Origin of the sequence: Streptococcus sp. HSISS2, from assembly GCF_000448665.1 — a bacterium.
Classification (GTDB): Bacteria; Bacillota; Bacilli; order Lactobacillales; family Streptococcaceae; genus Streptococcus; species Streptococcus raffinosi.
Map to the genome: position 1 here is coordinate 2,290,931 of NZ_CM002133.1, position 46,160 is coordinate 2,337,090.

Here is a 46,160-nt window from a genome sequence, read left to right on the forward strand (position 1 = left end):
AAAGAGAAAACCTATCAGGTTCTCTCTAGATGTTAGCTTTTCGTCACCCACTACAGTTGACAAAGAGCCATTTTTTAATACAAAAAAACCAGTCAACCGACTGGTTACTCTGCGGAAAGAGGGACTTGAACCCTCACGACCTAAAGCGGTCACAGGATCCTTAGTCCTGCGCGTCTGCCAATTCCGCCATTTCCGCTAACAACATTAATTATTATATCAAGTCTGACAAATTGTGTCAACACTTTTTGAAAAGTTTTTAACTAAACTTTCCATTGCCTCATTCGAAACAACTATTATATAATACCATTTGTTGTCGAGTATCGTCAATACTTTTTCAACGATTTTTTAATATTTCACTCCAAAATTTATAGAAACCTTCAACCTCAATCAAAAACTAATCGAATTGTACTTTCAATGCTTTCAGCTTCTCTTTAAGAGGAGCTAAGTAAATTTCTTCTCCAAAACCACGTGATTTTAAACCATCCTCTGCACAAACCAATAACGCTTCTGTTAAAGGGAAAATCAATTTAAGGTCTGTATCAGAAATATCCTTTTTCGAAAATAAACGACGAATTCTTGGATAATCAAAGTCAAAAGCTTCAAAAAATGGGGACTCTTTTAAAATATTTTCTAAACGTTCTAAATTGACTAACAGCCCCAGATGAAAGGCTGCTGGTGCGAAAGTCGCTGAAAAAGGTTGCGTACAAACACTTCGAAACTCAATAGTTCCTCTAGTCGTTAAATCTTGAAATTGATAAGATCGATGCGTTTTAAAGTCGTCCTCACTCGGCTTAATCGAAACTTCTTTACCATGAATAGACCAGGCTTGAATAGCTGATTTATTCAAATAGTCTTTAGCTCGTATCGGTTCAAAATAGTAGGTTTCCTCAGCCCGTTTTGCAGTAAAAATAGCTGTCTCAGATAAATAAGAAAAATAATCATCTTCATTCTTGAACATTCTTGGGAAAATCCCGGCATTTTCTTCAAAGACACCATGCATGGAATTCTCCCAAAAAACATCCCTCGAAATTGCTAAATCCCAATCAGAACCCCAAAATTCCGAATTAGCAAATAATACTGCTTTAGGACCCTCGATCTGATTAAAAGCGTTGAGAACTCTTAAATAGGAAAGCTTGGAGACATCCAACTGCACTTGACTCCCACAGATAAAAGACCCATATTCCGGGTAATTATGAAAGAAGGGATTATTTTTGGCTTTAGAAAGCTCAAGAAAATCCATAAGCATCTCATAACGAGGTGATTTTACCGGACTATTATCATTTTTAGCCCAATTAGGATTAACACCCCAACCTTGCAACTCATGGTTATGATTACGCAGGTATGGTTGAATCATACTAAGGTAAGTATCCAGACGTTCTTCAACCTCAGCAATCCGACTAGCCTTGGCAAATGCAAATTCAATCGTATTATATGAGACTTCGAAAAGAATCATATCTCCAGAAGCTTGCTCAATAAGCTGAATAGGATTATTATCAGAATCAAATTTATCCGCTTTAAAACCAAAATTATCAATAAGATAGATTAAAAGTTGTTTTGTAAGAGAGACATCCGTAGCGTTCCCGCTCAAATTAACAACAGGGTATTCCAACTCGATTCCTACAAATAGTCCGGGTTGTTCCTTGATTGGCAAATAATACCTTTGTTTAAGAAGTTCCTTGGCTGTTGTCAAAATAATATTCCCCTTTTAAAAATAAGTTTATCCCATTATATCAAAATATTCAGACGATTTATAGACTAAAAAACGCCTGCTTACGAAAAACAACCGTATTATCTTTCGTAAACAAGCGTTACATGCTTATTTATTCCCATTTTATGATGAGTGTTCCCGCTAGGCGAATGCCCAGCGGTAGACCAGAGCTAGACTAAGAAAAGCAAAGCTATTCCATCATCATAACACTCAACAAAATTGATAAAAATTAAACAAGTTCGATGATTGCCATTGGGGCAGCATCGCCACGACGTGGTTCTGTTTTAAGGATACGAGTGTATCCACCGTTACGTTCAGCATAACGAGGTGCAATTTCTGAGAAAAGTTTTTGAAGAGCAGTTACTGAAGTATATTTGTCAGTTGCTTCATCATAGCTTTCAGATGCAATTTCGTTACGTACAAATGCAGCTGCTTGACGACGTGCGTGCAAATCACCACGTTTACCAAGAGTAATCATTTTTTCAACTGTTTTACGGATTTCTTTAGCACGTGCTTCAGTTGTAACGATTGCTTCGTTAATGATAAGATCTGTAGTCAAATCACGAAGAACCGCTTTACGCTGTGAGCTTGTGCGTCCAAGTTTACGGTAAGCCATGTTATCCTCCTATATTATTATTTATCGTTTTTAAGTCCAAGTCCAAGATCAGCTAATTTAACTTTAACTTCTTCAAGAGATTTACGACCAAGGTTACGGACTTTCATCATTTCAGGCTCAGTTTTTTCTGTCAAATCATGAACGGTATTAATACCGGCACGTTTCAAACAGTTATATGAGCGGACAGACAAATCAAGTTCTTCGATGGTACGGTCAAGCACTTTTTCATCGTTCACTTTCTCAGTTTCCTTCATTACATCTGTAGCCTTAGCCACATCAGTAAGGTCAGTAAACAAGTTTAAGTGTTCAATCAAAACGCGAGCTGAAAGACCGAGGGCATCTTCAGGAATGATTGTTCCGTTTGTCATGATTTCGATTGTCAATTTATCAAAACCATCGTTACTACCTACACGAGCAGGTTCAACTTGATAATTGACTTTCTTCACTGGTGTGTAGATTGAATCTACAGCCAATGTTCCCACTGGAGCATCATCTTTCTTGTTTTCATCTGCTGGAACATAACCACGGTTTGTAGCTACTGTCATGGTTGCTTTCAATGAAGCCCCATCAGCGATAGTAAAAAGATAATGATCAGGGTTAACAATTTCAATATCACTATCAGTCAAGATATCCCCAGCAGTTACTTCAGCTGGACCTTGAACATCTAGTTCAATTGTTTTTCGTCTTCGACGTAAGATTTTACAGCAAGACCCTTAACATTAAGGATGATTTGCATCACGTCTTCACGGACGCCTGGTACGGTATCAAATTCGTGAAGTACTCCATCAATCTTAATTGATGTTACGGCAGCACCTGGAAGTGATGACAAAAGTACACGACGAAGAGAGTTACCCAAAGTTGTACCATAACCACGTTCTAGTGGTTCGATGACAAATTTGCCGTAATCTTTATTTTCATCAATTTTTGTTATTATTGGTTTTTCAAACTCAATCATTTATTATACTCCCTCGAAACGAACCTTGTGTACTATTGTTATTAAAGATTACACACGACGACGTTTTGGAGGACGAGCACCATTATGTGGTACAGGAGTTACATCACGGATTGCAGTTACTTCAAGACCAGCAGCAGCAAGAGCACGGATAGCAGACTCACGACCTGAACCAGGACCTTTAACAGTTACTTCAACTGTCTTAAGACCATGTTCTTGTGCAGATTTAGCAGCAGCTTCTGAAGCCATTTGGGCAGCAAATGGTGTAGATTTACGAGAACCTTTGAAACCAAGAGCACCAGCTGATGACCAAGCTACAGCATTACCATGCACATCTGTAATCATAACAATAGTGTTATTGAAAGTAGCGTGAATGTGAGCAATACCAGATTCGATATTCTTTTTCACACGACGTTTACGTGTTGGTTTAGCCAATGTTTTTACCTCCTATTTTATTTTAAATTATTTTTTCTTACCTGCAATCGCAACAGCTTTACCTTTACGAGTGCGGGCATTGTTTTTAGTGTTTTGTCCACGGACAGGAAGTCCACGACGGTGACGGATACCACGGTATGAACCGATCTCCATCAAACGCTTGATGTTAAGGTTTACTTCACGACGAAGGTCACCTTCAACTTTAATTGCATCCACTTCACGACGGATAGCGTCTTCTTGATCATTTGTCAAATCTTTAACGCGGATGTCTTCAGAAACACCTGCAGCAGCCAAGATTTTCTTAGATGTTGTAAGTCCGATACCGTATACGTAAGTAAGTGAAATTACTACACGTTTATCATTTGGAATGTCAACTCCAGCAATACGAGCCATGATTTCTCCTTTCTATATTATCCTTGACGTTGTTTGTGTTTTGGATTTGTTGGACAAATTACCATAACACGACCGTTACGACGAATAACTTTACAGTATTCGCAAATTGGTTTAACCGATGGTCTTACCTTCATGTTTTAATCCCTCCAATTATTTCGATTATTTAAAGCGGTATGTGATGCGTCCACGTGTCAAATCATAAGGACTCATTTCAACAGTCACACGGTCACCGACCAAAATACGAATGTAGTTTTTACGGATTTTACCAGAAACTGTCGCCAAAATTTGGTGTCCATTTTCCAATTCAACAGTAAACATAGCATTAGGCATAGTTTCTACAACTTTACCTTCAATTTCAATCACGTCTTCTTTTGCCACGCAAAAGTACCCCCTAAAATTTCGATTTGATTTCCTCTGAGCACAGAGGTAACAATTATAAGTCAGACTAAAGTATTATATCATGCTTGAGTCTGATACGCAAGTAAGATTAAATAATTATTTAATTGCTGCAATCGCTTTTTTAACATCAGCGAATACATCTTCAATATCTTGATTACCTTGAATATCTGATACAAGGCCAAGCTCACGATAGTGTGCAATGATTGGCTCACCTTGAGCAATGTTAACATCAAGGCGACGTTTTACCGTTTCAGGTTTGTCATCTTCACGTTGGTAATAGTCTTCTTCCTTGTAGTCAGCTGGTGGGTTGAATACTTTATGGTAAGTTTCACCTGTTTTACGGTGAATAATACGACCACTCAAGCGTTCAAGAAGGCAAGATGGATCCACTTCGATATTGATTACTCCATCAAGCTCCAAACCAAGATCACCCAAGATTTGATCCAAGGCATGAGCTTGTTCGATCGTGCGAGGAAAACCATCCAAAAGGAATCCTTTTTCCTTAATGTCGTCTTGAGCCAAACGTTCTTTTACAATCCCGTTTGTCACTTCATCTGGAACCAATTCACCTTTATCGATGAATGATTTTGCCAAAGTTCCCATTTCTGTTTGGTTAGCCATAGCAGCACGGAACATATCACCAGTTGAGATATGAGCTACACCAAATTCTTCAACGATTTTTGCAGCTTGTGTCCCTTTACCAGCGCCTGGTAGACCCATAATTAAAAGATTCATCTTACGAACTCCTTATTTTTGTTTTCAAATAACTCTATCAAGATTTAATAGACTTGGTAGAGTTATCAAAAAACAAAAGAGAAGGGGCAGAAAGCAATCTTTCTTTCCCTCTCGATTGTTCATGAGAAGACTTAGTCTTCGAGATTCATAAATCCAACATATTGACGTTTCAAAAGGTAACCTTCAAGTTGTTTCATACCTTCAATACCAGTTGAAATCAAGATCAAGAGTGATGTACCACCAAGTGCAATTGAACTTGTGAGGTGCATAAACTGTTGAGCCGCAATTGGAGCCAATGAAATAAATGCGAGAAATACAGCCCCGATTGTTGCCAATCTCTTAAGTAATGAAGACATGTACTTTTCAGTCTCACGACCTGGACGAACGCTAGGAATGTAAGACCCATTCTTTTGAAGATTTTCAGCAGTTTTTTCAGGATTAACTTGGACAAATGTGTAGAAGAATGAGAACAAGATAATCAATATCGCATAGGTAATCATTCCACTAGGTGTATTATACGAGAGTAGTCCTTGTAAATGAGATAACCACGAAACCTTCGAGAAGAATGGAAGAATCGTACTTGGAATTGTCGTAATCGAGCTAGCAAAGATAACGGGAATAACACCAGCTGGATTGACTTTCAAAGGTAAGTATGAACTCGTTGGAGCCCCTTGAACCAATTTCGTATATTGAATTGGAATTTGATATTCTGCTTGTTGTACAAATGTCGTAAAGAAGACAATCGCCAAACCTACCACAATCAACAATGCGACGATGATATATGAACGAGTCAATTCTCCTGAACGAACATTGACAAAGAAATCCTCATAAATTGTTGAGAACATCTTTGGAATGGAAGCAATGATACCAGAAAAGATAATCATTGACACACCATTACCAAAGCCCTTATCAGTAATTTGTTCACCAAGCCATGTCACAATTATGCTACCAGCAGTTAAAATTGTCCCAATCAACAAATAGGTTGAAACATTAGGTGTCTTAACCAATGAAATTGATGAGAGTGTATTGAAACTAGCTGTAATACCAATCGATTGAACAAATGCTAAAACAAGAGTAATATAACGAGTCGCCTGATTTAATTTACGACGGCCAACTTCACCCTGTTTACCCCACTCCACAAATTTTGGATAGATATCCATCTGCAAAAGTTGGACAATGATTGATGCCGTAATGTAAGGACTAACCCCCATCGAGAAGATAGAGAAGTTATTCATAGCATTACCTGACACCAAGTTAAGCATGTTCAAGAAAGGTAAATCACTTAATTGTTTCAAACTTTCCGCATTGATACCAGGAACAGTTACATGAGTTCCTACACGAAAAACGAAAATAATGAAGATTGTAAATAGAACCTTATTACGAACGTTTTTGACTTTCAATGCGTCTTTTAATAGTTTAAAGAACATAATGAGTTACCCCTCATTAGATGACTTCAATTGAACCACCTTTAGCAGTGATAGCTGCTTCAGCAGATTTAGAGAATTTAGCTGCTTTAACAGTCAATTTCTTAGTCAATTCGCCATTACCAAGAACTTTAACGCCTGATTTTTCAGCACGAACGATTCCAGCTTCTTTAAGAACTGCTGGAGTTACTTCTGTACCATCTTCAAAGACGTTCAATTGATCAAGGTTTACAAGTGCGTATTCTTTAGCGTTGATGTTTGTGAATCCACGTTTTGGAAGACGACGGAACAATGGAGTTTGTCCACCTTCAAATCCTGGACGTACGCCACCACCACTACGAGCTTTTTGACCTTTTTGACCACGGCCTGAAGTTTTACCGTTACCAGATGAAGTACCACGACCTACACGGTTACGGACTTTACGAGAACCTTCAGCAGGTTTCAATTCATGAAGTTTCATTATTAATTTTCTCCTCTTTTTGTAAAATGCTAGCGCCTCTAACCAAGTAAGGTAGCTTGATTAAAAACTCGCCTATACATGAAATTCAGTTTAAGTCGCAAGGCAACCCTTACGACTTAAATCATTTTTTATTTAACGTCTTCAACAGTTACCAAGTGAGAAACTGCATTGACCATACCACGGATAGCAGCGTTGTCTTCTTTAACAACTGAGCTATTCAATTTACCAAGTCCAAGAGCAACAACTGTTTTACGTTGTTCTGGTTTGCGTCCGATTGGAGACTTAGTCAAAGTAATTTTAATTTGAGCCATTATAATCTCCTTTCTTATGCCAAGTCAGATACTGAGATGCCACGGAGAGCAGCAACGTCTTCAGCACGTTTAAGTTGTTTCAATCCTTCAACAGTCGCACGAACGATGTTGATTGGAGTGTTTGAACCAAGAGATTTAGATGTTACATCAGCAACACCAGCCAATTCGATGACGGCACGAACTGCACCACCAGCGGCAACCCCAGCCCCTTCAACAGCTGGTTTCAACAATACTTTCGCTCCACCAAATTCTGAACGAACTTCGTGAGGAATAGTTGTACCAACCATAGGAACTTCGATAAGGTTTTTCTTAGCTGCTTCAACTGCTTTACGGATAGCTTCTGGAACCTCTTGAGATTTACCAGTACCAAATCCTACGCGACCATTACGGTCACCAACAACAACAAGAGCAGCAAAACGCATGTTGCGTCCACCTTTTACAACTTTAGTAACACGGTTGATAGCAACTACGCGCTCTTCAAGTTCTACTGCATTATCTTTAAATGCCATTATTAAGTGTCCTCCCTATTAGAATTTCAATCCGTTTTCACGAGCTGAGTCAGCCAAAGCTTTAACACGTCCGTGATAGAGATATCCACCGCGGTCAAACACCACTTCAGAAATACCTTTAGCTACTGCGCGTTCAGCAACAAGTTTACCGACAACAACGGCTTGTTCTGTTTTAGTTCCTTTAGAAACTTCTTTATCAAGAGTTGATGCACTTGCGAGCGTTACACCCGCTACGTCATCAATAACTTGAGCGTAGATGCCTGTATTAGAACGGAAAATGTTCAAACGTGGGCGATCAGCAGTTCCAGAGAGTTTTCCGCGAACGCGACGATGGCGTTTTTGGCGGAGTTTGTTTTTATCTGGTTTCGAAATCACAATTTTCACCTCTTATTTATAATGCTTGCTCATGAGAGCTTTTGGTAAATAGACAATCCTGAAAGAACTGCCACAAGGATAATATCCTATTATTTACCAGTTTTACCTTCTTTACGACGTACGTATTCACCAACGTAACGGATACCTTTACCTTTGTAAGGTTCTGGTGAACGAAGGCCACGGATGTAAGCTGCTGTTTGACCAACAACTTCTTTGTTAATACCGTTAACGACGATTGAAGTTGCAGATGGTACTTCAAAAGTAATACCTTCTGGAGCTTCAACTTCGTCTTGGTGAGATTTACCAACTGAAAGAACAAGTTTTGAACCTTGGAGTTGGGCACGGTATCCGACACCGCGCATTTCAAGTTCTTTTTTGAAACCTTCAGAAACACCAACAACCATGTTGTTCAAGTTGGCACGTGAAGTACCGTGGATTGTTTTGTTTTCTTTTGAGTCGTTTGGACGGTGAAGTGTAACTTCGTTGCCTTCAACTTTGATTTCAATGTTTTTATTAAACTCACGAGTGAGTTCGCCTTTAGGTCCTTTAACAGTAACAACATTATTGTTGTTTGTTACTTCAACACCAGCAGGCAAAGTAATAACTTTATTACCAATACGTGACATAGTATTTAATTCTCCTGTTAGATTATCAAGCCACAAAGTGACTAGTTTTCACGGGGATGAGTTTCATCGAATTTAATCAACGAAACTCGCACAAATCATTTGATATAAGTGCTTAGTATCAGCTTCTTACCAAACGTAAGCGATAACTTCTCCACCAACGTTCTTTTGACGAGCTTCTTTATCAGTCAAAAGACCTTCTGATGTAGAGATAATCGCAATTCCAAGTCCGTTAAGAACTTTAGGAACATCTTCACGTTTAGAGTAAACACGAAGACCTGGTTTAGAAATACGTTTCAAGTTAGTGATAACACGTTCACCGTTTTGTCCATATTTCAAGAACACACGGATGATACCTTGTTTATCATCTTCAATAACTTCAACGTTTTTTACAAAACCTTCACGTTTAAGGATATCAGCAATACCTTTTTGATGTTTGATGCAGGTACTTCAAGTACTTCGTGTTTAGCTTGGTTAGCGTTACGAATACGTGTCAAGAAATCTGCAATTGGGTCAGTCATAACCATTTTATATTTTCTCCTCTTACTAGTAGTTTGAATTGTTCACTTGCTAGTTAATGATTGAGCTGGGCTCAAATAATATTTTTAATACATTCAAAGAAGATAATCTAATTCGAATGCATCATCATTTTACCAAGAAGCTTTGGTAACACCTGGAATTTGACCTTTGTAAGCCAATTCACGGAAGCAAACACGGCAAAGTTTAAATTTGCGATAAACTGAGTGTGGACGTCCACAACGTTCGCAACGAGTGTAAGCTTGCGTAGAGAACTTCGCAGGGCGTTTGTTCTTAGCAATCATTGATTTTTTAGCCAATTTATTTACCTCCTAGATTATTTTGCAAAAGGCATTCCAAGGCCTTTAAGCAATTCACGACCTTCTTCGTCAGTGTTAGCAGTAGTTACGATAACGATATCCATACCACGCACTTTATCAACATCGTCGAAGTTGATTTCTGGGAAGATAAGTTGTTCTTTAACACCAAGTGTGTAGTTACCACGTCCATCAAATGATTTAGTTGGAACACCATGGAAGTCACGAACACGTGGAAGTGAAACTGATACCAATTTATCCAAGAATTCGTACATGCGTTCACCACGAAGGGTAACTTTAGCACCGATCGCTACACCTTCACGAAGACGGAAGCCAGCGATTGATTTCTTAGCTTTAGTAATCAATGGTTTTTGACCTGAAATAAGTGCCAACTCAGCAGCAGCTTTTTCAAGAGTTTTAGCGTTGTTTACAGCTTCACCAACACCCATGTTGATAACGATTTTATCAACTTTTGGCACAGCCATAACTGAAGAATAGTTAAATTTTTCAGTCAAAGCAGGAATTACTTCGTTAGTGTATTTTTCTTTAAGACGGTTAGCCATTTAATACTTTCTCCTTTCCTTCGTGATTAGTCAAGCACTTCGCCTGATTTTTGTTGTAACGAACTTTTTTGCCGTCAACAACTTTGTAACCTACACGTCCAGCAACACCGTTCTTGTCAAGAACTTGAACGTTTGAAGCGTGGATTGGTGCTTCTTTTTCCACGATAGCACCTTGAGGGTTTTCAGCTGATGGTTTTTGGTGTTTTTTGATGATTGCAACACCTTCAACAACAACTTTATTTACTTTTGGAAGAGCCTTAAGAACTACTGCTTCAGTTCCTTTGTCTTTACCAGCAATAACGCGAACTTTATCGCCTTTTTTTACAAACATTGAGTATTTCTCCTATTATTTCTTACGCCCTATGGGCACCCTAGCTGAGCCAGGGGACTAAGTTTGTGTTTCGTTAGATTAAAGTACTTCTGGCGCCAAAGATACGATACGCATGTATCCACCTTCACGCAATTCACGTGCAACAGGGCCAAAGATACGAGTTCCACGAGGAGTTTTGTCATCGCGGATGATTACTGCAGCATTGTCATCAAACTTGATGTATGAACCGTCTGGACGACGAGCACCAGTTTTAGTACGAACGATTACAGCTTTAACAACATCACCTTTTTTAACAGCTCCACCTGGTGTAGCTTGTTTTACAGTTGCAACGATTACGTCGCCGATGTTAGCGAATTTACGTCCTGAACCACCAAGAACTTTGATAGTCAAGATTTCACGAGCACCGCTATTATCAGCAACTTTCAAGCGACTTTCTTGTTGAATCATTTCAATTGTCTCCTTTTAGTTTTATTAGATAATAACAGCTTCTTCCACAACTTCTACAAGACGGAAGCGTTTTGTAGCTGAAAGTGGGCGAGTTTCCATGATACGAACGATATCGCCTTCTTTAGCAACGTTGTTTTCATCATGTGCTTTGTATTTTTTAGAATAGTTGATACGTTTACCATAGACTGGGTGGTTACGTTTCGTTTCAACTACAACTGTGATTGTTTTATCCATCTTGTCAGATACTACGCGTCCAACAAGGGTTTTACGTTGATTACGTTCCATTATTAGAATTGCTCCTTTCCCAATCTATTATTTGATTTCAGATTGCACTGTTTTAACACGTGCAATTTGTTTCTTCACTTCGTTCAAACGAGCAGTTTGATCAAGTTGACCTGCTGCAGCTTGGAAACGAAGGTCGAAAAGTTCTTTCTTAAGTTCGTTTTCTTTTTTAGCAAGCTCTTCTTGAGACAAGCCACGAAGCTCAGCAACAAACTTTTTGATTTCTTCAAGTTTCATGTCTTCTCCTTATTCTGCTTCACGTTTCACGAATTTACTTTTAACTGGCAATTTGTGGCTAGCAAGACGAAGTGCTTCACGTGCAACCTCTTCAGGTACACCTGCGATTTCGAACATTACTTTACCACGTTTAACTGGTGCTACCCAACCTTCAGGTGCCCCTTTACCAGAACCCATACGTACACCGATAGCTTTAGCAGTGTATGATTTGTGTGGGAAGATCTTAATCCAAACCTTACCACCACGCTTCATGTAACGAGTCATGGCAATACGAGCAGCCTCGATTTGACGGTTTGTAATCCAGTGGCTAGTTGTAGCTTGAAGTCCGTATTCACCGAATGCTACTTCTTTACCACCTTTAGCCTCACCGCGCATTTTTCCACGGAATTCACGACGGTGTTTAACACGTTTAGGTACTAACATTTGTTATTTGCCTCCTTTAGTGTTTTTACGAGCCGGAAGAACTTCTCCACGGTAGATCCAAACTTTAACACCAAGTTTACCGTAAGTTGTGTCAGCTTCTTCCCAAGCATAATCAATATCAGCGCGAAGTGTATGAAGTGGAACTGTACCTTCAGAGTATCCTTCTGCACGGGCAATATCGGCACCATTCAAACGACCAGATACTTGAGTTTTAATTCCTTTAGCTCCAGCACGCATTGTACGTTGGATAGCTTGTTTTTGTGCACGACGGAAAGCAACACGTTGCTCAAGTTGACGAGCAATAGTTTCACCAACAAGATGAGCGTCCAAATCAGGTTTCTTGATTTCAACAATGTTGATGTGTACTTGTTTTCCAGTCAATTTGTTAAGTTGAGCGCGAAGAGCGTCAACGTTTGATCCACCTTTACCGATAACCATACCTGGTTTTGCAGTGTGAAGTGAAACAATAACTTTGTTTACAGCACGTTCGATTTCAATAGTTGAAACTGAAGCGTCTGCAAGTTCTTTTTGAATAAATTTGCGGATTGCCAAATCTTCGTGAAGGTAATCTGCGTATTCTTTTTCAGCATACCATTTCGCATCCCAGTCACGGATGATCCCGACACGCATACCAATTGGATGTACTTTTTGACCCACGAGTTTACCTCCTTATTTTTCTGACACAACTACTGTTACGTGAGTTGTGCGTTTGTTGATTGGTGAAGCTGAACCTTTCGCACGTGGACGGAAACGTTTCATTGTTGGTCCTTCGTTTGCGAATGTTTCAGATACTACCAAGTTAGCTTTTTCCAAACCAAAGTTATTTTCTGCATTAGCGATAGCAGAGTTAAGAGTTTTCTCAACGATACGAGCTGCTTTGTTTGGAGTGAATTTCAAGATTGCGATTGCATCAGCAACGTTCTTACCACGGATAAGATCAAGAACAAGACGTGTTTTACGAGGTGAAACACGCACTGTACGAGCCATTGCTTTAGCTGAAGTAATTTCTGCCATTGTGTCCTCCTCCTATTAACGACGTGTTTTCTTATCGTCAGCTGCGTGACCTTTGTAAGTACGTGTTGGTGCAAATTCACCAAGTTTGTGACCTACCATGTCTTCTTGGATGTAAACAGGAACGTGTTTACGTCCATCATAAACTGCGATAGTGTATCCGATGAAACTTGGGAAAATCGTTGAACGACGTGACCAAGTTTTGATTACTTTTTCTTTTCGTCATTTGCTTGAGCTTCAACTTTTTTCATCAAATGCTCATCGACGAAAGGTCCTTTTTAAGACTACGTCCCATTTTGTAGTTTTCTCCTTTAAATTAAATGTACCACAGCGGCTTGCGCTGAGCGCTACCGAGTTGGCGGATAATATGTGCTAAGCGACTAAATTATTTTTCGTTACGACGACGAACGATAAGTTTGTCAGATTTAGCTTTCTTGTTACGAGTTTTAAGACCAAGCGCAGGTTTACCCCATGGAGTAGATGGCGCTTTACGTCCAACTGGTGCTTTACCTTCACCACCACCGTGTGGGTGATCATTAGGGTTCATTACAGAACCACGAACTGTTGGGCGAACACCTTTCCAGCGATTACGACCAGCTTTACCAAGGTTGATAAGTGATTGTTGTTCGTTACCGACAGTACCGATTGTTGCACGACATGTACCAAGAATCATACGAACTTCGCCTGATTGAAGACGAACAAGCACGTATTTACCTTCTTGACCCAAAACTTGAGCAGAAGCACCAGCGGCACGGATAAGTTCAGCACCTTTACCTGGTTGAAGCTCAATGTTGTGGATAACTGTACCAACTGGGATGTTTGCAAGTGGAAGAGCGTTACCAATCTTGATATCCGCATCTGGACCTGAAACGATACGTTGACCTACTTCAAGACCTTTAGGTGCGATGATGTAAGCTTTAACCCCGTCAGTGTAGTGTACAAGAGCGATATTTGCAGTACGGTTTGGATCATATTCAACAGTTTTAACAACTGCTTCAACGCCATCTTTATTACGTTTGAAGTCAATCAAACGGTAGTGACGTTTGTGTCCGCCACCTTGGTGACGTACAGTAATACGACCGTTGTTGTTACGACCAGCTTTGTTCTTAAGAGAAACAAGCAATGATTTTTCAGGAGTGCTTGTAGTGATTTCTGCGAAATCCAAAGAAGTCATGTTACGACGGCCATTTGTCGTTGGTTTATAAACTTTAATACCCACGTTAATTTCTCCTTTGATTATTCAGCTTCAGCTGCAAACAACTCGATTGCTTTTGAATCAGCTGTAAGAGTGATGATAGCTTTTTAGTTTTTGAAGTGAAACCAGTGTAACGTCCAACACGTTTTTGTTTTGGCTTAACAGTTACAGTGTTCACGCTAGCAACTTTAACACCTTCAAATGCAGCTTCAACTGCTTGTTTGATCAAGAGTTTGTGTGCACGTGTATCAACTTCGAAAGTGTATTTTCCTGCTTCAAGAGCAACCATAGATTTCTCAGTGATAACAGGTTTTTTGATTACGTCATACAAATTCATTATGCAAGAACCTCCTCGATTGATGAGATAGCTTCTTTAGTAACAAGAAGTTTATCTGCGTTTACGATGTCAAGTACACTTGCAGTTGCAGGAGTTGCAACAGTTACGTTTGCAAGGTTACGAGCTGAAAGTTCAGCGAATTTGTTTCCTTCTTCAACGATAACAAGTACTTTTGAATCGATGCTAAGAGCTGAAAGAACTTTTGCGAATTCAGCAGTTTTTGGAGCTGCAAATGAAAGAGCTTCAACTGCTACAAATTTATCTTCTGCAACTTTAGCTGAGTAAACAGATTTCAATGCAAGGCGACGAACTTTTTGTGGAAGTTTGTATCCGTATGAACGTGGAGTTGGTCCGAAGACAACACCACCGCCACGCCATTGTGGTGAGCGGATAGAACCTTGACGAGCACGTCCAGTTCCTTTTTGACGCCATGGTTTACGTCCACCACCTGATACTGCTGAACGGTTTTTTACCGCATGAGTACCTTGGCGAAGGCTAGCGCGTTGGCTGATTACGACATCAAATACTACTGATTCGTTTGGTTCGATACCGAAGATAGCGTCGTTAAGTTCAACTGAGCTAACTTCTTTACCAGTTTGGTCAAATAGTTTTACGTTTGCCATTTTTAACTGATTTCTCCTTTCTTATTATTTAGCAGCTTTAACTGCTGATTTGATAGTGATAAGAGATTTCTTAGCACCTGGTACGTTACCTTTGATGAGGATAACGTTTTTCTCTGGGATAACTTGTACAACTTCAAGGTTTTGAATTGTCACACGGTTGCCACCCATACGTCCTGCCAAGTGTTTGTTTTTGAAAACACGGTTAGGCGCAACAGGTCCCATTGAACCTGGACGACGGTGGTAACGAGAACCGTGAGCCATAGGTCCGCGTGATTGACCGTGGCGTTTGATAACACCTTGGAAACCTTTACCTTTTGAAGTACCAGTTACGTCAACAACATCTCCAGCTTCGAATGTGTCAACAGTGATTTCTGATCCAACTTCCAAGCCTTCAATGTTTTTGAATTCACGAATGAAGCGCTTAGGAGCTGTGTTAGCTTTCGCTACGTGGCCTTTGGCAGGTTTGTTGCTCAATACTTCGCGTTTGTCGTCAAAACCAACTTGAACTGCTTCGTAACCGTCTGTTTCAACAGTTTTAACTTGAAGCACAACGTTTGGAGTAGCTTCGATGACAGTAACAGGGATAAATTCACCTGCTTCAGTGAAGATTTGAGTCATTCCCACTTTTTTCCCTAAGATTCCTTTTGTCATGAGAAAATATTTCCTTTACTTTATTGTATTTCAAAAAGTTTTTTATGAGCGTTTTTTATGCTCAAAAAAGTTTTTAACGAGCGTTTTTTATGCTCAATCAAATCAAGCCTTAAATTAAAGTTTGATTTCTACGTTCACACCACTTGGAAGATCAAGTTTCATCAAAGCGTCAACTGTTTTTTGAGTTGGGTTGATGATGTCAATAAGACGTTTGTGTGTACGCATTTCAAATTGTTCGCGAGAATCTTTATATTTGTGAGTCGCACGAATAATTGTGTAGAGACTACGTTCAGTTGGAAGTGGAACTGGTCCAGCAACTGTCGCACCTGTGCGAGTTGCAGTTTCTACGATTTTTTCTGCCGCTGTATCAAGCGTACGGTGTTCGTAAGCTTTCAAACGGATACGAATTTTTTGTTTGCCATTTTTTCTCCTCTTTCGTCTATTTAAGATAATAGGCTAGCTCCTCAAGAAAACCAACACGGATTGCGTGGCAGTGCAACCAGGCGTGTCGCAACCTCTTGTATCATAGCTAAGCGCTGTATTTACAGCACCATAATATAATAACAAAAGAACCCACTCATTGCAAGGTTTTTTTAAAATTTTTCCTTTTTCTTCCTTATTTTTTACAAAATCAAAAATCCATCCTTTAGATTGGATGGATTGTCGCATTCTTAACTGTTCTGTTCCTTATAATCATATCCCATGTGCTCATAGGCTTTAGCCGTTGCGACACGTCCTGTTCGTGTACGCATAATAAAACCTTTCTGGATAAGGTAGGGCTCATACATATCTTCTACCGTCTCTCGCTCTTCAGCAATATTCACTGACAAAGTACCTAGGCCAACGGGTCCTCCCCCATACATTTCAATCATAGTTCGGAGAATTTTTTGGTCAACATAGTCTAGTCCTTCGCGATCCACATCCAACATCGTCAATGCCTTATCCGCAATCTTATCATCAATGATACCATTACCCATAATTTGTGCGTAATCCCGCACGCGCTTAAGTAGACGGTTGGCAATACGTGGCGTCCCTCTACTACGACGAGCTAATTCCAAAGCGGCTTCTGGTGTTATGGTCATTTCAAAAATTTCCGATGTTCGTTCTACAATTTCTGTCAAATCAGGTAACTCGTAATATTCCATATGACCATTAATCCCAAATCGAGCCCTCAAAGGATTTGACAACATACCTGCTCGTGTAGTTGCACCGACCAAGGTGAAAGGAGGTAACTCAAGATGGACACTACGACTTGTCTCACCAGCACCAATCATGATATCAATATAGTAATCTTCCATGGCACTATAAAGAACTTCTTCAACTGCCATTGGCATCCGATGAATCTCATCAATAAATAAGATATCTCCTGGCTCTAGGTCATTGAGTATAGCAACCAAATCACCAGCTTTTTCAATAGCAGGTCCAGATGTTTGCTTCAAATTAACACCCATCTCATTAGCAATGACAAATGCCATAGTTGTCTTACCTAAACCTGGAGGTCCAAACAAAAGAGTGTGATCCAAGGCCTCATCACGAAGTTTTGCTGCTTCTATAAATATTTTTAATTGGTCTTTAACCTTGTCTTGACCAATGTATTCCTTAAAATATTGAGGACGAAGAGTACGCTCAACATACTCTTCATCTCCTAATAAATCATTATCTAATATTCTTGCCATAGGCTTATTTTAGCACAAAACAAAAAACGCAGTCAAAATTTGTCATCAAAAAAAGAAGACAGATGCTGCCTTCTCTTTATATCATTTTTTACCACCTTTAACTGGCGACTTATCAGCTTGGGCAATGGCCTCTTTGATCGTATTGGTATATAATTTAGCACCACGGTTAATAGAGTCACTATCGGAGCCAAAATGCACACCATCTGTGCCATTCCAAATAGAAATATTGTCCTTAGCCACTTGGTACCAATCAGCAACCGTTACAAAGTCGTATTTCTTAGCCATCTCCAATTCATACTTACGCAACTGAACCAAAGATGCAGCTTCACTTCCAGACTTACTACCATTATATGGTGTCACAAAGATGATATGGTGGCCTTTAGGTAGATTTTTAATCATTTTATTAATAACCCCTTTATAGTCATCAATCTCATTAACACCACCAGCAATAACAACATCCTTGGCAAGTGCATTACTATCTGCATAATTCTTAAGCAAATCATTGATTGTTGATAAGTTACGGCTGACAACTGCATCCATATAGACGTTATCAATTTTCGATTCAATCTGATCCTTCGACCTAAGCGCAACAGAATCCCCTAGAATTGTCACTCCCTTATTAACACCAAAAGAAGTAGCCTGACTATGTTCCGCATTAGCACGCGTTAATTTCATCTTAGTCTGAGCTTGCGATAAACCATTGGCTTGTAAATCTTTTTCAAAGTTCCCAACAGCTGGTGCAAAGAGCGAAATCAGTACCGTAATCAACGTGAGCCCACTAAAGACATAAAACACAATATTGCGATAAGGAGACAAATCCAAATCTATACCAAAAAGATTCGCTTTTCTTCCTGCAATAAATGGCTCTATTATATAGTAGGAAAGTGTTGCAAAGACAATTGATAAAATAGTGGTCACTATTACAGCAACAAGATTATTTGTTAATTGACTAAAGATAATATAAAGTGGCCAGTGGAAAAGATAAACACTATAACTAATCTCTGCCAAATAACTAATGACAGCAGGCTCTGATTTCCCAGGTAACTTTTCATGAAGAATACGCGCCGAATAAATCATGACAGATGTAAACAAACTAGCTAAAGCAAAGCCAAATAAATAGGTAAGGCGCTCTTCAAAATGAAGTACTAATCCTAACAATAATAATAGGGCAAAGCTTCCAACCATATATAGGACTGTCTTTTTCAGATCCCAAAGGCGAATATTTTTCTTGAACCTAGCAGTCGTCTCATGCACACCTGAAAGCGTCGCAAAAAGCGAACCTAAAAAGAAAGGATAAGCATGGGTAATCGATGAGAAGTAGAGACGAGAAAAGCTATCAACAAAGAAAGCACTAATAAACATTGATAAGAAGCTTACCGCAAAACAAGTAAGCGAAACTATGAAAACTAGCCCTCTAAATTGATTTTGGTGCTTGACACGCTTAGCTAAGAACCAGAGCAAAGCTCCCCAGAGAATGTAGTAGTGAACCTCGATAGCCAGACTCCACGTATGGAGATAAATATGCTGGTTAAACTGATTCTCATAATTTCCTCCGGTCCAAATTTCATAATAGTTAGTCACAAAACCAAGAACAGAGGTGATTTGACGTCCAATACCTGCTATGAAATCATTTCGAACTAGGAGTGCCAAGGGGGTGCAGATAAGAACCATCAATACAAGCGGTGGTACTATCCGGTAAAAACGACGTCGCATAAAACCAAGATAATCAATACGATGCGTTCTAGACACTTCATCAATAAGAAGAGCTGTAATCAGATACCCCGAGAAAGTAAAGAAGACATCAACACCAATGAACCCCCCAGGAAGAACACTTGGGAAGAAATGATAAACAAGAACTAAGAGAAGTCCTGTCACACGAATATAAGAAAACCAGTTAATTCTCATCCTTTAAAAATCCCCTGTTTAAATTTTCCTTTGTAGGTAACTTTATTTTCAGTAGTCAATTTACCTTGACCATCAGCTTGACCAGATTTGAATTCCCCCACATAGGTCCAACCCTCGTGAGATTTGAATGTTCCTTGACCATTAAAGGAACCATTCTTAAATTCACCTGTATAGGTGTCGCCATTATCATAAGTCAGAGTTCCTTGACCATTTAAACGGTGGTTTTGCATTTGACCTTTATAGGTAATTTTAGTCCCATCAACCTTGATAGAGTGCTGTGTTTTTATAGTCACTAAAAACAAGGACAATGCGCAAAGAATAATAACTCCTACTGCGATACGTTCAAATTGATTACGATCAATCTCAATATTTTTAAGATCAATATTTTTAAAATCAAAATCTTTTAATTGTTTAAAATTCATTGTCTATCCTTAATCCATTGTAACCAATCTTGGCAACCTTCCATTACCAATTTGTATGTTTCTTCAAAGTCCCCTGTATACCACGGGTCCGGAACTCCACCAGACCGAAAAAGCTTGATCTTATCATCATAACGTCCCGCAGATAATTGTAAAAGATCATCAACATTTGACTCATCCATTCCTAAAATTAAATCAAAAGATTCAAAATCTAACTGATTAATCTGCTGTGATCTCTTAGAAGGATCAAAAGAAATCGCATATTTTCTTAAAATTTTTTGCGTTCCCTGGTGAACTGGGTTTCCATGTTCCCATGAAGATGTTGCACGACTCTCAATCTGCAAAGCTTCCTCTTGATTAAGTGCTTTCATCACAAATTCTGCCATAGGGCTACGACAAATGTTGCCTAAACAAACAAATACAATCTTCTTCATTATCCACCTCTTGTCAAAGATATTAAGAGATATAGTTACTTATTTTACCACATTGAGAGTCCGCATTTGAAATAATAAAGTAAATGCTCACTCATTTTCATCTAATCAACCCATATTATACCGAAAAACTAATCAAATAGAAAGACTTCTTCCTTATTACTGTCGAAAATTTAGCAAGCACTTTCCCTAACAATTACTGGCCTCTGTCAGCCTTTACTAGGTTTAAGATTCAGAAAAAAAGAACCTATTTTCTAGATTCTTCCTTAATGTGTTATTAAATATTTGACCAGACACTTTCAAGAATATTAGTTTGCTCACGATCTGGTCCTACTGAAAAGGTAGAAATACGTACACTTACCAATTCACCAACACGACGAACATAATTACGGGCATTTTCAGGAAGCTCATCTAAACTACGGCAACCTGTGATGTCTTCTTCCCAACCTGGTAACTCTTCATAGATTGGTTTACAACGTTTCAATTGTTCAAGACTAGCTGGATAGTAATCGATGCGCTTACCATCAAGATCATAAGCTACACAAATTTTCACCGTATCAAGACCTGACAAAACATCAATACAGTTCAAGCTAAGGTTTGTGATTCCTGATACACGACGGCTATGACGCATCACGACTGAGTCAAACCATCCCACACGACGTGGGCGTCCAGTTGTTGTTCCATACTCATGACCAACTTCACGGATGCGTTCACCCACTTCATCAGACAATTCAGTTGGGAATGGTCCGTCACCAACACGGCTCGTATAGGCCTTACATACACCAACCACTTTATTGATTTTAGATGGACCAACACCAGAACCAATTGTAACACCCCCCGCAACTGGGTTTGATGACGTTACAAATGGATACGTTCCCTGGTCAATGTCAAGCATAACTCCTTGAGCTCCTTCAAAGAGAACACGTTTGCCAGCGTCAAGAGCATCATTCAAGATAACAGATGTATCCGTGACATACTGTTTAATTTGTTGGCCGTAAGCATAATATTCTTCAAAAATATCATCGAATGACAGTCCTTCAGACCCATACATCTTAGTAAAGAGACGATTTTTTTCAGCCAAGTTTGTCTTCAAACGTTCAGCAAAGACTTCCTTGTCCAAAAGGTCTGCAATACGAATACCGACACGCGCAGCCTTATCCATATAAGCTGGACCGATGCCTTTATTAGTTGTACCAATCTTATTGTCACCCTTAGCAGCTTCTTGCAGTTGATCAAGTTTAATATGGTATGGCAAGATAACATGCGCACGATCAGAAACACGAAGACTGTCTGTTGACACACCTTCCGCATGAAGATATTCCAACTCTTTGACAAGTGATTTAGGATTGACCACTACACCATTCCCAATAACAGAGATTTTTCTGGGAAGAAAATACCTGACGGAATCAAGTGCAATTTGAATTTCTTACCATCGATAACAATCGTGTGACCTGCATTGTCTCCACCTTGATAGCGTGCGATCACTTCGGCATCTTGACTTAGGAAATCTGTTATTTTCCCTTTACCTTCATCACCCCACTGGGTACCTACAACAACTACTGATGTCATATTATTTTGATAACGGACAGCTCTACCTTTACGAGACTGTCCCCACCTTTCTTGAAAAACTTCACGGTGGGAATTTCACCCACAAGTTTTGCGTTACAGTTTATTATAGCAGAAAAAAGTCCTTTTGTTCAATGTTGAAAGCGTTTCTTACAAAATATTCTGACAGTTACAGCTAAGATTGCAACTAGTGATTTACTATATCTTTTTAATCTTTCATCTTATATAGACTTACCAGCTATTTATATGAGGAAATCGTTATAATAATTAATTAATCTGCTTCATATAATGATTCAACTGCTTTTGATTCTTTATAACAATTGTTTTGTCAGGATATTTTTTAATAACTGCTTTATATTGCTTTACATATTTATTTGAACGACCATCTAATAAAATCCATTTCATAAACTCAAAGTCAAATTTTTCATTACAGTCCTCTGCCATACTGGGACGTGCATGTCCCCTATATTTTAGATATCGCCTGAAAACCCGAGAGAGACAATTAAATCTGTTAAAGCTGAAATATATAATACAGTCCGCCTCTCTCATGCGTTCTTCATAAAGACAGGTCAAGTAATTCCCTTCAATAATCCAATCACATTGTAGCATGAATCTTGATATATCGTTAGCCATTTCATCAATTGTCCGCTCTTGCCAATTTGATGTGAAATGAATTTTATCTAAATGGAGTACATCACAATTGTAATGTTGACCTAAAAAACTAGCCAAAGTCGACTTTCCAGAACCACTATAGCCGATGATTGCTATTTTCAACACCTGTCTCCTTTTCAATTTCATTCCTTAACTAATATCATAGCATAAAGTGTACACCTTGCAGAGACATTACCGAAAAGTAATCGCTTCAGACAAACAAAAAAGCCTTAATCTCAAGGCTTTTTCTTATTGTTTAGCTGCCCCCTACAGGGCTCGAACCTGTGACCCATGGATTAAGAGTCCACTGCTCTACCAACTGAGCTAAGGAGGCTGGATGCTGTATTGGTACCGATGATCCACGGTTTGTATTGAACCCGCGACGTAAAAAAGCAGGTGGGCGACTCGCTACTAACTTAAGTTGCTTCTGGGTGAGCCAGCCTGCACACTGTTAATAGACCTCTGTCTCCCGATAATACAAAAATTAGTCGGTCAACACTTATATGTGGATTCGTATACCACAGCAATTTCTATGCTCCTATGATACCACTTTTGAAAATTATTGCAAGAGGAAAAGTCAATTTTTTTGCAATCGTTTTCGTTAGCACCTATCTCGCTTGTTATTTTGACAGCTTATCGATTCGCTCTTTGTTAGCTCCAAGAGCTCTCTCATATTTCCCAGTCTCATTCGGTTGGAAATAATTGACGTCTCTTAGTTTATCTGGAAGGTATTGTTGCTTAACCCACTTTTCGGGATAAGCATGTGGATATTTGTAATCTTGCGCATTTCCTAGTTCCTTACTTCCTGCATAATGTCCATCTCTCAAATGACGAGGAATCGGTAAATTTCCAGACTTTCTAAGATCTGCCAGCGCAGCGTCCATTGCCACATAGGCCGAATTTGACTTAGGTGATAAAGCTAAGTCAATAACCACATTTGCAATCAAAATACGTGCCTCCGGAAAGCCTACTTTCTGCGCAGCTTCCAAGGCTGTGACAGTATGAACCTGTGCATCTGGATTAGCTAAACCAATATCCTCGTAAGCAATCACAGTTAACCGACGTGCTAGGCTTGGAAGGTCTCCTGCTTCAACCAAACGTGCTGCATAATGAAGACTGGCATTGACGTCAGAGCCTCGAATCGATTTTTGCAAGGCAGAAAGCACATCATAGTGCCCATCACCATCTTTATCCATGGTGATATAACTACGTTGCAAACTATTCTCAACGGTATCTAAAGTAACATGGCGCTCCCCACCTTCTGAAGGTTGAGTTGACATAACCGCCAAGTCCAAGGAATTGTAGGCCGAACGTAAATCGCCATTGGTAGCTGTAGCTATGAAATCTAGAGCATCATCATCTAACTGGACATCAAAATCAAACCCACGTTCTCGATCTTCCAAAACACCCTGAATAGCTACCTTAATATCCGTATTGGAAAGGGGTTCCAATTCAAATATTTGTACCCGACTACGAATGGCTGGAGTCACAGAAAAAATGGATTCTCAGTTGTAGCCCCAATCATGATAATTTTACCGTTTTCTAACAACGGCAATAAAAATCTTGCTTAGCTTTATCCAAACGATGGATTTCATCTAGGAGCAGAACCAAACCACCTGAAAACTTAGCTTCTTCTGCAATTTCCTGCAGCCGTTTCTTGCTATCAACAGTTGCATTAAAGGTTCTAAAAGCAAATTTTGTTGTTCCTGCAATGGCACTGGCTATTGAGGTTTTTCCAATTCCCGGTGGCCCATAAAGAATCATTGAGGACAGCATGTTTGCCTCTACCATACGGCGAATGATTTTTCCTTTACCAACTAAATGCTTTTGACCTATCACTTCCGAAATTGTGCGTGGGCGCATACGTAGTGCAAGATTATCTGGCATTTTTTCTCCTCTTTAGGGTTGTCTTTTCATTATAATAAGCATATACTATTTTTTCCTAAAAAGAAATTATAAATTGTTCTTGTCAAACCTAGTTTCTTATGATAGAATGTTTTGGTATGTGGTGCTAGCACATCCGTAATAAATTCTACCTAGGAGGAAAACACGAAATGGCTAAAGTATGTTACTTTACAGGACGTAAAACTGTTTCTGCAAACAACCGTTCACACGCTATGAACAAAACTAAACGTGCCGTTAAACCTAACCTTCAAAAAGTTACTATCCTTGTTGATGGTAAACCTAAAAAAGTTTGGGCTTCAGCTCGTGCACTTAAATCTGGTAAAGTTGAACGCGTTTAATCTTATTAGATATTAAGAGGGATGACTCCAGTCATCTCTTTTTTGTTCATTGTCTTTCCCTTTTGAGTAGACTTATGTTATAATAAAGAACTAACAGATAATTCTTATAGAAAGAAGGTGTCAGTATGGGATTTACAGATGAAACTGTTCGTTTCAACCTCGACGACGGTAGCAAAGATGAAATCAGTAATACTTTGACAAATGTCTACCGTTCGTTGGCAGAGAAAGGTTATAATCCTATCAACCAAATCGTCGGTTATGTTCTGAGCGGTGACCCTGCTTATGTTCCGCGTTATAATGACGCCCGTAACCAGATTCGTAAATACGAACGTGATGAAATCGTTGAAGAACTCGTTCGCTATTATCTTAAAGGAAATGGAATTGACCTCTAATGCGAGTAATGGGACTTGATGTTGGCTCAAAAACAGTGGGGGTTGCTATTAGTGATCCTCTCGGTTTTACAGCCCAAGGCGTCGAAATTATCAAAATTGACGAAGAAGCTGAAGAGTTTGGTTTCGACCGCCTCGGTGAACTCGTTAAAGAGTATAAAGTAGACAAGTTTGTCGTTGGTCTTCCAAAAAATATGAATAATACTGAAGGCCCTCGTGTCGAGGCAAGCAAAGCTTATGGTAACAAAATTAAGGAAATCTTTGGAATTCCTGTAGATTACCAAGATGAGCGCTTAACAACTGTTCAAGCAGAACGTATGCTGGTTGAGCAAGCAGATGTCAGCCGTGGTAAACGCAAAAAAGTTATTGATAAATTAGCCGCCCAACTTATCCTGCAAAACTACCTCGATCGAATGTTTTAAGAAACTACAATAGAGTCCGATAGTCCAATGCCAGTCTAGTAAACTCATTGTCGAGTATATTAGCTTTACCTAACTATTTGGCTCTTGCTTCAATAAGGAGAACAATATGTCACACAATCACGATCATAACCATGACCATGAAGTTATTACCTTAGTAGACGAACAAGGAAATGAAACTCTTTTTGAAATCTTGTTAACTATTGATGGACGTGAAGAATTCGGAAAAAACTATGTTCTTTTGGTACCAGCCGGTGCAGAAGAAGATGCTAACGGAGAGATTGAAATTCAAGCTTATTCTTTCACTGAAAATGAAGATGGTACCGAAGGTGACCTTCAACCAATCCCTGAAGACTCAGATGCTGAATGGGATATGATTGAAGAAGTCTTCAATAGCTTCATTGATGAGAATTAAAAAGTATTGACGAACATACTGAATTATTTTACCAATTTTGTTCATTGTCTAACTTCTATCAAGTTGACTGAGGGTTTGACAACTATAACTATGCAGGTGAAATCACATCAGTTACTAGGAGAGAAAGGATTGAGATTTTGTTCTCAATCCTTTTTTAGTAATTATTAATTTAATTTAAGAAATTAGAGAGAAATTGACTAAATAGTATTATCTGATATACTGGAAATAAGACAATCAGGGGATTATTTCCTTTTATTCATAACTTTCCAAATAACAATAAAGGAGTCTAATTGTGAGTCAATATAGCGAAGACAATACTTTACAATCGGGTAGCTATCAGGGCTACCATCGAAGCCACCATCAATCTCATGCAAATGATGAGAAACAAGATGAGAAAATTGAAGTAGCAATTCAAGGGCATACAAATGAATCGAGTTCTTCTCTGAAAGATAAAGCCCCTATAACTGCGATTCCATGGAAGCATAAGAGTCACATTCTCATTCTTAGTCTGATCTTGAGCATTTTTAGCATCTCAGTGCCTTGCTTTACAGACTTTGCAAATAGTATGCAGTCCCAAAACCTTTACATTGCAAAGATGTTTGCCAATGGCAGCCTACCTTACTCTGACTTTTTTACAACGGGTGGCTTCTTCTATTATTTCTTAGTTTCCTTAGCTTTTCGCTTGGGATCAACACTTTGGCTAATTCCCATACAGTTTCTTACCTACTATCTTTCTGGTAGTTTTCTTTACAAGACTGTCATGCACATGACAAGTAAGAAGGAAATTGCTACTTTCATTAGCTTTATTTTCTTCGTAATTAATGGAACGCTTGGTTTTGGCGGCCTCTACCCTATCCAATTCGCAATGCCATTTGTCCTTGGAGCCATTTTCTTCTTGACCCGTTACTTTGCTGGTCACAGTCGTGATGAAGCTTTTATTCTTTACGGATTGGCTGGCACTGCTGGAGCCTTCTTTGAAGCGCGAACACTCATTTTTTGGATATTGTCACTAGTGACAATTTTCGTTTACAACCTTGTCAACAAGCACTTTTTCCGTGGTTTTTACCAAGTCCTCTGTATAATTTTTGGTAATATTCTGGTACTGTATCTATGCCTTTACTTTATTTTAAATTTACAGATTACATCAGACTATATCAACCAAGTGTTGATCTACAGCTTTACACATCTTGCTGTAGAAAATAACGACTATCTGTTAACCCTAGTTTATCAAATCTTTGCCGTTCTAGGATCTGGACTACTTATTGGTGCCGTAACTACAGGTAATCATCTTCTTGGTGAAGCTAAAGATAAAAGTATCAAATGGGTACTGCTCATTAGTTTTGTCTTTACAGTAGTTTACAGCTTATTTTCTCGAAGCTTTGGTCTTTACAGTATTCTCAACATAGTACCTTATGGCCTTGTTCTGACTGCGCTTTCGTTAGATGATGCTACTAAAAAAAGAGCTGAACGCACCTCTCACAGACGTCGTAATGTTAGCCAGATTCATGCACTTAAAGTTTTTGGTATTTTCCTCAGTCGAAACTATTTCTTACCACTACTAGTCTTTGCATTTGCTTTTGCTATGCCAATCATCATGTTCCTATTTAATTTAGAAAATAATGCTGAACGCAGTACTGTCGCAAATTATATCGTTAAAAAAACTAAGAAAGACGAAACCATCTACGTCTATGATTCTACAGCAAAAATTTATTTGGATAGTGGTCGTAAATCAGCTTCACAATTTGTTCTTCCAGAACTCAATACAGCAAAATCTAGCCATAAAAAAGCTATCTCAGATACACTTATCCAAGATTCTGCACAATATATCGTTGTCCAAGAAAACACTCGCTTACCTTCCGATGTTAAATCAACGCTTTCTAAGAACTATAAAAAAGTTTCTATGAAGGGGATTGAACGATATACTCTTTATGTTCTAAAATAACTCAAAAAATCAATATATAGTGGTTGGAATAAAAATATACCACAATATATTGATTTTTTCTGCCTAGTGCTATAATTAGTAGCGAGGTGAATTTTAGATGATAACATTAGAAAAAGAAAAGGTTACTGTCAACCCCGATATCAAAGTCATCAAACGTGATGGACGTATGGTTGCCTTTGATTCAAGTAAGATATATGAAGCTATTCTCAAAGCTAGTGATGCTATTACACCTGTTACACCTCTAATTGAGGTTAAATTGGAGAGTATTGCCAATCGTATTGTGGCTGAAATCAATGATCGCTTTTCTCAAAATGTCAAGATATATGAAATTCAGAGCATTGTAGAGCACGAGTTGCTCTCAGCCAACGAATATGCTATCGCTCAAGAATATATTAACTATCGTACCAAACGTGATTTTGAGCGTTCTCAGGCCACTGACATCAATTTCACCATTAACAAACTCGTCAATAAAGACCAAGCTGTTGTCCACGAAAATGCCAATAAAGACAGCGACTTATACAATACACAACGTGATTTAACCGCAGGAATTGTTGGAAAATCTGTAGGCCTTAAGATGCTTCCTTCACATGTAGCAAATGCCCATCAAAAAGGAGACATCCACTTCCACGATTTAGACTATAGTCCTTACACACCTATGACCAACTGTTGTTTGATTGACTTCAAAGGCATGTTGGCAAATGGGTTTAAAATTGGTAATGCGGAAGTTGAAAGTCCCAAGTCCATTCAAACTGCAACTGCACAAATTTCACAAATCATCGCAAATGTCGCCTCTAGTCAGTATGGTGGCTGTACAGCGGACCGTATTGATGAGTTTTTAGCTCCATATGCTCAATTAAATTATAAGAAGCACTTGGCCGATGCTGAGGTTTGGGTTGCTGAAGATAAACGAGAAGATTATGCACGTGCTAAAACGCGTAAAGATATCTATGATGCCATGCAATCTCTTGAATATGAGATTAATACCCTTTTCACATCGAATGGACAAACTCCCTTTACCTCTCTCGGTTTTGGTTTGGGAACCAACTGGTTTGAGCGTGAAATTCAAAAAGCTATTCTACAAGTTCGTATTTTAGGACTTGGGTCAGAACATCGTACAGCGATTTTCCCTAAGCTTATTTTCACCCTGAAACGTGGACTTAACTTGGAACCTGAGTCACCTAACTATGATATCAAACAGTTAGCTCTTGAATGTGCGACCAAGCGAATGTATCCAGATGTGCTTTCATACGATAAAATTATTGAATTGACAGGTTCCTTCAAGGCTCCTATGGGATGTCGTTCTTTCCTACAAGGGTGGAAGGATGAAAATGGTGTTGAAGTTAACTCTGGACGAATGAACCTTGGTGTTGTAACCCTTAATCTTCCTAGAATCGCTTTAGAGTCTAAGGGTGAGAAGAAAAAGTTCTGGGAAATCTTTGAGGAACGAATGGGAATTGCCAAAGATGCTCTCGTCTATCGAGTTGAACGTGCCAAAGAAGCTACACCTGCCAATGCACCTATCCTTTATCAGTATGGTGCTTTTGGTCAGCGTCTAGGTAAATGCGACAGTGTCGACCAACTTTTCAAACATCGCCGTGCAACCGTATCACTTGGTTACATTGGACTTTATGAAGTAGCATCTGTTTTTTATGGTAGCGATTGGGAAACTAATTCAGAAGCCAAGGCATTTACTTTAGCTATCGTTAAAGCTATGAAAAATGCTTGTGAAAATTGGTCGGACGAATATGATTATCATTTCTCTGTTTATTCAACACCATCAGAAAGTTTGACTGATCGTTTCTGTCGCCTGGATACTGAAAAATTTGGTATTGTCAGTGATATTACAGATAAAGAATATTACACCAACTCCTTCCACTACGATGTTCGTAAAAATCCAACACCATTTGAAAAGTTGGAATTTGAGAAAGATTACCCAGAAGCTGGGGCAACTGGTGGATTCATCCATTATTGTGAATATCCAGTCCTCCAACAAAACCCTAAAGCACTTGAAGCTGTCTGGGATTTTGCCTACGACCGTGTCGGCTATCTTGGTACTAATACTCCAATTGATAAATGCTACAAGTGTGACTTTGAAGGGGATTTCACTCCAACAGAACGTGGATTCATGTGCCCTAACTGTGGCAATACAGATCCTAAAACAGTTGATGTCGTAAAACGCACATGTGGTTATTTAGGAAATCCACAGGCACGCCCAATGGTTAAAGGACGCCACAAAGAAATCTCAGCCCGAGTCAAACATATGAATGGCTCAACTATAAAATATGAAGGAAAACATATCTAACATATCATAGGAGATGTTATCACAAACTAGAAGCAGCTGGACGATACCCTCCAACTGCTTTGCTTATTTCATTTTTAGAAAGGAATAGCATGGGAAAATATCAATTAGATTATAAAGGTATGCAGCAAGTGGAACGTTACCACGAAAAAAATGCAACCGTCAAAAATAATAAAAAAGCACGTGTCCAGGCTCTTTTGAAAAAAGCTGGAAAGAAGAAATAAGATGATTTTACGCCGACCAAGTCAAGCAGATAAAGAAGCTATCTTAGAAATGATGGATGAATTTGAAAGAGAGCATTCTGCCCATGACGGTGGATTTTGGAATGCAGACAACTTTATTTATGAAGAGTGGCTAGAAGAAAATTTTCAGGCAGAAGCAGGACTCAATATTCCTGAAAATTGGGTTCCTGCTATCCAGCTGGTTAGCTTCAACGAAGTAGGTCATGCTCTTGGCTTTCTCAACCTCCGTCTCCGATTAAATGACTACTTACTAGAAAAAGGTGGTCATATTGGCTACTCTATCCGTCCGTCTGAAAGAGGTAAGGGATATGCTAAAGAATCTCTCCGCCAAGGCTTGCAAATGGCCAAGAAAAAGAATATTACTAGAGCTCTAATAACCTGTAATATCGAAAATTTTGCTAGTCGTGCTGTTATCTTAGCCAATGGTGGTCAGTTGGAGAATATTCACAATGAAACTGAGCGCTATTGGATAGATTTGGAGTAGAATTATGACATGGAATACACCAAAACCTCAAGAATGGAAGTCTGAAGAACTTAGTCAAGGACGCATTATTGACTACAAAGCTTTTAACTTCGTCGATGGCGAAGGGGTGCGTAACTCACTTTATGTCTCTGGCTGTATGTTTCATTGCGAGGGATGTTATAATGCTGCCACCTGGTCCTTTAAGGCAGGGATGCCCTATACTAAAGAACTTGAGGAACAAATCATGCAGGACCTAGCTCAACCTTACGTACAAGGTCTCACGCTACTGGGTGGTGAACCCTTCCTAAACACAGGAATTCTCATTCCCCTAGTCAAACGAATTCGTGAGGAACTCCCGGAAAAAGATATTTGGTCTTGGACTGGTTATACTTGGGAGGAGTTGATGCTTGAAACTCCTGATAAGATCGAGCTTCTTCATCTCATTGACATTCTCGTAGATGGACGCTTTGACATTACTAAAAAGAACCTTATGCTTCAGTTTCGAGGATCGTCTAATCAACGTATTATTGATGTCAAAAAATCTTTTAATCAAGGAGAAGTCGTTATTTGGGACAAGTTAAATGATGGTCAAACTAACTATGAGCAAGTCGATCGTAAAGATATGATATAAAGAAAAGTCTGAGTTCAAAAAACTCAGGCTTTTTTCTAAACTATTTTAACAAAGAACAGCTCATGCTCAGAGGATAAATCTTCACGATAGTGAAACTCATCAAAGGATAATTTTCGTAAGTCATCAATGGTTTGACAATTTTCTTTCATTACAGCCGTCAAAAAAGCCCCTCTAGCTTTTTTAGAAATCGTTGAATGTGTCTTAAGAAGACCATTACGGTCTTCCATAAAACTAACTGTGAATAACTGCTTACGAAGAGCTGGACTAAAGACATCTTCAAATTCACTTGAAAGTAAAGAAACAACTGGAACTTGACTCTCTTCTAGGAATTGATCATATTCAGCACGCCAGTAGTTTTTTAAGGACCGACCATTAACCTTAACCTTCGTATGAAAGTCATGACGATGTTCTTGAATTGAATAAAAAGCTGGAATAATCCCATAAAAAGAAGATGTAATAAATACCTGTTGGCTTAAAAAATCTTTTTCACATGTGGATAAGTCACTACGTTTAATATGGCGATACATCAAGCCATTAAAAAGCTCTATTGCAGGATAGCTCCTTGCTTCCCCAGCCAACATTCTATCCCAGCGCTGCTTCTCTTTCTCAGCCTGCTCAGGCTTTATTTTATAAGCTGTGGATAATTCTTCTGTGGATAACTTTGCCATTTCTTTGAGAATAACCACACTCTTTTCAGAAATCTTCTGATACGGAACTTCATTGAGGGTCTTCATTTCTTTTGCAGTTGGAATCAAAAATCTAATCATACTGTTATTGTAAGGTCATGTAAACATTTCGTCAAGAATTCTCTCTAGTAAAAAAGAAGTCAACAGACGTCAACTTCCTTTTTACTTAGTCATCTAAATCAACAAAACGACCTAGAATATGTACATTTTCAGCAATAGAAACAAATGCTTTAGGGTCTGCTTTTCTCATGTAATACTTAAAATCAGTGTACTCTTCACGGGTAATAATAGTCAGCAAAACTGCTTTTTTTTCATGATTATAAGTACCTTCCGCATCATTGATCATTGTTACTCCACGGTGGAGTTTCTTCTGAATCATTCGTACAACTGGATCAGGATTACTTGTAACAATCATAGCCTGCATTTTCTTTTGCTTAGTAAAAATCGCATCCGTTACTCGGCTTGAGACAAAAATTGTCACCATTGAATACAGGGCATATTTCCAACCAAAAAGTATACCGGCAAAAATCATGATAATCCCATTGACAATCAGAGAGATATTTCCCACATCACGACCAGTTTTCTTACGAATGGTAAGGCTGACAATATCCGTACCTCCACTTGAAATACGAGATTTCAAACCAAATCCAATACCTGTACCCATAACCAAGCCACCGAAGATAGCATTAATCAAAGGATCCTCAGTCAAGGTAACATGAGGCATTACCTGAATGAACAGGGAGCTCATTGTTACTGTAATGAAGGTGAAGATAGTAAACTTATGGCCAATTTTATTCCATGCAAGAATCAAGAGCGGAATATTAATAGCATAAAAAGTCAATGATACAGGAATCTCAAAACCAAGAGTTCTAACACTCAATGCTGATAAAACCTGTGCCAACCCTGTTGCCCCACTTGAATAGACGTGACCTGGTTGAAAAAAGAAATTCACAGCGATTGATGATAAGAGTCCGTATAGTAACGATGCTGAGACCTTCTCAGTATATTTTTCACGAGAAATACTACGAATAGCCTGCCAAACACCTATCTTCTTCGCAGATTTTTTCGCTACAAATTTAACATGTTTGTGAAGACGTGTTTTATTCATTTTCTAATTCTACATGAAGAGCAAGTTCTTCCAACTGTTTATCAGCCACAAGACTTGGAGCCTGAGTCATAGGATCTGATGCCTTATTATTTTTAGGGAAGGCAATCACCTCACGAATATTATCTTTACCTGCAAGAAGCATAACAAAACGGTCAAGACCGATAGCCAAACCACCGTGTGGTGGGAAACCATAGTCCATAGCTTCAAGAAGGAATCCAAATTGCTCGTAGGCTGATTCTTCAGAGAAGCCAAGGGCTTTCAACATACGTTCCTGTAGGTCTTTATGATTGATACGTAGGCTACCCCCACCAAGCTCATAACCATTCAAGACAATATCATAAGCCACAGCACGTACCTTAGAAAGATCCCCTTCAAGATTTGATGCAGACTCTTCTGTTGGCAAGGTGAATGGGTGGTGAGCAGACATATAACGTCCTTCTTCTTCAGACCACTCAAACATTGGCCAATCAACAACCCAAAGGAAGTTGAACTTAGTGGTATCAATCATGTCAAGTTCTTTAGCAATTTGATTACGTAAAGCGCCAAGTGTATTATTAGCAACTTCAAGAGTATCTGCTACAAAAAGGACTAAATCATTCTCTTCAAGTTGTAAAGCATCTGTCAACTTACCTTCAATACTTGTCAAGAATTTAGCAACTGGACCTGCTAGAGCACCATCAGTCATTTTAACCCAAGCAAGACCTTTAGCACCAAATTGTTTAGCAAACTCTGTCAACTTGTCAATGCTTTTACGTGAGTACTTATCTGCATTTCCTTTGACAACAATTGCCTTAACAGCTGGTGCCTCAGCAAACACTTTGAAGTCTACACCCTTTACAATATCTGTCAAGTCTTGTAAAAGCATATCAAAGCGTGTATCTGGCTTATCGGATCCATAGTTATTCATGGCATCATCATAAGACATACGTGGGAATGGCAGTGTGACATTAATTCCTTTAGTTTCTTTCATAACCTTGGCAATCAATCCTTCTGTAATATCTTGGATTTCTTGCTCATTAAGGAATGATGTTTCTAAGTCAACTTGTGTAAACTCAGGTTGACGGTCTCCACGCAAATCTTCATCACGGAAACACTTAACAATTTGATAATAACGGTCAAAACCAGCATTCATCAACAATTGTTTAGTGATTTGAGGACTTTGCGGAAGAGCGTAAAAATGACCTTGGCTAACACGACTTGGCACCAAATAATCACGTGCACCTTCTGGTGTTGATTTTGTCAACATTGGTGTTTCGACATCGATAAATTCCAAGTCATCAAGATAATTACGAATAGCGTGAGTTACCTTAGCACGAAGCTTAAAGTTTTCCAACATTTCTGGACGACGAAGATCCAAGTAACGGTAACGCATACGTGTATCATCACTAGCCTCAACACCATCTTTGATTTCAAACGGTGTTGTTTTGGCAGTATTAAGGATTTTGAGGTCTTCAACTTTTAGTTCAACAGCACCTGTAGGCAAGTTGTCATTAGCTTGTTCACGTGCTTCAACTGTTCCTGTTACTTCAATAACAAATTCGCTACGTAGGCTCTCGGCTGTTTCAACAACAGCTGCATCTGCATTTTCAGGGTTAACAACCAATTGCATCAAACCTTCACGGTCACGAAGGTCAATGAAAATCAAACCTCCGAGGTTACGACGACGAGATACCCAACCTTTCAAAGTAATAGTAGTTCCGATATGTTCGCTTCGAACACGTCCGGCATACATAGAACGTTTCATAATTACACTTCTTTCGTTAATTTTTTAGTCTTAACTATTATAGCAAAAAGCCCATCAAAACCCCACCCATTTCGGGTTAGAATTTTAATAGACTTTCTTTTTTATCAAACTATTTACCAAATTGTTTCAACAAATCACTAGTATCTACGTAATCTTCAGCAAATTCTTCAAAATCTTCAAAACGATAATCAGCAGTCTCTAAATCAAGTAAGCTATTCCATCGGAAACCATAAACATCTTCAATAATAACACTAAGTTCATCAGTTTCTTCATCTACCTGCCACCCTAAATAACGTTCCTGAGTTTCAAAACTTAAGACCACATCTTGGCAATCTTGACGCCAAACTTGGCCAAGTAACTGTTGACACATTGCATGATCACTTGCAGGCTCGTCATTAAACCAGGTAATTTCATGTTTATCCAGAAGAGCAATCAACTGCCAAAACTGTTGTTGAAAGTGAATAGGCATACTACGATTAAAAGCCAAACTAAAGTTTTCACTTCGTTTAAGCATATCAACTATACTAACCATAAGCCTCCTACTTTTCTAATTGGTCCAGAACTGCTGCAAAATTCTCTGTTAGCTCCTCAAAACTTACAGTTACTTCCTCTCGAGTGGTATTATTTTTAACACTAACCTGACCTGACTCTAATTCACTCTCACCTAAGGTGATGACAGTTTTAGCCTTAAAGGCATCTGCTGACTTAAATTGTGCTTTAATCTTGCGTCCAAGGTAATCACGTTCGGCCTTAAATCCTTGATGACGGATAGCTTGAGCTAACTCGAGTGCTTTACCATTGGCTTCTGAACCTAGAACTGCAATGTAGACATCCAAACCTTCTTCTACAGGAAGAGTAATACCTTTTTTATCAAGAACCAAGAGCAAACGTTCCAAACCAAGTCCAAAACCAAAACCAGCTGTTTCTGGACCACCAAAGTACTCAACCAAACTATCGTAACGACCGCCCGCACAGATTGTCAATTCAGACTTATCAATAGTAGTGATAAATTCAAAAATCGTGTGATTATAGTAATCTAGACCACGTACCATGTTGGTATCAATCACGTAAGGAATGTTAAGACTCTCAAGCATGGTACGCACTTCGTCAAAATGAGCTTGGCTTTCTTCATCTAGATAATCAAGGATAGATGGAGCATTTTCAACTGCAAGCTTATCTTCTTTTCTTTTGAATCGAGCACTCGCAAGGGATTTTCATCCAAACGACGTTGACTATCTTTTGATAAACTCTCACGCATTGGTGTCAAATAGTCAATCAAGGCCTGACGATAAGCCAGACGACTTTCAGTATTTCCAAGACTATTCAAATGAAGGGTAACATCCTTAATTCCAAGCGTATTAAAGAGTTGATAGGTCATAGCAATGGTTTCAACATCTGTTGCTGGATTTTTTGATCCAAAGCACTCTACCCCCAATTGGTGGAACTCACGCAAACGACCTGCCTGAGGACGTTCATAACGGAACATTGAACCAATATAATATACTTTAACAGGTTTTTGAACCTCTGGCGCAAAAAGTTTATTTTCTACATAAGAACGTACAACGGGCGCTGTTCCTTCCGGACGCAGAGTGATGTGACGATCTCCCTTATCATGAAAATCGTACATTTCCTTAGTCACAATATCAGTTGTATCACCTACTGAACGTGAAATAACCTCATAATGTTCAAACATAGGTGTACGAATCTCACCATAATTGTATTTTTTAAATGTTTCACGTGCAACATTTTCCACGTACTGCCATTTGGCACTATCAGCAGGCAAAATATCTTGCGTGCCCTTAGGTTTTTGAAGTTTCATAATAATGATACAGACCTCAAATGGGCCTGCCCTCCTTTTCCGTTATTACAGATATAATCACTCTATTCTAACATAAATTGCATGGCATTTGGGAAATGGTCGAGGATTTTTGAAAGAAGAAACAAAACTCCCGGTATGTATAATGGTTAATCTTACTCATCAACAAATAAGTAGTGAAATTATGAGGGGCTCTCCTTTTTCCAAAAACCTATAGAATTCTTTGTTTTATCTCTTTGTCTTCCATGATGCCTTTCTTGCTATTAAAAATAGGACAGGCTAACCCCATCCTATACACTTGTTCTATTATGACCAAACTTTATCAGTAATTGATTTAATCAGTTGCAACTTATTCCACTCATCTTGCTCTGTCAAAATATTACCTTCTTCAGTCGATGCAAAGCCACATTGAGTTGAAATACCGAGGTTCTTAAGTGGTACAAGATTTGCTGCTTCATGGATACGAGCAATAACAGCATCTACATCTTCCAAAGCAGGATCCTTAGAAGTAATCACACCAAGGACCAATTCAACATGATCACGATTATTCCAAATTGTTGGAAGTGGAGCGAAGCTACCTGAACGCGCATCGTCGTATTCCAAAAAGAAGATATCATAGTTTAATTGACCAAGATATTTAGCCACTGAATCATAGCCGCCTTCAAAAAGGTATGTAGATTTAAAGTTTCCACGGCAAATATGTGTAGCCAAAGTCAAATCTTCTGGAAGACCTTCTAAGGCTTTGTTGATAGTATACACATCGTCTTCAGCAATTTTTGCCAACTCAGCTGTTTTTTCAGGATTATTTTTTCATTCTCAAACTGTTGAATCAAATAACCCCAAGTCATATCATCCAACTGTACATAACGTGCACCCAAATCGTAAAAATGTTGGATGGTATCATGGTAAGCTTTAGCCAAATCATCAAGGAAATCTGTCCATGAATCATAGTAATCAGCATAAAGATCACTACGGTGGTCACGATTAATGATGAGTGATGGACTTGGAATAGTTACTTTTGGAGTAATTCCTTCAGGAGTCACTGATTTAAGATATTCAAAGTCGCGATAGAAAGGATGATTAGGGTTTTCAGCAATCTTACCATTGATACGAACGTTGGTTGTACGTGTCTTAGCTCCATGGAATTTATATGAATCTTCTTGTTGATAGGCTTCAAAACCAGTCAAATTCCAAAGGAAGTCAAGATGCCACCAAGAACGACCAAATTCACCATCAGAGACCACTTGAAGACCATTTTCCACCTCATGGTGTACCAAATCTTTAACCAACTCATCTTGTACTTTCAACAATTCATCTTGAGAAATGTCCCCATCTGCAAATTTTTCACGTGCTTCTTTTAAAGCTTGCGGACGAAGGTAAGACCCAACATGGTCAAAATGATAATGTACTTTACTCATATCTATTTACTCCTTTTGATTCTCTTACTATAATAATCCTATTCTAGCACTTACAGTTATAGCTGTGAAATATATAAATATTATCCATTGATATAGCTATTAACTATGAGACTTCCTAAAAAGTTTTTTGTCAAGTAACTTTACTTTACAAAAAAGATATGTTATTCTGTTATAGTTGATTTAAAATCAAGAACATAAATATTAATTCGGAGGAAATAAAGAAATGGCAGTACCTGCACGTCACACTTCAAAAGCGAAGAAAAACAAACGTCGTACACACTACAAATTGACTGCTCCATCAGTACAATTTGACGAAACAACTGGAGATTACTCACGTTCACACCGTGTATCACTTAAAGGATACTACAAAGGACGTAAAATCGCTAAAGCTAACGCAGCTAAATAATAGAAGGGAGATACCATGCGCGTAAATATTACACTTGAACACAAAGAATCTGGTGAACGCTTGTACCTTACTTCAAAAAACAAACGTAACACTCCAGACCGTCTTCAATTGAAAAAATACTCACCAAAATTGCGTAAACACGTAATCTTTACTGAAGTAAAATAATTAAGATAAGAAAAGCCTATGAAACTCATGTTTCTAGGCTTTTTTCGTGCTTAAATTGCGGTTTTGTCTGATTTTTATCTGATTGAATTATTTCTAACTTTTATTTACCAAACTATTATTTATTCACTTACAACAGCTTATTAAAAATGATACAATAGAAAAAAGTCAACTTATAGGAGAATGACTATGAAAACACAGGCAATCGAAGTAACAAACCTTGCTAAGTCGTTTGAATTAAGCAAGGGTAAGACTGTTCAGATTTTAAACGGTCTCAGTTTATCAGCTAACTATGGTGAATTTATATCTATATTAGGTGTCAGTGGTTCTGGAAAATCAACACTATTAAAATGTATGTCAGGTCTATTGCAACCAAGTCAAGGAAAGGTTGAGATTCAAGGTTTAGATCCCTATCAAACTAGTCCTAATAAACTTGCTAAACTAAGACGTGAGTCCTTAGCGTTTATCTTCCAATCCTATAATTTGGTACCTGCACTACCTATTATTGAAAATATCGCCTTACCTTTAAGATTATCAGGCAAAAAGGTCAACAACCAAGAGATACTTGAATTACTGGAAAAATTGCAATTCAAGGCAGATAGCAAAGCCTTCCCTTCAACCTTATCTGGTGGTGAACAACAAAAAATAGCTATTGCACGAGCTATTTTAGCAGATAGTCAGATTATTTTTGCAGATGAGCCTACTGGTGCGCTTGATAGTACCTCTCGTCAAATTGTTTTTGATATTTTAAGAACACTAGCTAATCAGGGGAAATGTATCCTCATGGTTACTCACGATATTGAGCTAGCTTCAAAAACTGACCGAGCACTCATCCTTAAGGATGGTTTGATTTCCCAAGAAATTATAAAACCTAAGTCTGAAGAATTAACTAAGGCTTTAGGTATAGAGACTGATGTAAGGGAGAGATAAATCATGTTAAAACTCATTTATTACCAATGGAGATATAGTTGGAAAGAATGGACCGCAACTGTACCTGTCTTTTTTATGGCAAGTCTCATTTCAGGGATATCCCTTTCAGGCGACTTTAATATTATAGCAAACAAGGACGTACTACTCAGTGTTCAAACAGACCCAAGCCCAGTATTCCTTATGCCCATTTTCTTTGGCGGGCTAACTCTTTTTCTTATTATTTCCAGTCTCATTGCTAGTCTTTTAAATTATTTCAAATCGGATTATCAACTTTGGGAAATTTTAGGTGCTAACCGCTGGCAGTTGTCAATTTTAGTTGCTGGACAAATTAGTTTAATGGCATTTATTTCCAGTATACCTGGTGCTCTCATTGCAACACCGATAAGCCGTTACTACTATTATTATTTACAGAAGTATTTTGGCAAAGGTATGATGCCAGATTTAAACTTTGGTTCTCAACCGTTGGCACTGCTTGCTACCGTAGCTTTAATTTCTAGTCTCGCTTTTGTTAGTGGGTACTTCTATACCAGTAAACTCCTTAAACAGAAAGTCGAACGAAAAACTTTTAAATTTTGGATAATTGTTAAGAAAGCAGTCCCATGGGCTATTTTAGTTGCCCTATATGCTTCCCTTTTATTTATGTTTTATCATTCAGAACCACTATTGGGTACTGGTTCCTTGCTTTATCTCATGCTAGTCAATGTTTTGCTATCTATGCTCTATCTCCCTATCTTCAAATTGGTATTATCAAACTTTTATCACCCGTACTACTTAGCCACAGGTATGCCCCAATCCTTGCAAAATGGCAAATTCTAAGTCAAAAATCTTATCTTAAAGCCATTAATGCTTCGGTTGTTGCTGGAATTACATTGGTTGGGAGTTTTCAACTACTCTCGCAAAATATCTTTTCTTTCTTTCAAGAAGACGGTGAATTAGAATTATTAGTTTCCTTTATTGCCTTTTTCCTAGCTCCTGTACTATTAATATTAGCAAACGTAGTCTCCATGACATTATTGTCTGTCCGCCAGGAGGCCAAAGAGCAGGAACAGTTAGCCACATTAGGAGTTTCCCCTGCTCAACTGTTGCATACAAAACTTTGGGAAAGTCTTATTATAACGGGACTAGCGTTCTTTATTTCCCTAGTGATTAACCTTGCAATGATTGGTCTGATGAACCATTCACTCAGATTGTTGAAAATGGGAATGACTAATTGGACAGGTCTTTTCCTTCCAGCTATCATCCTATCTACACTACTCTTTCTTTTGACTTTCATCACTAAAGTAAGCCATATTAAGAAACAAACATTTTAAGAAAGAAGCCTATGAAACGCATGTTTCTAGGCTTTTTTCTAATGTTCAAAATTCTATTTCATCTAGTTTTTATCTGATTAAAGTTTAACTTTTGTTACTCAATCAACTTCTCTAGCTTTTCAACCGCTCCTCTCATGGTGTCTTTTTGTTTCTTAATCACGTGGAGATAGACACGTTCAATCTCCTTAGAATCCTCCGAGTGTCCGACAAATTCTCGAATGGTTGGGAGATCAATGCCTTCACTTGCCATAATGGAAATAAAGCTATGGCGAAACATATGAGGAATGACATGAATCGGTCTCCCAAAGTCTAGGAAATTATCAATATCCTTATAGGACTTACCTGCCTTCTTATTATACTTTACTGACTGACTAGAACCACCTCTCAGGAATTGTGATAGCTCGTTGTGATAAAGCGGAGAACCTTGCCTATTACCTGCCCTGATATAGGTTCTAGTAAAGAGATAGCCCAAGTCTTGGTAAGTCGGATTGAATTGAGCTTGAAACTTATTTCTGTCAATGTAGTGTCGCAAGATTTTCTCTACCTCAGAACTCATTGGAATCGTACGGACACTTTCCTTAGTCTTAAGGTCTGCTCGGTAACGTTCCTTTTCATCAAGATTAAGAGCTTCCATAACCTCATCTGATTTATTTTTACTTGCCCTCTGCCAATGAACCTTTATCCACTTTCCCTCAAAATCAAGCATATCTTCATTCAAACCCAAAACCTCACTTGGTCTCATGCCTGTTAGGAAAATCATTCTCAACACGTCTGCAATAAGTTGATTATCAGACCTATCTGTCCAGCTTTCTATCAGGCGGAGAACATAGTTAACTTCGCTTGCTTCTAAGTATTTTTCCGCAATGTCTTCACGTTTCTTATTCTGCTCCTCACTCTTTGTCAGAACTCGCCTTTTAACCTTGTTATTAGTAATCGGGTCTTGTGTAAGAGTAATTTGTCCATTTTCCACTGACCAGTCAAAAATCATCTTAAGGTAGATATGCAGGTTTCTTGCCATGTCATAGAAGAAACATTGATAAGATTTTGAATTTCATCTGTCATAGAGGCAAATTTTGTGATAGATATTCTTGTATCAAAGTTAGGCTCAATATAACGGTTGTAGATAGTAACTCTTGTTTTAAGGGTATTATTGGCTGGCTTGACCCTCTCATGCCATGCTCTAAAGGCTTTACCATAAAGATTTCCATCTTCATCAAAGGGCTTGGCGATTTCTTCTAGGGTTAAAATCCTCTTTGCTTTCTTGGGTGTTACGCCTGTTACCTCAGCAATATAGTCATCAACTAATTTATTTAGTTCTTGCGTGACCTGTGTAATCAGTTGCGAGTTTTTTATATCACTGACCAAGAGACGCTCTTTCCCAGATGATGTTTTCTTACTTGGTCTTGCCTTAGTAGTAAACCACCCTTTACTAGCACCTGTAGAAAGGTATTTCTTGTGAGATTTTTTAGTAATAGGGTGGGTAAATCGCATAGCGAATTTCACCAAGACGTTACCCGCCTTATTAGGGTCTGGTCGCCAAGAACTGATGATGAGTACTCTTGAACCATTATCTCTCATAGGTACCCCCTACACTATCTTTGCAACATACTGGTTAGTAATTTTGTAGTCAAACCATACTACAAAGACTTCTGAGTGGATAAAGACGTTGCCATGCGTTCCTTTGATGCCGAAGGCGTATGGACTGTCTTTCATCTGACGAATATAGCTATTAAGTGTTGCAACTGTCATGCCATGCCAGAGTTCATCTAAAAAGACGGATTTTCGGTACCAGTTACGGGTCAAGTCAAAATCATGTTCTGTTTTTAATATTGCCATTGAATTCTCCTTCTATTCTAGTTATAGTCAAGATAGTTATTTTTAGAAAGGCGGATTGTAGCGTTTTACAAGTCGTCTTTTCTTATGCCCCAATAGGCTGAGCTTAATTGCTCTTGTTTGTACTGCTGAATGTCTGTTTCGTCTACTTTCGTTAGCTTAGATATACCAAGCTCAAGTAGGTGCTGAATATAATTATCTGCCTTTTCTTGTCCATGTGATTCTGCTTTTGCCACATAGAGTTTCCCGAGTGTTCGTGAGACTTGTTTTTCTGTCCATAGCTCAGACTGTTTTAGAGTTGGCTTCGTTCGCTTAACACTCAAGACAGTCTTTTCTTTTGTCTCTAGGTAGTCATTCCACCACTTTACATTTTTTCTTCGCCAACGGTTAGAATCCTTGTCTCTCGGACTGACAAAACGATAATGTCCGTTAATTGCCTCAAAGTAAATCTCTTTGAGCGGTCGCCCATCTTTTATCTGTTTAGCTAATAAATTTGCCTTTTCTTGCCAACATCTAAGCTCTGCTCTTGTCCATGATGATGGCGTTTCTGGTAAATCTTTGTCTAGTTTTTTCTCTAACAGCTTGTTATAGATACACCATTGCTGAGTACCTCTAACACCAAGCGTTACCATCTTACCAACCTTTTCACCATTTTCAAGAATACTCTTTTCATGGTAATCAAAGGTTTTAGCAGTTGATATGCAGAGTTGCCTTTTACAGTAACTGTAAATAAGTGGGACGGATAGGCTGTCGTCAAAGATATCATTGGCGATATCTAGCCTTGTGACGTTACTATGATATTCAGAAATACGCTTCATTAATGTTACCCAATTATTGACATTGCTTTCCATGTATTCTTCATATTGACGGCACCCCTGCCCTCTCAGTTCGATAAAGACCCCCATTTTCGATTCCCAATCCTTATTGAAATAAACCTTTATCTCTGAGAAGGCATAATGCCGTTGGTACTTGTTTATACCCCATTCATTGAGGACAAACTTGTCTTTAGGAAGAATGAGGATTTTCTCAATGACATCATCTGGGGCTAAGCCTTTAATCGTTACAGCTAAATAGTCTAACATCACTGAGTTATCCATGTTTAGGCTCCAATAAATTTAATATCGGTTGCCACTAGCTTTAAGCCACCCCAATTTCCACCACCATTACTGTTAGCTCGCCAACCAAGGTGGACTTCTGGATTTACAAGTTCTACTACGAGAGAATTCAGCTCATCCTTCTCAACGGATTTAACTAACTTGTCAAGATTATCTACAATCTCCAAACGAATGCTCTTAAGGTCATCAGGGGAATAACCCAAGTCTTTCAAGGCCTGAATTTTGTCTGTATCTTGTACAGAACAAGTAATTTTAGCCACTTCATCTGTCGCAATGCTTTCGCCATTGATATTTTTATAGACTGGAGCAACCCGTGAAGAAAGGATAGTCACTTTCTTTGGAATGTCAAATTGTGATTTATCCAATTTCAAATCGCCTACTTTTACAGTTTCGTCTGTTAAGTTAAATTTTGTCATGTATTTTTCTCCTGTTCATAAAAACTACGCCTACATGAAATCTGTCGTAAACCATTGATATCATGGGCTTTATAAAGGTTCTTTCGTGAATTTTGCTTCAAATCACTAAATTCCTTGCGTATCAAGGGATTTGACCACATTTCATGTATGTGTGCACCCCCTAATAGGGGCTGGGGTGCAAATGTCAAATCGAGTTCAGCCGTTTGCCACCTTCCCCACCTGCTCTGGGCTACCGTGTTGACCACTCGCCCAGCGGTGGGGTGGCGAACCGTCTTCATCGATGAAAGAATCCAAGTCTCTTAGATGATTTCTCTTCCGTCTCTTTCTCCAAGGTCTGGATTCTAGCCAGAAGCACTTCTAACTCCTGTTTCAACTTTGCTAGGTTCCTTCGATAATCTTCTTGGATTTCCTTAAAGGAGACCTCTAGCTCATCAACAAGTTCTCTAATAGGCTTTTGAGAATCATTTTCTTTAGAAAACTCATAAGCGCTTAGAATTGCACTTTCTAGCCCCAACGAAGACTTCTTATCAGCAATCGCTTGAAAATGGTTTAGGTCATCTTCTGTAAAAAGATAAACTTTAGAATATGAGTTTCGACCCGTTCTCACCCTACTTTCTTTAAATTGAGTATCGGTCAGGCTTTCAATTTTTAATCGCCACTTTTTCAGTGTTGAAACTGAGTTAAGACCGTCAACCCTGTCCACAACTTCTTGATAATCGTATTCATTCATTAGCTTACCTGTGTTTTCTGATTGAGAAAGTCAGTCGCAATCTGCAAAGCTCTAGATTCAATTAATCGCTCAGATCCCGTACCCTTGATAAGGTGATAGAGTTATCTGGCATCCAAATCATTACAATACTCTGGTTTGATTAAGACTATCTCTTTTGTCTCTTGTAAGTAGACTACCCACTCTATTATTTGTAGTCCCATACCTGTTAAATTCATAATTACCCCCTTTTCTGATTTTGGATAACTAGCATTTATCCGAAATAGATGGTATAATTACAATAATTAGATTTACTGTCCTTGAACGATGTACTAGGTTGTTCAAGGATTTTTTGTACCTTCCTTTCTTTTTTGATTGTTAGGTTAGCTCCTTTCTATCGAACATATACGTTTTTATGTACGAATGGTGTAAAATTTTTTGAGCAATCCTAATGCTCACCAATAATTATATACGATATCATACACGGCGTCAAGTGTTATCTCCAAAAAATGTACGATTTTATAAACTCCTGTGTTATAATGGTCTAAGAGGTAACTTATGTTTGAAATACTTAAACCTGATAAAAAGTCTGTGGGGCGAAGACTTAGACAAGTCAAGGATGAATTGAATTTATCCTTTACAGATTTTGGAAATCGTCTAGGACTCAAAAAATCAACCATTAATGCATATGTTAGAGGAGATAACTTAGCTCCTCTTGAAGTTTTAGAGAAAGTATCAAAAATCTATGGGAAACCTGTAGGTTGGTTTTACTATGGAGAACTAGAAGAATACATTGAACTTTATCTTAGAAAACTCGGTTATGGTAAATTTTTAGACGAATATCCTGAAACCCCATTAAAGATAAAAGATGAGCTTTTTAGGATTAAAACAAATCCAATACAATCCGTCACAATTAGCGGAGGGGTAAGCATTGGAACATTTGAAA

54 protein-coding genes, 2 tRNA genes, 1 other RNA gene and 9 pseudogenes are annotated in these 46,160 nt (G+C 38.6%); 15 read left to right on the plus strand and 51 right to left on the minus strand.

Annotation, left to right across the window (positions count from 1 at the left end):
* Positions 1–110 precede the first annotated feature (110 nt).
* The 40 genes and pseudogenes from HSISS2_RS10040 to HSISS2_RS10230 all read right to left on the minus strand — a co-directional run bounded on the left by HSISS2_RS10040 (position 111) and on the right by HSISS2_RS10230 (position 24,408).
* Positions 111–196 (minus strand) — tRNA-Leu (locus HSISS2_RS10040).
* A 198-nt stretch (positions 197–394) separates the two neighbouring features.
* Positions 395–1,690, minus strand: coding sequence for a hypothetical protein (locus HSISS2_RS10045; RefSeq protein ID WP_021146597.1), 1,296 nt, complete (start codon positions 1,688–1,690; stop codon positions 395–397).
* A 247-nt stretch (positions 1,691–1,937) separates the two neighbouring features.
* Complete coding sequence (rplQ, locus tag HSISS2_RS10050; protein WP_002887523.1) at positions 1,938–2,324, minus strand: 50S ribosomal protein L17; 387 nt, start codon at positions 2,322–2,324, stop codon at positions 1,938–1,940.
* Between the two features lie 17 nt (positions 2,325–2,341).
* A pseudogene (locus tag HSISS2_RS10055) lies at positions 2,342–3,279 on the minus strand (DNA-directed RNA polymerase subunit alpha).
* A gap of 48 nt (positions 3,280–3,327) precedes the next feature.
* Entirely contained in the window at positions 3,328–3,711 is a 384-nt protein-coding gene (gene rpsK, locus HSISS2_RS10060; protein WP_002887520.1) for a 30S ribosomal protein S11, read from the minus strand.
* 27 nt (positions 3,712–3,738) lie between these two features.
* Positions 3,739–4,104, minus strand: a complete 366-nt coding sequence (gene rpsM, locus HSISS2_RS10065) for a 30S ribosomal protein S13 (RefSeq protein WP_002887519.1) — start codon at positions 4,102–4,104, stop codon at positions 3,739–3,741.
* A 17-nt stretch (positions 4,105–4,121) separates the two neighbouring features.
* Entirely contained in the window at positions 4,122–4,238 is a 117-nt protein-coding gene (gene rpmJ, locus HSISS2_RS11185; protein WP_000868345.1) for a 50S ribosomal protein L36, read from the minus strand.
* 25 nt (positions 4,239–4,263) lie between these two features.
* The gene (gene infA / locus HSISS2_RS10070) at positions 4,264–4,482 is read right to left on the minus strand and encodes a translation initiation factor IF-1 (protein ID WP_001040189.1); all 219 of its coding nucleotides are present in this window, start codon (positions 4,480–4,482) and stop codon (positions 4,264–4,266) included.
* A 117-nt stretch (positions 4,483–4,599) separates the two neighbouring features.
* Entirely contained in the window at positions 4,600–5,238 is a 639-nt protein-coding gene (locus HSISS2_RS10075; protein WP_021146600.1) for an adenylate kinase, read from the minus strand.
* Between the two features lie 131 nt (positions 5,239–5,369).
* Positions 5,370–6,665, minus strand: coding sequence for a preprotein translocase subunit SecY (gene secY, locus HSISS2_RS10080; RefSeq protein WP_002887516.1), 1,296 nt, complete (start codon positions 6,663–6,665; stop codon positions 5,370–5,372).
* A 16-nt stretch (positions 6,666–6,681) separates the two neighbouring features.
* The gene (gene rplO / locus HSISS2_RS10085) at positions 6,682–7,122 is read right to left on the minus strand and encodes a 50S ribosomal protein L15 (RefSeq protein WP_002885849.1); all 441 of its coding nucleotides are present in this window, start codon (positions 7,120–7,122) and stop codon (positions 6,682–6,684) included.
* Between the two features lie 128 nt (positions 7,123–7,250).
* Positions 7,251–7,433, minus strand: a complete 183-nt coding sequence (rpmD, locus tag HSISS2_RS10090) for a 50S ribosomal protein L30 (protein WP_002885773.1) — start codon at positions 7,431–7,433, stop codon at positions 7,251–7,253.
* Between the two features lie 14 nt (positions 7,434–7,447).
* Positions 7,448–7,942, minus strand: coding sequence for a 30S ribosomal protein S5 (gene rpsE / locus HSISS2_RS10095; RefSeq protein WP_002887512.1), 495 nt, complete (start codon positions 7,940–7,942; stop codon positions 7,448–7,450).
* Between the two features lie 18 nt (positions 7,943–7,960).
* Entirely contained in the window at positions 7,961–8,317 is a 357-nt protein-coding gene (gene rplR / locus HSISS2_RS10100; protein ID WP_002885810.1) for a 50S ribosomal protein L18, read from the minus strand.
* A gap of 89 nt (positions 8,318–8,406) precedes the next feature.
* Positions 8,407–8,943 carry a 50S ribosomal protein L6 gene (rplF, locus tag HSISS2_RS10105; protein ID WP_002887510.1) on the minus strand — a complete coding sequence of 179 codons (537 nt, stop codon included), beginning with the start codon at positions 8,941–8,943 and terminating at the stop codon, positions 8,407–8,409.
* A gap of 126 nt (positions 8,944–9,069) precedes the next feature.
* Positions 9,070–9,467, minus strand: a pseudogene (gene rpsH / locus HSISS2_RS10110) (30S ribosomal protein S8).
* A 123-nt stretch (positions 9,468–9,590) separates the two neighbouring features.
* Positions 9,591–9,776 carry a type Z 30S ribosomal protein S14 gene (locus HSISS2_RS10115; protein WP_001085699.1) on the minus strand — a complete coding sequence of 62 codons (186 nt, stop codon included), beginning with the start codon at positions 9,774–9,776 and terminating at the stop codon, positions 9,591–9,593.
* Positions 9,777–9,793: 17 nt separating this feature from the next.
* Complete coding sequence (gene rplE / locus HSISS2_RS10120) at positions 9,794–10,336, minus strand: 50S ribosomal protein L5 (RefSeq protein WP_002887058.1); 543 nt, start codon at positions 10,334–10,336, stop codon at positions 9,794–9,796.
* Entirely contained in the window at positions 10,329–10,667 is a 339-nt protein-coding gene (gene rplX, locus HSISS2_RS10125) for a 50S ribosomal protein L24 (protein ID WP_021146603.1), read from the minus strand. Before rplX ends, rplE begins: the two co-directional genes overlap by 8 nt.
* A gap of 78 nt (positions 10,668–10,745) precedes the next feature.
* Positions 10,746–11,114, minus strand: coding sequence for a 50S ribosomal protein L14 (gene rplN / locus HSISS2_RS10130; RefSeq protein ID WP_002885711.1), 369 nt, complete (start codon positions 11,112–11,114; stop codon positions 10,746–10,748).
* Between the two features lie 24 nt (positions 11,115–11,138).
* A complete protein-coding gene (gene rpsQ / locus HSISS2_RS10135) occupies positions 11,139–11,399 on the minus strand; it encodes a 30S ribosomal protein S17 (RefSeq protein ID WP_002885836.1) in 261 nt (86 codons plus the stop codon).
* A gap of 27 nt (positions 11,400–11,426) precedes the next feature.
* Complete coding sequence (rpmC, locus tag HSISS2_RS10140) at positions 11,427–11,633, minus strand: 50S ribosomal protein L29 (protein WP_002885754.1); 207 nt, start codon at positions 11,631–11,633, stop codon at positions 11,427–11,429.
* 9 nt (positions 11,634–11,642) lie between these two features.
* Entirely contained in the window at positions 11,643–12,056 is a 414-nt protein-coding gene (gene rplP / locus HSISS2_RS10145) for a 50S ribosomal protein L16 (RefSeq protein ID WP_002887508.1), read from the minus strand.
* A gap of 3 nt (positions 12,057–12,059) precedes the next feature.
* A complete protein-coding gene (gene rpsC / locus HSISS2_RS10150) occupies positions 12,060–12,713 on the minus strand; it encodes a 30S ribosomal protein S3 (protein WP_002887507.1) in 654 nt (217 codons plus the stop codon).
* 12 nt (positions 12,714–12,725) lie between these two features.
* Positions 12,726–13,070: a 50S ribosomal protein L22 gene (gene rplV, locus HSISS2_RS10155; RefSeq protein ID WP_002887063.1), complete on the minus strand. Its 345-nt coding sequence runs from the start codon at positions 13,068–13,070 to the stop codon at positions 12,726–12,728.
* 15 nt (positions 13,071–13,085) lie between these two features.
* Positions 13,086–13,362: pseudogene (rpsS, locus tag HSISS2_RS10160) on the minus strand (30S ribosomal protein S19).
* 90 nt (positions 13,363–13,452) lie between these two features.
* The gene (gene rplB / locus HSISS2_RS10165; protein ID WP_002887506.1) at positions 13,453–14,286 is read right to left on the minus strand and encodes a 50S ribosomal protein L2; all 834 of its coding nucleotides are present in this window, start codon (positions 14,284–14,286) and stop codon (positions 13,453–13,455) included.
* A gap of 17 nt (positions 14,287–14,303) precedes the next feature.
* Positions 14,304–14,599, minus strand: a pseudogene (locus HSISS2_RS10170) (50S ribosomal protein L23).
* On the minus strand, positions 14,599–15,222 hold the full coding sequence (rplD, locus tag HSISS2_RS10175) for a 50S ribosomal protein L4 (RefSeq protein WP_002887505.1): 624 nt from the start codon (positions 15,220–15,222) through the stop codon (positions 14,599–14,601). The pseudogene HSISS2_RS10170 and the gene rplD overlap by 1 nt, the downstream one beginning before the upstream one ends.
* Before the next feature lie 24 nt (positions 15,223–15,246).
* Complete coding sequence (gene rplC / locus HSISS2_RS10180; protein ID WP_002885755.1) at positions 15,247–15,873, minus strand: 50S ribosomal protein L3; 627 nt, start codon at positions 15,871–15,873, stop codon at positions 15,247–15,249.
* Between the two features lie 114 nt (positions 15,874–15,987).
* The gene (gene rpsJ, locus HSISS2_RS10185) at positions 15,988–16,323 is read right to left on the minus strand and encodes a 30S ribosomal protein S10 (protein WP_134981464.1); all 336 of its coding nucleotides are present in this window, start codon (positions 16,321–16,323) and stop codon (positions 15,988–15,990) included.
* A gap of 221 nt (positions 16,324–16,544) precedes the next feature.
* Entirely contained in the window at positions 16,545–17,549 is a 1,005-nt protein-coding gene (ruvB, locus tag HSISS2_RS10195; RefSeq protein WP_008536059.1) for a Holliday junction branch migration DNA helicase RuvB, read from the minus strand.
* An 81-nt stretch (positions 17,550–17,630) separates the two neighbouring features.
* The gene (locus HSISS2_RS10200) at positions 17,631–19,454 is read right to left on the minus strand and encodes an acyltransferase family protein (RefSeq protein WP_021146606.1); all 1,824 of its coding nucleotides are present in this window, start codon (positions 19,452–19,454) and stop codon (positions 17,631–17,633) included.
* Positions 19,451–19,876 (minus strand): membrane protein, encoded by a 426-nt coding sequence (locus tag HSISS2_RS10205; RefSeq protein ID WP_002887499.1) that lies wholly within the window; start codon positions 19,874–19,876, stop codon positions 19,451–19,453. The genes HSISS2_RS10200 and HSISS2_RS10205 overlap by 4 nt, the downstream gene beginning before the upstream one ends.
* Positions 19,873–20,307 (minus strand): low molecular weight protein-tyrosine-phosphatase, encoded by a 435-nt coding sequence (locus HSISS2_RS10210; protein ID WP_008536057.1) that lies wholly within the window; start codon positions 20,305–20,307, stop codon positions 19,873–19,875. Before HSISS2_RS10210 ends, HSISS2_RS10205 begins: the two co-directional genes overlap by 4 nt.
* A 274-nt stretch (positions 20,308–20,581) precedes the next feature.
* Positions 20,582–21,873: pseudogene (locus HSISS2_RS10215) on the minus strand (adenylosuccinate synthase).
* A 264-nt stretch (positions 21,874–22,137) separates the two neighbouring features.
* Positions 22,138–22,644, minus strand: coding sequence for a DNA topology modulation protein (locus tag HSISS2_RS10220; RefSeq protein ID WP_042767150.1), 507 nt, complete (start codon positions 22,642–22,644; stop codon positions 22,138–22,140).
* A gap of 138 nt (positions 22,645–22,782) precedes the next feature.
* Positions 22,783–22,855 (minus strand) — tRNA-Lys (locus HSISS2_RS10225).
* Positions 22,856–23,051: non-coding RNA, 6S RNA (gene ssrS / locus HSISS2_RS11190), on the minus strand.
* Between the two features lie 90 nt (positions 23,052–23,141).
* Positions 23,142–24,408, minus strand: a pseudogene (locus HSISS2_RS10230) (replication-associated recombination protein A).
* Between the two features lie 167 nt (positions 24,409–24,575).
* Between HSISS2_RS10230 and rpmB the strand changes: the two are divergent.
* From rpmB to nrdG, 9 genes are all read left to right on the plus strand, one after another.
* Entirely contained in the window at positions 24,576–24,764 is a 189-nt protein-coding gene (gene rpmB, locus HSISS2_RS10235; RefSeq protein WP_008536053.1) for a 50S ribosomal protein L28, read from the plus strand.
* Positions 24,765–24,889: 125 nt separating this feature from the next.
* Positions 24,890–25,156, plus strand: a complete 267-nt coding sequence (locus HSISS2_RS10240) for an IreB family regulatory phosphoprotein (RefSeq protein ID WP_002885737.1) — start codon at positions 24,890–24,892, stop codon at positions 25,154–25,156.
* The gene (ruvX, locus tag HSISS2_RS10245) at positions 25,156–25,575 is read left to right on the plus strand and encodes a Holliday junction resolvase RuvX (protein ID WP_008536052.1); all 420 of its coding nucleotides are present in this window, start codon (positions 25,156–25,158) and stop codon (positions 25,573–25,575) included. Before HSISS2_RS10240 ends, ruvX begins: the two co-directional genes overlap by 1 nt.
* Positions 25,576–25,681: 106 nt before the next feature.
* Positions 25,682–25,987 carry a DUF1292 domain-containing protein gene (locus HSISS2_RS10250; RefSeq protein WP_002887079.1) on the plus strand — a complete coding sequence of 102 codons (306 nt, stop codon included), beginning with the start codon at positions 25,682–25,684 and terminating at the stop codon, positions 25,985–25,987.
* 292 nt (positions 25,988–26,279) lie between these two features.
* Positions 26,280–27,929, plus strand: a complete 1,650-nt coding sequence (locus HSISS2_RS10255; RefSeq protein WP_008536048.1) for a hypothetical protein — start codon at positions 26,280–26,282, stop codon at positions 27,927–27,929.
* A gap of 97 nt (positions 27,930–28,026) precedes the next feature.
* Complete coding sequence (gene nrdD, locus HSISS2_RS10260) at positions 28,027–30,231, plus strand: anaerobic ribonucleoside-triphosphate reductase (protein ID WP_008536047.1); 2,205 nt, start codon at positions 28,027–28,029, stop codon at positions 30,229–30,231.
* Positions 30,232–30,320: 89 nt separating this feature from the next.
* Positions 30,321–30,452, plus strand: coding sequence for a hypothetical protein (locus tag HSISS2_RS12135; protein ID WP_021146612.1), 132 nt, complete (start codon positions 30,321–30,323; stop codon positions 30,450–30,452).
* 1 nt (position 30,453) lies between these two features.
* Complete coding sequence (locus HSISS2_RS10265; RefSeq protein ID WP_002887489.1) at positions 30,454–30,954, plus strand: GNAT family N-acetyltransferase; 501 nt, start codon at positions 30,454–30,456, stop codon at positions 30,952–30,954.
* A 4-nt stretch (positions 30,955–30,958) separates the two neighbouring features.
* Positions 30,959–31,564 (plus strand): anaerobic ribonucleoside-triphosphate reductase activating protein, encoded by a 606-nt coding sequence (nrdG, locus tag HSISS2_RS10270; RefSeq protein ID WP_008536045.1) that lies wholly within the window; start codon positions 30,959–30,961, stop codon positions 31,562–31,564.
* A gap of 35 nt (positions 31,565–31,599) precedes the next feature.
* Here the strand turns inward: nrdG and yaaA are convergent, their stop codons facing one another.
* The 6 genes and pseudogenes from yaaA to HSISS2_RS10300 form a co-directional block, all read right to left on the minus strand.
* The gene (yaaA, locus tag HSISS2_RS10275) at positions 31,600–32,331 is read right to left on the minus strand and encodes a peroxide stress protein YaaA (protein ID WP_008536044.1); all 732 of its coding nucleotides are present in this window, start codon (positions 32,329–32,331) and stop codon (positions 31,600–31,602) included.
* Between the two features lie 85 nt (positions 32,332–32,416).
* Complete coding sequence (locus tag HSISS2_RS10280) at positions 32,417–33,358, minus strand: YitT family protein (protein WP_002887485.1); 942 nt, start codon at positions 33,356–33,358, stop codon at positions 32,417–32,419.
* Positions 33,351–35,102: an aspartate--tRNA ligase gene (aspS, locus tag HSISS2_RS10285; RefSeq protein ID WP_021146613.1), complete on the minus strand. Its 1,752-nt coding sequence runs from the start codon at positions 35,100–35,102 to the stop codon at positions 33,351–33,353. Before aspS ends, HSISS2_RS10280 begins: the two co-directional genes overlap by 8 nt.
* A 109-nt stretch (positions 35,103–35,211) precedes the next feature.
* The gene (locus HSISS2_RS10290) at positions 35,212–35,634 is read right to left on the minus strand and encodes a hypothetical protein (RefSeq protein WP_021146614.1); all 423 of its coding nucleotides are present in this window, start codon (positions 35,632–35,634) and stop codon (positions 35,212–35,214) included.
* Between the two features lie 7 nt (positions 35,635–35,641).
* Positions 35,642–36,921, minus strand: a pseudogene (hisS, locus tag HSISS2_RS10295) (histidine--tRNA ligase).
* Positions 36,922–37,224: 303 nt separating this feature from the next.
* A pseudogene (locus tag HSISS2_RS10300) lies at positions 37,225–38,336 on the minus strand (vitamin B12 independent methionine synthase).
* A gap of 223 nt (positions 38,337–38,559) precedes the next feature.
* On the opposite strand from HSISS2_RS10300, the gene rpmF reads away from it, so the two are divergent.
* The 5 genes from rpmF to HSISS2_RS11415 all read left to right on the plus strand — a co-directional run bounded on the left by rpmF (position 38,560) and on the right by HSISS2_RS11415 (position 41,144).
* Positions 38,560–38,742, plus strand: a complete 183-nt coding sequence (gene rpmF, locus HSISS2_RS10305) for a 50S ribosomal protein L32 (RefSeq protein WP_002885630.1) — start codon at positions 38,560–38,562, stop codon at positions 38,740–38,742.
* A 15-nt stretch (positions 38,743–38,757) separates the two neighbouring features.
* Positions 38,758–38,907 (plus strand): 50S ribosomal protein L33, encoded by a 150-nt coding sequence (gene rpmG / locus HSISS2_RS10310; protein ID WP_002262412.1) that lies wholly within the window; start codon positions 38,758–38,760, stop codon positions 38,905–38,907.
* 186 nt (positions 38,908–39,093) lie between these two features.
* Positions 39,094–39,834: an ABC transporter ATP-binding protein gene (locus HSISS2_RS10315; protein WP_002887480.1), complete on the plus strand. Its 741-nt coding sequence runs from the start codon at positions 39,094–39,096 to the stop codon at positions 39,832–39,834.
* Between the two features lie 3 nt (positions 39,835–39,837).
* Entirely contained in the window at positions 39,838–40,650 is an 813-nt protein-coding gene (locus tag HSISS2_RS11210; RefSeq protein ID WP_021146619.1) for an FtsX-like permease family protein, read from the plus strand.
* A 53-nt stretch (positions 40,651–40,703) separates the two neighbouring features.
* Positions 40,704–41,144 (plus strand): FtsX-like permease family protein, encoded by a 441-nt coding sequence (locus HSISS2_RS11415; RefSeq protein WP_021146620.1) that lies wholly within the window; start codon positions 40,704–40,706, stop codon positions 41,142–41,144.
* A 94-nt stretch (positions 41,145–41,238) separates the two neighbouring features.
* On the opposite strand, the pseudogene HSISS2_RS10325 reads toward HSISS2_RS11415, so the two are convergent.
* The 5 genes and pseudogenes from HSISS2_RS10325 to HSISS2_RS10350 form a co-directional block, all read right to left on the minus strand.
* Positions 41,239–42,722, minus strand: a pseudogene (locus HSISS2_RS10325) (site-specific integrase).
* Between the two features lie 9 nt (positions 42,723–42,731).
* Complete coding sequence (locus tag HSISS2_RS10330) at positions 42,732–42,980, minus strand: hypothetical protein (protein ID WP_014632502.1); 249 nt, start codon at positions 42,978–42,980, stop codon at positions 42,732–42,734.
* Between the two features lie 65 nt (positions 42,981–43,045).
* Positions 43,046–44,074, minus strand: a complete 1,029-nt coding sequence (locus tag HSISS2_RS10335) for a replication initiation factor domain-containing protein (protein WP_021146623.1) — start codon at positions 44,072–44,074, stop codon at positions 43,046–43,048.
* 2 nt (positions 44,075–44,076) lie between these two features.
* Complete coding sequence (locus tag HSISS2_RS10340) at positions 44,077–44,508, minus strand: hypothetical protein (RefSeq protein ID WP_002887471.1); 432 nt, start codon at positions 44,506–44,508, stop codon at positions 44,077–44,079.
* A gap of 274 nt (positions 44,509–44,782) precedes the next feature.
* Positions 44,783–45,238 carry a hypothetical protein gene (locus tag HSISS2_RS10350; RefSeq protein WP_021146624.1) on the minus strand — a complete coding sequence of 152 codons (456 nt, stop codon included), beginning with the start codon at positions 45,236–45,238 and terminating at the stop codon, positions 44,783–44,785.
* A gap of 534 nt (positions 45,239–45,772) precedes the next feature.
* Here HSISS2_RS10350 and HSISS2_RS11220 point away from each other — a divergent pair.
* A partial coding sequence (locus HSISS2_RS11220; RefSeq protein ID WP_134981552.1) for a helix-turn-helix transcriptional regulator occupies positions 45,773–46,160 on the plus strand: 388 nt, incomplete at its 3' end.

Coding starts and splice junctions, on each gene's coding strand:
- ruvX (WP_008536052.1), top strand. CDS start 25,156: ATGCGAGTAATGGGACTTGATGTTGGCTCAAAAACAGTGGGGGTTGCT.
- ruvB (WP_008536059.1), bottom strand. CDS start 17,549: ATGGCAAGAATATTAGATAATGATTTATTAGGAGATGAAGAGTATGTT.
- HSISS2_RS10330 (WP_014632502.1), bottom strand. CDS start 42,980: ATGGCAATATTAAAAACAGAACATGATTTTGACTTGACCCGTAACTGG.
- rpsQ (WP_002885836.1), bottom strand. CDS start 11,399: ATGGAACGTAATCAACGTAAAACCCTTGTTGGACGCGTAGTATCTGAC.
- HSISS2_RS10335 (WP_021146623.1), bottom strand. CDS start 44,074: ATGGATAACTCAGTGATGTTAGACTATTTAGCTGTAACGATTAAAGGC.
- rplP (WP_002887508.1), bottom strand. CDS start 12,056: ATGTTAGTACCTAAACGTGTTAAACACCGTCGTGAATTCCGTGGAAAA.
- HSISS2_RS10350 (WP_021146624.1), bottom strand. CDS start 45,238: ATGAATGAATACGATTATCAAGAAGTTGTGGACAGGGTTGACGGTCTT.
- nrdD (WP_008536047.1), top strand. CDS start 28,027: ATGATAACATTAGAAAAAGAAAAGGTTACTGTCAACCCCGATATCAAA.
- secY (WP_002887516.1), bottom strand. CDS start 6,665: ATGTTCTTTAAACTATTAAAAGACGCATTGAAAGTCAAAAACGTTCGT.
- HSISS2_RS10315 (WP_002887480.1), top strand. CDS start 39,094: ATGAAAACACAGGCAATCGAAGTAACAAACCTTGCTAAGTCGTTTGAA.
- rpsM (WP_002887519.1), bottom strand. CDS start 4,104: ATGGCTCGTATTGCTGGAGTTGACATTCCAAATGATAAACGTGTAGTA.
- nrdG (WP_008536045.1), top strand. CDS start 30,959: ATGACATGGAATACACCAAAACCTCAAGAATGGAAGTCTGAAGAACTT.
- rplD (WP_002887505.1), bottom strand. CDS start 15,222: ATGGCAAACGTAAAACTATTTGACCAAACTGGTAAAGAAGTTAGCTCA.
- HSISS2_RS10205 (WP_002887499.1), bottom strand. CDS start 19,876: ATGAATTTTAAACAATTAAAAGATTTTGATTTTAAAAATATTGATCTT.
- rpmJ (WP_000868345.1), bottom strand. CDS start 4,238: ATGAAGGTAAGACCATCGGTTAAACCAATTTGCGAATACTGTAAAGTT.
- rplF (WP_002887510.1), bottom strand. CDS start 8,943: ATGTCACGTATTGGTAATAAAGTTATTACTTTGCCTGCTGGTGTTGAA.
- rplC (WP_002885755.1), bottom strand. CDS start 15,873: ATGACAAAAGGAATCTTAGGGAAAAAAGTGGGAATGACTCAAATCTTC.
- HSISS2_RS11210 (WP_021146619.1), top strand. CDS start 39,838: ATGTTAAAACTCATTTATTACCAATGGAGATATAGTTGGAAAGAATGG.
- rplE (WP_002887058.1), bottom strand. CDS start 10,336: ATGGCTAACCGTCTTAAAGAAAAATACACTAACGAAGTAATTCCTGCT.
- HSISS2_RS12135 (WP_021146612.1), top strand. CDS start 30,321: ATGGGAAAATATCAATTAGATTATAAAGGTATGCAGCAAGTGGAACGT.
- HSISS2_RS10075 (WP_021146600.1), bottom strand. CDS start 5,238: ATGAATCTTTTAATTATGGGTCTACCAGGCGCTGGTAAAGGGACACAA.
- rpmB (WP_008536053.1), top strand. CDS start 24,576: ATGGCTAAAGTATGTTACTTTACAGGACGTAAAACTGTTTCTGCAAAC.
- HSISS2_RS10280 (WP_002887485.1), bottom strand. CDS start 33,358: ATGAATAAAACACGTCTTCACAAACATGTTAAATTTGTAGCGAAAAAA.
- rplQ (WP_002887523.1), bottom strand. CDS start 2,324: ATGGCTTACCGTAAACTTGGACGCACAAGCTCACAGCGTAAAGCGGTT.
- HSISS2_RS10265 (WP_002887489.1), top strand. CDS start 30,454: ATGATTTTACGCCGACCAAGTCAAGCAGATAAAGAAGCTATCTTAGAA.
- HSISS2_RS10290 (WP_021146614.1), bottom strand. CDS start 35,634: ATGGTTAGTATAGTTGATATGCTTAAACGAAGTGAAAACTTTAGTTTG.
- rplX (WP_021146603.1), bottom strand. CDS start 10,667: ATGTTTGTAAAAAAAGGCGATAAAGTTCGCGTTATTGCTGGTAAAGAC.
- HSISS2_RS10340 (WP_002887471.1), bottom strand. CDS start 44,508: ATGACAAAATTTAACTTAACAGACGAAACTGTAAAAGTAGGCGATTTG.
- rpmC (WP_002885754.1), bottom strand. CDS start 11,633: ATGAAACTTGAAGAAATCAAAAAGTTTGTTGCTGAGCTTCGTGGCTTG.
- rplV (WP_002887063.1), bottom strand. CDS start 13,070: ATGGCAGAAATTACTTCAGCTAAAGCAATGGCTCGTACAGTGCGTGTT.
- HSISS2_RS10240 (WP_002885737.1), top strand. CDS start 24,890: ATGGGATTTACAGATGAAACTGTTCGTTTCAACCTCGACGACGGTAGC.
- yaaA (WP_008536044.1), bottom strand. CDS start 32,331: ATGATTAGATTTTTGATTCCAACTGCAAAAGAAATGAAGACCCTCAAT.
- rpsE (WP_002887512.1), bottom strand. CDS start 7,942: ATGGCATTTAAAGATAATGCAGTAGAACTTGAAGAGCGCGTAGTTGCT.
- rplN (WP_002885711.1), bottom strand. CDS start 11,114: ATGATTCAACAAGAAAGTCGCTTGAAAGTTGCTGATAATAGCGGTGCT.
- rpmD (WP_002885773.1), bottom strand. CDS start 7,433: ATGGCTCAAATTAAAATTACTTTGACTAAGTCTCCAATCGGACGCAAA.
- HSISS2_RS10250 (WP_002887079.1), top strand. CDS start 25,682: ATGTCACACAATCACGATCATAACCATGACCATGAAGTTATTACCTTA.
- rpmF (WP_002885630.1), top strand. CDS start 38,560: ATGGCAGTACCTGCACGTCACACTTCAAAAGCGAAGAAAAACAAACGT.
- rpmG (WP_002262412.1), top strand. CDS start 38,758: ATGCGCGTAAATATTACACTTGAACACAAAGAATCTGGTGAACGCTTG.
- aspS (WP_021146613.1), bottom strand. CDS start 35,102: ATGAAACGTTCTATGTATGCCGGACGTGTTCGAAGCGAACATATCGGA.
- HSISS2_RS10210 (WP_008536057.1), bottom strand. CDS start 20,307: ATGAAGAAGATTGTATTTGTTTGTTTAGGCAACATTTGTCGTAGCCCT.
- HSISS2_RS10200 (WP_021146606.1), bottom strand. CDS start 19,454: ATGAGAATTAACTGGTTTTCTTATATTCGTGTGACAGGACTTCTCTTA.
- rplO (WP_002885849.1), bottom strand. CDS start 7,122: ATGAAACTTCATGAATTGAAACCTGCTGAAGGTTCTCGTAAAGTCCGT.